Origin of the sequence: Mesorhizobium sp. M2A.F.Ca.ET.043.05.1.1 (genome assembly GCF_003952445.1) — a bacterium.
Lineage (GTDB): Bacteria > Pseudomonadota > Alphaproteobacteria > Rhizobiales > Rhizobiaceae > Mesorhizobium.
Genome location: NZ_CP034446.1, coordinates 228,293 through 285,805, shown reverse-complemented (window position 1 = coordinate 285,805; position 57,513 = coordinate 228,293). Strand labels below are relative to the sequence as shown.

General features: G+C 64.0%; 50 protein-coding genes (2 of these 50 only partly in view). 32 read left to right on the top strand and 18 right to left on the bottom strand.

The features are described from left to right. Together EJ069_RS01305 and EJ069_RS01300 are read right to left on the bottom strand one after the other, a co-directional pair. A protein-coding gene (locus tag EJ069_RS01305; protein WP_126059728.1) for an aspartate aminotransferase family protein crosses the window boundary here: on the bottom strand, positions 1-683 show its beginning. It extends 799 nt beyond the left edge of the window; 683 of the gene's 1,482 nt are visible here — the first part of the coding sequence; the start codon lies at positions 681-683; its stop codon lies beyond the left edge, outside the window. A 93-nt stretch (positions 684-776) separates the two neighbouring features. Beyond that, entirely contained in the window at positions 777-1,862 is a 1,086-nt protein-coding gene (locus EJ069_RS01300) for a pyridoxal-phosphate dependent enzyme (RefSeq protein WP_126059727.1), read from the bottom strand. A 281-nt stretch (positions 1,863-2,143) separates the two neighbouring features. Between EJ069_RS01300 and EJ069_RS01295 the strand changes: the two genes are divergently transcribed. After that, positions 2,144-4,099 (top strand): transcriptional regulator, encoded by a 1,956-nt coding sequence (locus tag EJ069_RS01295; protein ID WP_126064602.1) that lies wholly within the window; start codon positions 2,144-2,146, stop codon positions 4,097-4,099. A gap of 18 nt (positions 4,100-4,117) precedes the next feature. Here the strand turns inward: EJ069_RS01295 and EJ069_RS01290 are convergent, their stop codons facing one another. From EJ069_RS01290 to EJ069_RS01270, 5 genes are all read right to left on the bottom strand, one after another. Further along, positions 4,118-5,155, bottom strand: coding sequence for an MBL fold metallo-hydrolase (locus tag EJ069_RS01290; protein ID WP_126059726.1), 1,038 nt, complete (start codon positions 5,153-5,155; stop codon positions 4,118-4,120). Between the two features lie 181 nt (positions 5,156-5,336). After that, complete coding sequence (locus EJ069_RS01285) at positions 5,337-7,370, bottom strand: autotransporter outer membrane beta-barrel domain-containing protein (RefSeq protein WP_126059725.1); 2,034 nt, start codon at positions 7,368-7,370, stop codon at positions 5,337-5,339. A gap of 110 nt (positions 7,371-7,480) precedes the next feature. Then, complete coding sequence (gene choV / locus EJ069_RS01280; RefSeq protein WP_126059724.1) at positions 7,481-8,662, bottom strand: choline ABC transporter ATP-binding protein; 1,182 nt, start codon at positions 8,660-8,662, stop codon at positions 7,481-7,483. After that, complete coding sequence (gene choW, locus EJ069_RS01275) at positions 8,659-9,513, bottom strand: choline ABC transporter permease subunit (RefSeq protein WP_042640270.1); 855 nt, start codon at positions 9,511-9,513, stop codon at positions 8,659-8,661. Before choW ends, choV begins: the two co-directional genes overlap by 4 nt. Before the next feature lie 122 nt (positions 9,514-9,635). Continuing rightward, the gene (locus EJ069_RS01270) at positions 9,636-10,571 is read right to left on the bottom strand and encodes a choline ABC transporter substrate-binding protein (protein ID WP_126059723.1); all 936 of its coding nucleotides are present in this window, start codon (positions 10,569-10,571) and stop codon (positions 9,636-9,638) included. A gap of 248 nt (positions 10,572-10,819) precedes the next feature. Between EJ069_RS01270 and EJ069_RS01265 the strand changes: the two genes are divergently transcribed. Next, positions 10,820-11,431, top strand: a complete 612-nt coding sequence (locus tag EJ069_RS01265; RefSeq protein ID WP_126059722.1) for a thymidine kinase — start codon at positions 10,820-10,822, stop codon at positions 11,429-11,431. A gap of 3 nt (positions 11,432-11,434) precedes the next feature. On the opposite strand, the gene EJ069_RS01260 is transcribed toward EJ069_RS01265, so the two are convergent. Beyond that, complete coding sequence (locus tag EJ069_RS01260; protein WP_126059721.1) at positions 11,435-12,331, bottom strand: DMT family transporter; 897 nt, start codon at positions 12,329-12,331, stop codon at positions 11,435-11,437. A gap of 99 nt (positions 12,332-12,430) precedes the next feature. Between EJ069_RS01260 and EJ069_RS01255 the strand changes: the two genes are divergently transcribed. The 6 genes from EJ069_RS01255 (at position 12,431) to EJ069_RS01230 (ending at position 19,177) form a co-directional block, all read left to right on the top strand. Next, positions 12,431-13,288, top strand: coding sequence for a LysR substrate-binding domain-containing protein (locus EJ069_RS01255; RefSeq protein WP_126059720.1), 858 nt, complete (start codon positions 12,431-12,433; stop codon positions 13,286-13,288). Positions 13,289-13,375: 87 nt separating this feature from the next. Further along, on the top strand, positions 13,376-13,765 hold the full coding sequence (locus EJ069_RS01250; RefSeq protein WP_126059719.1) for a cytochrome c family protein: 390 nt from the start codon (positions 13,376-13,378) through the stop codon (positions 13,763-13,765). 286 nt (positions 13,766-14,051) lie between these two features. Continuing rightward, positions 14,052-15,140 (top strand): hypothetical protein, encoded by a 1,089-nt coding sequence (locus tag EJ069_RS01245; protein ID WP_042640276.1) that lies wholly within the window; start codon positions 14,052-14,054, stop codon positions 15,138-15,140. A gap of 137 nt (positions 15,141-15,277) precedes the next feature. After that, entirely contained in the window at positions 15,278-16,426 is a 1,149-nt protein-coding gene (locus tag EJ069_RS01240; RefSeq protein WP_126059718.1) for a hypothetical protein, read from the top strand. A gap of 46 nt (positions 16,427-16,472) precedes the next feature. Next, entirely contained in the window at positions 16,473-17,264 is a 792-nt protein-coding gene (locus EJ069_RS01235) for a Fic family protein (RefSeq protein WP_126059717.1), read from the top strand. Positions 17,265-17,266: 2 nt separating this feature from the next. After that, positions 17,267-19,177, top strand: coding sequence for an ATP-binding protein (locus EJ069_RS01230; RefSeq protein ID WP_126059716.1), 1,911 nt, complete (start codon positions 17,267-17,269; stop codon positions 19,175-19,177). A 295-nt stretch (positions 19,178-19,472) separates the two neighbouring features. On the opposite strand, the gene EJ069_RS01225 is transcribed toward EJ069_RS01230, so the two are convergent. Continuing rightward, positions 19,473-20,453: an IS5 family transposase gene (locus EJ069_RS01225; RefSeq protein WP_189341472.1), complete on the bottom strand. Its 981-nt coding sequence runs from the start codon at positions 20,451-20,453 to the stop codon at positions 19,473-19,475. A 143-nt stretch (positions 20,454-20,596) separates the two neighbouring features. Between EJ069_RS01225 and EJ069_RS01220 the strand changes: the two genes are divergently transcribed. The 3 genes from EJ069_RS01220 to EJ069_RS01210 all read left to right on the top strand — a co-directional run bounded on the left by EJ069_RS01220 (position 20,597) and on the right by EJ069_RS01210 (position 25,124). Then, positions 20,597-21,895, top strand: a complete 1,299-nt coding sequence (locus tag EJ069_RS01220) for a DUF6638 family protein (protein ID WP_126059714.1) — start codon at positions 20,597-20,599, stop codon at positions 21,893-21,895. Between the two features lie 105 nt (positions 21,896-22,000). Then, complete coding sequence (locus EJ069_RS01215; protein WP_126059713.1) at positions 22,001-23,125, top strand: DUF2333 family protein; 1,125 nt, start codon at positions 22,001-22,003, stop codon at positions 23,123-23,125. A gap of 319 nt (positions 23,126-23,444) precedes the next feature. Then, a complete protein-coding gene (locus tag EJ069_RS01210) occupies positions 23,445-25,124 on the top strand; it encodes a formate--tetrahydrofolate ligase (RefSeq protein WP_126059712.1) in 1,680 nt (559 codons plus the stop codon). Between the two features lie 165 nt (positions 25,125-25,289). On the opposite strand, the gene EJ069_RS01205 is transcribed toward EJ069_RS01210, so the two are convergent. Then, positions 25,290-25,931 (bottom strand): cysteine hydrolase family protein, encoded by a 642-nt coding sequence (locus EJ069_RS01205; protein ID WP_126059711.1) that lies wholly within the window; start codon positions 25,929-25,931, stop codon positions 25,290-25,292. A 128-nt stretch (positions 25,932-26,059) separates the two neighbouring features. On the opposite strand from EJ069_RS01205, the gene EJ069_RS01200 reads away from it, so the two are divergent. After that, positions 26,060-27,037 carry a helix-turn-helix domain-containing protein gene (locus tag EJ069_RS01200; RefSeq protein ID WP_126059710.1) on the top strand — a complete coding sequence of 326 codons (978 nt, stop codon included), beginning with the start codon at positions 26,060-26,062 and terminating at the stop codon, positions 27,035-27,037. Here EJ069_RS01200 and EJ069_RS01195 read toward each other — a convergent pair. Beyond that, on the bottom strand, positions 27,024-27,581 hold the full coding sequence (locus EJ069_RS01195) for a sugar O-acetyltransferase (protein WP_126059709.1): 558 nt from the start codon (positions 27,579-27,581) through the stop codon (positions 27,024-27,026). The two genes, EJ069_RS01200 and EJ069_RS01195, sit on opposite strands and share 14 nt — an antisense overlap. A 131-nt stretch (positions 27,582-27,712) precedes the next feature. On the opposite strand from EJ069_RS01195, the gene EJ069_RS01190 reads away from it, so the two are divergent. The 5 genes from EJ069_RS01190 to EJ069_RS01170 all read left to right on the top strand — a co-directional run bounded on the left by EJ069_RS01190 (position 27,713) and on the right by EJ069_RS01170 (position 34,616). Further along, positions 27,713-28,174: a DUF4126 domain-containing protein gene (locus tag EJ069_RS01190; RefSeq protein WP_126059708.1), complete on the top strand. Its 462-nt coding sequence runs from the start codon at positions 27,713-27,715 to the stop codon at positions 28,172-28,174. Continuing rightward, positions 28,171-29,547, top strand: a complete 1,377-nt coding sequence (locus EJ069_RS01185) for an FAD-containing oxidoreductase (RefSeq protein ID WP_126059707.1) — start codon at positions 28,171-28,173, stop codon at positions 29,545-29,547. Before EJ069_RS01190 ends, EJ069_RS01185 begins: the two co-directional genes overlap by 4 nt. A 497-nt stretch (positions 29,548-30,044) precedes the next feature. Then, positions 30,045-31,217: an MFS transporter gene (locus tag EJ069_RS01180; RefSeq protein WP_126059706.1), complete on the top strand. Its 1,173-nt coding sequence runs from the start codon at positions 30,045-30,047 to the stop codon at positions 31,215-31,217. 256 nt (positions 31,218-31,473) lie between these two features. Next, positions 31,474-33,663, top strand: coding sequence for an anthranilate synthase (locus EJ069_RS01175; RefSeq protein WP_126059705.1), 2,190 nt, complete (start codon positions 31,474-31,476; stop codon positions 33,661-33,663). 29 nt (positions 33,664-33,692) lie between these two features. Continuing rightward, positions 33,693-34,616 carry a cation diffusion facilitator family transporter gene (locus tag EJ069_RS01170; protein ID WP_189476122.1) on the top strand — a complete coding sequence of 308 codons (924 nt, stop codon included), beginning with the start codon at positions 33,693-33,695 and terminating at the stop codon, positions 34,614-34,616. 234 nt (positions 34,617-34,850) lie between these two features. Here the strand turns inward: EJ069_RS01170 and EJ069_RS01165 are convergent, their stop codons facing one another. Then, positions 34,851-35,951, bottom strand: a complete 1,101-nt coding sequence (locus EJ069_RS01165) for a hypothetical protein (RefSeq protein ID WP_126059704.1) — start codon at positions 35,949-35,951, stop codon at positions 34,851-34,853. A gap of 99 nt (positions 35,952-36,050) precedes the next feature. On the opposite strand from EJ069_RS01165, the gene EJ069_RS01160 reads away from it, so the two are divergent. The 7 genes from EJ069_RS01160 to EJ069_RS01130 all read left to right on the top strand — a co-directional run bounded on the left by EJ069_RS01160 (position 36,051) and on the right by EJ069_RS01130 (position 40,473). Continuing rightward, positions 36,051-36,485: a DsrE family protein gene (locus EJ069_RS01160; protein ID WP_126059703.1), complete on the top strand. Its 435-nt coding sequence runs from the start codon at positions 36,051-36,053 to the stop codon at positions 36,483-36,485. Positions 36,486-36,568: 83 nt separating this feature from the next. Then, entirely contained in the window at positions 36,569-37,342 is a 774-nt protein-coding gene (locus EJ069_RS01155) for an SDR family oxidoreductase (protein ID WP_126059702.1), read from the top strand. A gap of 51 nt (positions 37,343-37,393) precedes the next feature. Next, entirely contained in the window at positions 37,394-37,705 is a 312-nt protein-coding gene (locus tag EJ069_RS01150) for a putative quinol monooxygenase (protein WP_126059701.1), read from the top strand. Between the two features lie 147 nt (positions 37,706-37,852). Further along, positions 37,853-38,098, top strand: coding sequence for a type II toxin-antitoxin system prevent-host-death family antitoxin (locus EJ069_RS01145; protein ID WP_126059700.1), 246 nt, complete (start codon positions 37,853-37,855; stop codon positions 38,096-38,098). Then, positions 38,095-38,481 (top strand): type II toxin-antitoxin system VapC family toxin, encoded by a 387-nt coding sequence (locus EJ069_RS01140; RefSeq protein WP_126059699.1) that lies wholly within the window; start codon positions 38,095-38,097, stop codon positions 38,479-38,481. The genes EJ069_RS01145 and EJ069_RS01140 overlap by 4 nt, the downstream gene beginning before the upstream one ends. A gap of 87 nt (positions 38,482-38,568) precedes the next feature. Next, positions 38,569-39,672 (top strand): AbrB family transcriptional regulator, encoded by a 1,104-nt coding sequence (locus tag EJ069_RS01135; RefSeq protein WP_126059698.1) that lies wholly within the window; start codon positions 38,569-38,571, stop codon positions 39,670-39,672. A gap of 48 nt (positions 39,673-39,720) precedes the next feature. Beyond that, positions 39,721-40,473 (top strand): SDR family NAD(P)-dependent oxidoreductase, encoded by a 753-nt coding sequence (locus EJ069_RS01130; RefSeq protein ID WP_126064600.1) that lies wholly within the window; start codon positions 39,721-39,723, stop codon positions 40,471-40,473. Between the two features lie 16 nt (positions 40,474-40,489). Here the strand turns inward: EJ069_RS01130 and EJ069_RS01125 are convergent, their stop codons facing one another. Further along, positions 40,490-41,377 carry a LysR family transcriptional regulator gene (locus EJ069_RS01125; protein WP_126059697.1) on the bottom strand — a complete coding sequence of 296 codons (888 nt, stop codon included), beginning with the start codon at positions 41,375-41,377 and terminating at the stop codon, positions 40,490-40,492. 144 nt (positions 41,378-41,521) lie between these two features. On the opposite strand from EJ069_RS01125, the gene EJ069_RS01120 reads away from it, so the two are divergent. The 3 genes from EJ069_RS01120 to EJ069_RS01110 all read left to right on the top strand — a co-directional run bounded on the left by EJ069_RS01120 (position 41,522) and on the right by EJ069_RS01110 (position 46,495). Then, entirely contained in the window at positions 41,522-43,057 is a 1,536-nt protein-coding gene (locus EJ069_RS01120; protein ID WP_126059696.1) for an MFS transporter, read from the top strand. 148 nt (positions 43,058-43,205) lie between these two features. Further along, positions 43,206-45,278, top strand: coding sequence for a TonB-dependent siderophore receptor (locus EJ069_RS01115; protein ID WP_126059695.1), 2,073 nt, complete (start codon positions 43,206-43,208; stop codon positions 45,276-45,278). Further along, positions 45,278-46,495 (top strand): MFS transporter, encoded by a 1,218-nt coding sequence (locus EJ069_RS01110; RefSeq protein ID WP_126059694.1) that lies wholly within the window; start codon positions 45,278-45,280, stop codon positions 46,493-46,495. The genes EJ069_RS01115 and EJ069_RS01110 overlap by 1 nt, the downstream gene beginning before the upstream one ends. 12 nt (positions 46,496-46,507) lie before the next feature. Here EJ069_RS01110 and EJ069_RS01105 read toward each other — a convergent pair whose 3' ends face one another. Both EJ069_RS01105 and EJ069_RS01100 read right to left on the bottom strand, forming a co-directional pair. Continuing rightward, positions 46,508-47,623, bottom strand: coding sequence for a siderophore-interacting protein (locus EJ069_RS01105; RefSeq protein ID WP_245456412.1), 1,116 nt, complete (start codon positions 47,621-47,623; stop codon positions 46,508-46,510). A 92-nt stretch (positions 47,624-47,715) separates the two neighbouring features. Continuing rightward, on the bottom strand, positions 47,716-48,033 hold the full coding sequence (locus EJ069_RS01100; protein WP_126059693.1) for a nuclear transport factor 2 family protein: 318 nt from the start codon (positions 48,031-48,033) through the stop codon (positions 47,716-47,718). Positions 48,034-48,204: 171 nt separating this feature from the next. Between EJ069_RS01100 and EJ069_RS01095 the strand changes: the two genes are divergently transcribed. Next, positions 48,205-49,245: an IS110 family transposase gene (locus tag EJ069_RS01095; protein WP_126059692.1), complete on the top strand. Its 1,041-nt coding sequence runs from the start codon at positions 48,205-48,207 to the stop codon at positions 49,243-49,245. A gap of 342 nt (positions 49,246-49,587) precedes the next feature. Here the strand turns inward: EJ069_RS01095 and EJ069_RS01090 are convergent, their stop codons facing one another. Together EJ069_RS01090 and EJ069_RS01085 are read right to left on the bottom strand one after the other, a co-directional pair. Continuing rightward, the gene (locus EJ069_RS01090; protein ID WP_126059691.1) at positions 49,588-50,364 is read right to left on the bottom strand and encodes an alpha/beta hydrolase-fold protein; all 777 of its coding nucleotides are present in this window, start codon (positions 50,362-50,364) and stop codon (positions 49,588-49,590) included. A 4-nt stretch (positions 50,365-50,368) separates the two neighbouring features. Then, on the bottom strand, positions 50,369-51,535 hold the full coding sequence (locus EJ069_RS01085) for an ATP-grasp domain-containing protein (protein ID WP_126059690.1): 1,167 nt from the start codon (positions 51,533-51,535) through the stop codon (positions 50,369-50,371). Between the two features lie 492 nt (positions 51,536-52,027). Here EJ069_RS01085 and leuA point away from each other — a divergent pair, with 492 nt between their 5' ends. From leuA to EJ069_RS01065, 4 genes are all read left to right on the top strand, one after another. Then, the gene (gene leuA / locus EJ069_RS01080) at positions 52,028-53,704 is read left to right on the top strand and encodes a 2-isopropylmalate synthase (protein WP_189476437.1); all 1,677 of its coding nucleotides are present in this window, start codon (positions 52,028-52,030) and stop codon (positions 53,702-53,704) included. Between the two features lie 195 nt (positions 53,705-53,899). Beyond that, complete coding sequence (locus tag EJ069_RS01075; protein WP_126059688.1) at positions 53,900-55,669, top strand: tetratricopeptide repeat protein; 1,770 nt, start codon at positions 53,900-53,902, stop codon at positions 55,667-55,669. 279 nt (positions 55,670-55,948) lie between these two features. Continuing rightward, entirely contained in the window at positions 55,949-56,752 is an 804-nt protein-coding gene (locus EJ069_RS01070) for an alpha/beta fold hydrolase (RefSeq protein ID WP_126059687.1), read from the top strand. A gap of 73 nt (positions 56,753-56,825) precedes the next feature. Then, a complete protein-coding gene (locus EJ069_RS01065; protein ID WP_126059686.1) occupies positions 56,826-57,443 on the top strand; it encodes a hypothetical protein in 618 nt (205 codons plus the stop codon). Here EJ069_RS01065 and EJ069_RS01060 read toward each other — a convergent pair. Then, positions 57,433-57,513 carry the end of a metallophosphoesterase gene (locus tag EJ069_RS01060; RefSeq protein ID WP_126059685.1) on the bottom strand. The gene runs 852 nt beyond the window's last position, so 81 of the gene's 933 nt are visible here — the last part of the coding sequence; the start codon falls outside the window, past its right edge; the stop codon is at positions 57,433-57,435. The genes EJ069_RS01065 and EJ069_RS01060 overlap by 11 nt on opposite strands.

Below are 57,513 nucleotides of genomic sequence, written 5' to 3'. Positions count from 1 at the left end.
TTGAGCGCGCCGATATCGATGCGCAACCCTGCGTCGGTCGGGATTCGCCGCAGCGCCCGGTTGCCGAGGCCAAGCGCTTCCATGGCCTTGCGATGGCAGGAATGGACCTGGTCCGAAGCATAGTAACGCAACGGCTTGGGCATGGCGCCGACGCCCCGCTCGCGCACGTCGACGCCGGCCTTGGCGTTGCGCGCCACGGTCAAGCCGATGATGTTGGCCATCGAACCGCCGCTGACCAGCGTGCCGCTGGACGAGGCCGGGAAGCCCATCATCTCCTTCATCCAGTTGACCACCTGGCAGTCGAGCAAACCGGCGGCATGGTTGCCGCCGCCGAGATTGGACCCCTGGATCGCGGCCAGGAAGTCGCCGAGCGCGCCGGTGAAGTTGCTGGCCCCCATATACCAGGACCAGAAACGCGGATGGACGTTGCCCATCGGATAAGGCATGACGTTGCGGGCGACATCGTCATAGACCTCGGCCACTGGCGCCGGCGATCGCGGCAGGGGTGTCTTGAAGAACGATCGCACCTCGGCCGGCATCTCGCGCCAGACCGGGCGCTCACGCACATCCCTGAGATAGGTGATGGCGTCATCGAGTATCCGGTGCGAGAGCGCTTCCGCATCGGCCCAGTCCGCCGGATCGAGCGTTTCGTCGGCGGCCGTTAATTCCCGCAAGCTATCCATGCGATTTCTCCCGCAGCCCTTTCCAGATCGGCCAATGTGCAGCCAATCACCGCGGCGTCGCCACCCGAAAACGGGCGACGCCGCGGATCGTCGTCAGCCCTCGAACTGGCAGCTCGGCGTCGAGCGCGACAGCGCCGTCTCCTCGGCGTCCATCTCGGCCTCGATGCCATCGAAGAGCGGCGTCGACATGTAGCGTTCGCCAGTATCGGGCAGCATGCACAGGATCACCGAGCCCGCCGGGGCTTTGCCGGCGATCAGGCGTGCCACGGCGAAGGTGGCGCCGCCGGAAATGCCGGTGAAGATGCCTTCCTGCTGCGCCAGCGCCTTCGCCCATTTGATGCCTTCGGGGCCGGGGATCGGCACCACCTCGTCATAGTAGTGCTGGTCGATCGCCTCCTGCAGGACATTGGGGATGAAGTCCGGCGTCCAGCCCTGGATCGGGTGCGGCTCGAAAGCCGGATGGCTGGCGGCCGGCGCGCCGCCGGCGCCGCGCTCCTGGGCCTTGCCGCTGCCGATCAGCTGCGCGTTCGCCGGCTCGGCAAGCACTATTCTGACCTCCGGCCGCTCGCGGCGCAGCACTCGGCCGACGCCGGTCACCGTGCCGCCGGTACCGTAGCCGGTGACCAGATAATCCAGCCTTGAGCCCGCGAAATCGTTGATGATCTCGCGGCCCGTGGTCGCCTCGTGGATGGCGGCATTGGCCTCGGTCTCGAACTGGCGCGCCAGGAACCAGCCATTGGCCTCGGCGAGCTCGACCGCCTTCTTGTACATGCCGAAGCCCTTCTGGGCGCGCGGCGTCAGCACCACCTTGGCGCCAAGCATGCGCATCAGCTTGCGGCGCTCGATGGAGAAGCTGTCGGCCATCGTCACCACCAACGGATAGCCTTTCTGCGCGCAGACCATGGCAAGGCCGATACCGGTGTTGCCGCTCGTTGCCTCCACGACTGTCTGGCCGGGCTTGAGCTTGCCGCTGCGCTCGCCTTCCTCGATGATGTTAAGCGCCAGCCTGTCCTTCACCGAAGCCGCCGGATTGAAGAACTCGGCCTTCACATAGATCGTTGCGTGACCCGGCCCGAGATTGTTGATGCGGATGACCGGCGTGTCGCCGACCGTGTCGAGAATGCTGTCGAACAGCCGGCCGCGCCCGGCCGTGGTCCTGATTTTCAACTGATGCAACATGGATCTCTCTCCTCGAAATCTCACATGCCGGTTACAGACCGGCGGACTGGGCGGCGCGGTTTCGACACCTTGCCGCGTTAGGTTGCTTGCCGACATTCGGCAAAGGCCGCATTCGGCTCGAGAACTCGTCGCCAGATGCGCCCTGTTGTGTTTGGTGATAGAACATGGACCAACCAGTCAGCGTGGGAGCGAGCGTGGAAACGGACGTGGAATCCGTTTGGTCGGCCCAGAAAAGCAATGCAGCCCGCCTGTCGATCCGGCTGCTCGGCCCGCTCGCGATCATGCGCGACGATGTTCCCGTCGCGCTGCCTTCGTCACGCAAGCTGCGCGCGCTGCTTGCCTATCTGGCGCTGGCGCCGCGCCCCGTCCGCCGCAGCCGTCTTTGCGAGCTTCTCTGGGACGTGCCCAACGATCCGCGCGGCGAGCTGCGCTGGTGCCTGAGCAAGCTGCGTGCCGCGCTCGACGAACCGGGCTTGCGCCGGATCGAGACGGAAGGCGATACCGTGGCGCTTCGCCTCGGTGATATGAGCGTCGATGCCGTCAAAGCCGCTGCCGCGGTGGCGGAAGGTATCGAGACGCTTGGCCTCGACGCTCTGCGGGCACTTGCGCAACTGTTCGCCGGCGACTTCCTCGACGGGCTGGAAGTCGATCGCAGCCCGCATTTCGGCAGCTGGCTGACGGCGCAGCGCCGCCGTTTCAGCGCATCCCATGTCGCGGTTCTGGAGCACATCATCGACGTTCTACCGCGGGGAGCCGACGAGGCCGGCGTCTATATCGACAAATGGCTGGAGCTTGCGCCCTTCGACGGCCGCGCGCATGTGGCGCTGCTGGAGAACCTGGCACGGCGCGGGCAGTTCGGCGCCGGCGAGGAGCATCTAGCGACGGCGGCGGAGCTGTTCCACTCGGAAGAGCTGGATTTCACGCCGTTGCGCGAGGCCTGGCAGGAGATAAGAGCCCGCAACGTCGGCGCAACGCCATGCGCCCGATCCGGGCCGCCCTTCCCGGCCCCGGACCTGCCGGTCGCCGCGATCGAATCCGAGCCCGCGGCGACGCGCCGGGCTTCGCTCGCGGTGATGCCGTTTGCCGAGAGTGCCGGCACCGGCGGCTTCCGCGGCGGGCTGGCCGACGGCCTGACGCACGACATCATCACGCGGCTTGCCAAGCTTCGCGATTTCTTCGTCATCGCCCGCGGCTCGGTCTTCGCGCTCGCCGAAAAGAACATCGCGCCGGAAGACGCCGGACGTCGGCTGAATGTCGACTATGTCGGGACGGGCTCGGTGCGAGCTCTGCCGGGCCGATTCATCGTGTCGGTCGAGCTTGTCGAGGTCCGCACGGCAAGGATCGTCTGGGCCGATACCTTCGAGCACTCGCCCGACGACATCTTCATCGTCATCGAGGATATCGGCAACAGCATCGTCTCTTCCATTGCCGCCGAGATCGCGACGGTGGAGCGCAACCGCGCCTTGCTGAAGACGCCCAATTCGCTCAATGCCTGGGAAGCCTACCATCGCGGCCTCTGGCACATGTATCGCTTCACCCGCCAGGAAAACGAGCTGGCGCAGCATTTCTTCGGCGAAGCGTTGAAGCTGGACCCCACTTTCGCGCGCGCCTATGCCGGCATGTCCTTCACCCATTGGCAGAACGCTTTCCAGCGCTGGGGCGACCGCGATCGCGAGACCGCGCTTGCCTTCGAAAGCGCCGGCCAGAGCCTGCTGGTCGACGACCGCAACCCCGCCGCCCACTGGGCGATGGGCCGCGCGCTGTGGCTGCGCGGCGAGCAGGACGGCGCGCTGCTGGAACTGGCGAGCGCCGTCGACCTCAGCCCCAATTTCGCGCTCGGCCATTATGCGCTGTCTTTCGTCCATTCGCAGTCGGGCGACCCCCAGTCTGCGATCGGCTCGTCCGACCATTCGCGCCATCTCAGCCCCTTCGATCCGCTGTTGTTCGGCATGATGGGCGCGCGCGCCATGGCGCATGCCAGGCTGGGCGAATTCGAATCGGCGGCCGAATGGGCGCTGAAGGCGGCCGCGAGGCCCAACGCCCATGTCATCATCCTGGCGATCGCCGCCCATTGCCTGGCGCTGGCCGGCCGGCAGGACGAGGCGCGGACCTTCGCCGCCACGATCCGCAGCACCTTGCCGAACTATCGCGCCGACGATTTCATCGCCACCTTCCGCTTCGACCGGGACGGAGAAGCTCTCTTCCGAAACGGCGCCAAGCTGATCGGGCTCAACTGAGCCACGCCGCTGCCGCTGCTAGTGCGCGAGCGGCCCGCTCGCCTTCCGCCAGGCGTCGATGCCGCCCTGGATGTGGCGGGCGCTGGAAATCCCGACATCCTGCGCCGCTTGCACCGCCATCGCCGAACGCTCGCCGAAGGCGCAGTAGAACAGCAGCTGCTTGGCTGTTGATTTGGCCAGCTCGTGCAGCATGCCGCCGGCCATGATGTTCTCCTGGAGCCGCGCATAGGGCAGATGGATGGCGCCGGGGATGACGCCGTGGCGCTCGCGTTCGGACTGCTCGCGCAGGTCGATCAGCGCCACGTCGGGCCGCCCGACAAGCGCCAGCGCCTGCTCGGCGCTGACCGCCCAGCCGCGGCTGGCGATATCGTCCTGATGCAGCCCCACCCGCATGTTGGCGGGCACGGCCACATCCATCATCTTTGGATTGGCCAGGTTCAGATTGTTCATGATGTTCACATATTCGTCGACCGACTTCACCTGCAGGCGCGGATTGAAGGCCTTTTCCTCGCCGATCGTCGACACGGTCTCGCCCTTATAGTCATGCGCCGGGAAGATCATCGTCTCGTCGGGCAGCTTGAGCAGGCGGCCGAAGATCGATTCATATTGCTGGCGCGGATCGCCGTTCTGGAAGTCGGTGCGGCCGGTGCCGCGGATGAGCAGCGTGTCGCCGGTGAAGACCCGGTCGGGCAGGACGAAGCTGTAGGAATCGTCGGTGTGGCCGGGCGTGTAGATGACATCGAGCGCCAGCCCCTCGATGCCGAGCTTGTCGCCGTCCGCGAGCCGCATCGACACGACGTCGGCCTTGGTCTGCTCGCCCATCACGGTGATACAATGCGTCCTGTCGCGCAGCGCGCCGAGGCCGGTGATGTGGTCGGCATGAAGATGCGTGTCCACGGCCTTGACCAGCCTGAGATCGAGCTCGTTGACGAGTTGGAGATAGCGCTCGACCTTCTCCAGCACCGGATCGATGATCAGCGCTTCGCCGCCGCGCCGGCTGGCCAGCAGATAGGAGTAGGTTCCCGAGACGGAATCGAAGAGCTGACGGAACATCATCGTCGCATACCCCGCTGCATTTTCACCGCCGGGCATCGCCTCGCGGTCGTAGCAATATTCTACTCCACCGGCGATCGGAATCGGAATGGATTTTCGAAAATATATTAGCCGGTAGACGGCCTTCCCCGCAGCCACGGGATGCCAGCCCTCAAATGCGGCGCGGGCTGGTCGATCAGAACCCTCAAAAAGCCTTGCTGAGGCGGGCCTGGCCTCGGACAGTGAAGGCGTTGTCGGTCCCGTAACCCGCCTCGAAGCCGGCATTGAGCGTCATGCCGGCGCCCACTTCCGCCGCGACGTCCGCGCCGGCAAAGCCGCGCAACACAAATTTCCTGCCGCCCGCGGGAAAAGAGATGTCCTGGCCGAGCAGCGTTGCCGAAACGTCATCGCTGTTTTGCGCGATCGCATCGACCCCGGCGCGAAGCGTGGTTTGCCAGGTCTGGCTTGGCGTGCTGGCGGGAGCGAGCGCCAGCGCGAGTTGGCCGCGCGCCTCGAAGACGTTGACGTCACGCCGCGAGACCGCAAGATCGCCGTCCGAGCCGGTCTCCGTGTAATCGTCGAAGAAGAGCCCAGCGTAGCGCAGCCGCACGCTGGGTATCAGCGTGCCGGCCGTCACCGGCAGCCGCATGCCGAGCGTGACCGAGGGGCTCAGGAAAACGCCGTTGAAATCGGCCCGCGCCGTTTCGATGCCGCCGAGCACCAGATTGTTCGCGACATGGCGGCGGCTGCGCTCCTGCAGCACGCCGGCGACGAACGCCGCTTCGGCGAAATGCGTGCCTGCGTCATAGCCGAGATAGCCGCCCGCAAACGCGCCGCGATGGACGATCTCCTGCGCGTCGTCGTCGACCTCGGTAGACCCGGCGGCGCCGCCGAGGAACAAGCCGCCGAGGAAGCCGTCGCCCGAGCGCCTTTCTGCGCCGGCGACCACACCGCCCAGCGCCTCGCTGAACCCGGCCGATGCGCCGGAACCACCCTGGGAGCGTATCCCGCCGAAAGTGGAAATCCAGGCGTCCGGACCTTTCCGTAGCGCAGGCAAGCCGTCGTCTGGGGCAGCCATACGGGCCTCGGCGACACCGGCTATGCCCTCGACAAGGTCCTCGATCAGCGGCCCGCTGCTCGCAAACTCGGTGATATCGACCACCGCCATGCTGTCGCCGCTGGTCACGAACGGCCTGCCGCCGGTAAGGATGGTTTGCGGCAGGCCGCTTCCTGAAAAACTCATGACGGCGTTGAGCCCAGGGCCGAAGGTGATGGTGTTGCCGCCACCGGAAAAGACGATCGGCCCCTGGATGGCCGTCCCGCCCAACAGGTTCAGCGTGGCGCCAGACGCGCCGAAATAGATCGCTACGCTCTGGTCACTGAAGACGTGACCGAAATTGGTGATGACGGAACTGCCGCCCTGGGCCGCAATGCCGACAGCGCCTAGACCCTCTACGATCACCGAACCGGAGTTGGTGATCGTGGCGTTGCCGAACAGCGCACTGATACCCGTCGAAGCCGTCCCGAAGACATCGACCGTGCCGCTGTTGGCGATGGTGATGTCATTGCCGCTGGCGCCGATGCCGACCGAAGCCAGGCCCGACACAATGATCGACCCGGAATTATCGAGTCGCAGCCCGTCGCTCTGCCACAGAATCCCTCCGGCCGCGGTCCCATAGGCCTCGATGGATCCGCTATTGTCCACCGTCAGGTCCGACCCATCGCCGATTATGCCTGCGGCAGCCGTCCCGGAAACGCCGATAAAGCCGCGATTGTCCACATGCCCGCCCGGGGCATCGCTGATGATCCCGTATGTGGCGACGCCAAGCGCTTCGATAACCCCGTTGTTGACGATCTGCGCATTGCCGCCCACCGACAAAATGCCGATCGAGCCATCGCCGATCGCCAGGATGCCTCCGTTGTTGAGGATAGTCGCGTCGGGCCCTTGCGAATGCACATTGGCGGCGCCGCCGCCCAACGTTGCGATCAGCCCGTAATTGGTCAGCCGCTGACCAGAATTGAACATCCGCACGGCATCGGCGCCGGCGCCAAATGTTTCGATCGCTCCGTTTGCTTCCACGAGGCCGGCATCACCAGCATTGCTCATCGTCTGCTGGCCGGCAATGACGCCATTGCCGATGACAAAATCTTGGGCGAACGCCGCGCCGCTTCCAAGCGAGACCCCGGCGACAATCGACAGCGCTATCGCGCCTGGAACCCCTGTGCGCGACGTCGGCATCACCCCTCTGGCGCATGGCCACGCAACAGATAGATTCTGCGCCCGAAGGAAGCGAAAGACAAGCCGCGGGCGAAACGCCCAGCCAACGCGCTATACGCCTGCGAAGAAGCCTATCGCCGCAGCACGGCGCTGAGCACGTCGCGGATGCCGATCGCGCCGACGAAGCGCGAGCCTTCGTCGAACAGCGCCACCGGCGCCGTCTGTGAGCGATGCATGGCGAGCATCACCGTTTTCAGCGGCGTGCCGGGATTGGCCCAGAACACCTGGGCCCCTTCCTCCGGCTGGCGCTCGACATCGGCGCAGGAGACCCACACCGCCGGCTTGCCGTCGCGTTCGGCCGCCGCCACCAGGCCATGCTCGTCGATCTTGAAGCGCGTCGTCTTGCGCCTGTCGAGCCACACCCAGCCATTGTCGCCCTGCTCCAGGTCGCGGCGGTCGCGCATCACGTTCCACGCCGTCAGCACCGACAACGGGTTAACATTGGCGATGAAGTCGCGGACATAGTCGTTGGCGGGCCGCAGAACGATGTCTTCCGGCGCGCCGGTCTGCACGATGCGGCCGCCTTCCATGATCGTGATGTGGCTGCCGATCTTCAGCGCCTCCTCGAGGTCATGGCTGACGAAGATGATGGTCTTCTTGAGTTCCGCCTGAAGCTGCAGCAATTCGTCCTGCAGCTTGGTGCGGATCAGCGGGTCGAGCGCCGAGAACGGCTCGTCCATCAAGAGGATCGGCGCTTCGGTGGCGAAGGCGCGCGCCAGGCCGACGCGCTGCTGCATGCCGCCGGAAAGCTCATGGGCGTATTTCTTCGACCACTGGTCGAGATGGACGAGCTGCAATTGCTTCTGCACGCGCGCCTTGCGTTCCGCCTCCGGCACGCCGGCAAGCTCGAGGCCGAAGCCGACATTTTCCTCGACCGTGCGCCAGGGCAGCAGGCCGAACTGCTGGAACACCATGGCCACCTGCTTCTGCCGCAGCCGCCGCAAGGTCGCCTCGTCGCAGGTGACGACATCGACGATGCGGTCGCCGTCCTTGACCAGCACCTGGCCGCGCGACACGACGTTCAGGCGGTTGACGGCCCGAAGCAGCGTTGACTTGCCGGAGCCGGACAGACCCATCAGCACCGAGATCTCGCCTTCATGCACGGTGAGGCTGGCGCCGGCGCAACCCAGCACATTGCCGGTCTTCTCCAGGATCTCGGCGCGGGTGGCGCCCTGGTCGATCAGCGCCAGCGAACCGGCCTGGTCGGCGCCGAAGACGATGTCCACGTTCTTGAAATCAACCGCGACGGTCATTTCTTGCCTCCAACGCCGATGCGGGTCATGCGGTCGAGCACGATGGCGAGCACAACGATGGCAAGCCCCGCCTCAAGCCCGAGATCGATGCGGCGCGAGCCGAGCGCGCGGTTGATTTCCGTGCCGAGGCCGCCGGCGCCGATCAGGGCGGCGAACACCACCATCGACAGCGACAGCATGATCGATTGCGTGAGACCCGCCATGATGGTCGGCAGCGCCGATGGCAGCTCAACCTTCCACAGAAGCTGGCGCTTGGTGGCGCCGAAGGCCTCCCCCGCTTCGATGATCGCCTTGGGCACCGAGACCACGCCGAGATGGGTGAGCCTGACTGCCGTTGGAATGACGAAGATGATGGTGACGATGAGACCGGGCGCGTTGCCGAGGCCGAACAGGGTGAGCACCGGGATCAGGTAGACGAAGGTCGGCAGCGTCTGCATCAGGTCGAGCACCGGCAGCATGACGCGGTAGACCTTCGGCTTGTGCGCGGCCCAGATGCCAAGGGGCACGCCGATCGCCATCGCCATGGCGGCGGCGGCAACGACCAGCACCAGCGTCTGCACCGTCTGCTTCCACAAGTTCTGGTTGATGATGAAGATCAGGCCGAGGAAGACGCCGATGGCGAGCGGCCGCGAACGCTGCAGCAGCCAGGCGACGATAGCGATGACCAGCGCCAGAAGCACTGGCGGCACCATCAGCAGGAGGTTCACCGCCCCATCGAGGATGAAATTCAACCCGTTTGAAAAAGCCCGGAAGATGGTGTCGAAATTGTCGGTCAGGAAGCCGAAGAACGCCTTGCCCCACGGCCCGATGGGGATTTTGTAGTCGGTCAGGAATTTCGAAATCGGATCCATCTTTCCCCTCTCGGCTTCGCCGCGCTTGCCGCGCGGTCATCCTCTCACGTCTCCAGGCATATGAAAAAGGGCAGCCTCTTCAAGGCTGCCCTTTTCCGGAAATCATGCCGGTCCCAAGCGGCTCAGCTCCCGAGCGCGGTCTTGACGGCGGCAGCCGCGTCCCCGCCATCGAAGGTGGTGACGCCGGCGATCCACGGCGCAATGGCGTCGGGATGCTTCTTCAGCCAGTCTTTCGCCACCGTCTGGGCATCGCCGCCCTTCAGGATCGCGTCCATCATCTCGCCTTCCATGTCGAGATTGAACTTAAGGTTGGCGATGAACTTGCCGGCGTTCGGGCATTCGGTGGTGTAGCCCTTGCGCACGTTGGTGTAGACGGTGGCGGCGCCGAAGCCGCTGTCGCCCATGCCGTCGAGATAGGTGATCTTCATGGCGCCCATCACCGGGTGCGGCGTCCAGCCGAGGAAGGCGATCCACTCATTGTTCTTCATCGACTGCTCGGCCTGCGTCAGCATGCCTGCTTCCGACGACTCGACCAGTTCGAAGCCCTCGAGATTGTCCTTCGGGTTCTTGATCATGTCGAGGATGATGCGGTTGCCGTCATTGCCGGCCTCGATGCCGTAGATCTTGCCGTTGAATTTGTCCTTGAACTTGCCGAGATCGGTCAGCGTCTTGACGCCGGCATCCGCGACATAGGTCGGCACGACAATGCCATAGCCGGCACCGGTCAGGTTGGTGCTGATCGTCTCGACCGAGCCGTCGGCGGTATAGTCCTTGATGTCGTTGGTCATCGACGGCATCCAGTTGCCGAGGAAGACATCGAGGTCCTTGTTCTTCAGCGACGCATAGGTCACCGGCACCGAAAGCTGGATCGTCTGCGGCTCGTAGCCGAGCGCGGTGAGCAGCACCGAGGCCAGCCCCGTCGTGGCCTGGATGTCGGTCCAGCCGACATCGGACAGGCGAACCGCCTTGCAGCTCGCCGGATCGCCGGCATAAGCGGCGGTCGTGGTCAGAAGCGCCGCAAGGCCGATGCCCGCGGCGATAGATTTCATACGCGACATGAACTTTCTCCCATTGCAATTACTAGGCGGTGCGAAGTCACGGTTCTTGCGCCCGCCTTGTTTCGTCAGCCAAACACCATTTTGAAGCCGTTTCAAGCGCTTCAACATCACGACGAACGGCGCGCGCTGGCCTTTACGCGACATGACAGGCTTTTGAACGACATCGGATTTTAGACGGCAGGGAGTTTTTGGTGGACGGAGCCTCGGCCCCCCTCCCCGGGCGCCGACATGTGAGCTTAGAAGGACGCATGGCCAAGCTTTACTTCCACTACGCGACGATGAATGCCGGCAAGACGACCATGCTCTTGCAGGCGTCCTACAACTATCGCGAACGCGGCATGTCGACGATGCTGTTCGTCGCCGGACATTATCGCAAGGGCGACAGCGGCTTGATCTCGTCGCGCATCGGTCTCGAATCCGAGGCCGAGATGTTCCGCGAAGGCGACGATCTCTTCGCCAGGGTCGCCGAGCATCACGAACATACGACCGTGCATTGCGTGTTCGTCGACGAGGCTCAGTTCCTCGAGGAGGAGCAGGTCTGGCAGCTCGCGCGCATCGCCGATCGGCTGAACATCCCGGTCATGTGCTACGGCCTGCGCACCGATTTCCAGGGCAATCTGTTTTCCGGCTCGCGCGCGCTGCTCGCCATCGCCGACGACCTGCGCGAGGTGCGCACCATCTGCCGCTGCGGCCGTAAGGCCACGATGGTGGTCAGGCTCGGCTCCGACGGCAAGGTGGCGAAGCAGGGCCAGCAGGTCGCCATCGGCAAGGACGTCTATGTCTCGCTCTGCCGCCGCCATTGGGAAGAGGAAATGGGCAGGTCTGCTCCCGACGATTTAATTGGTTTTGTCAGCCCCTGAGGTTTAGGCGGCCGAGACACGCCGCATCGGGAACCGCCAGCCAAGCCGCACGCCGAGCGTTGCCAGCGCAATCAGCGCCATGCCCGCAGCCTGCGCCGGTCCGAGTGGGTGGCCGTACAAGGCCCAGTCGATGATGATGGCGACGACAGGATAGATGAAAGTGAGGATGCCGATCACCGGCGTCGTCAGGCGCGGAAAGGCGGAATTCATCAGCACATAGGCGATGCCGGTATGCAGGACCCCGATCCCGGCCAGCCAGCCCCACGACGCAGGCGCAATAGGATGGCCGATGTCGGCGAACGGGGCGAGCAACACGACCCCGACCAGCGTCTGGCAAAGCACGGTGATCTCCGCGCGCTGTTGTCCGAGGCCCTTGGCAAGGATCGTCGCCACCGCATAAAGCAGGGCAGCGCCCAGCGTCAGCGCGATGCCCAACGCCCATTTGGCGTCGGCATGGCCGTGTGTGACGACCAAGCCGCTGGCCAGCACCACGCCGAGAAACGCGCCAAGCATCCATAGGATCTGGTCGGGCGAAATGCGTTCCTTGAGGAAGACAACGCCGATCAGCACCACGAAGAACGGCTGGACATGGTAGACGATCGTCGTAGTCGCGATCGATGTCATGCCGAAGCCGGCAAAGAAGGCCGTCCAGCTCAGTACCATGCAAACGCCGCCGAGCGCGGCGAGCGCAAGCCGGGATGGGGACAGTGTCCGGTCCGGCAGGTAGCCGCGCAGCAAGCACCAGGCGGCCAGGAACAGCGAGCCGAACACGCATCGCCAGAAGACGACGGTGACGGGATGTTGTCCCGACTCCGTGACGAAGGCGCCAACCGTGCCGGCAATCACCATCGCCAGAGCGAGGCTCGCGGCGGGGAAGCGGGCGATCGATATGTCCCTCATCGTCAGCTCTCGAACGGATCGAAGCTTATCTGGCCAGCCGCAACGATTTCAATCAAGCGAATAGATTTGTGAGTATCTATTCGATATGCTGATAGCGCCATGGCCGCTCCACTCGACCTCAACCTGCTGAAGACCTTCGTTGCCGTCGTCGAAAGCGGCAGCCTGTCCAATGCGGCGCCGCGCGTCGGCCGAAGCCAGTCGGCGGTCAGCATGCAGATGCATAGACTGGAGGATATGGTCGGCAACCAGCTTCTGGTGCGGGGCCCTAGAACGGTCACCCCCAATGCTGCCGGCGAGGATTTCCTCATCTATGCGCGCCGGCTGCTGAAACTGTCCGACGAGGCATGGGCGAGCGTCACCCGGCCGAAGGAAACAGGCAGCGTGCGCCTCGGCGTGCCGGACGACTACGCCGCCTTCCTGCTGCCGCCTGTCCTGTCGCGCTTTGCCGAGGATCACCCGCTGGTCACCGTCGAGCTCGTCTGCGAGCAGTCGACTGCGCTGGTGAAGACCCTGGCGGAGGGACGGCTCGACCTGGCGATCGTCACCCGCCTGCCGGATCAGCCGCTCGATGTGATCAGGCTGGAGCGCTTTGTCTGGGTCGCCTCGCCCAACCACGTCGCCTGGCAGACCGATCCGCTGCCTGTCGCCCTGTTCGAACCTGGCTGCGCGGCAAGGATGAATGTGCTGCAGGCACTGGGCGGTGCCGACCGATCCTATCGCTGCACCTATTCCAGCGCCTCCCTGCTCGGACTGGTCGCGGTCGTCCAAGCCGGGCTGGCGGTCGCCGGCCTTGCCCAGCGAAGCGTGCCGCCGTCGCTGCGCATCATCGGCGCCAATGAGGGGCTGCCTGTGTTGCCGGACCTGGAGATCGGCATACTGCGCAACCCTTTGTCGACGACGCCGGCAGTCGATCGTCTGCATGATTTTCTGCGCCGCGACCTGGCGCAGCAGGCCTGAGCCGCGGAGACTGCCTGCAGCCCGGGTGTGGCCTTTATCAAGGCTTCGCCCTATAAGGCCGACAGCCAGAACTCTCCGGGGTCAGCCATGCTTCGAGCCATTTCGCCCGCCGCGCTTTTCCTGCTTGCCAGCGGCCTTGCCGCGCATGCCGGTGGCGATCCGGCGCTGGGCAAGAAGGCCTTCAACCGCTGCATGGCCTGCCATGAGGCGGAGACGGACCGCGACAAAGTCGGCCCGCATCTGCTGGGCATCGTCGGCCGCAAGGCCGGCTCGGCGGAGAGCTTTGCCGGCCATTATTCGCAAGCCATGAAGGATGCCGGCGCCGCCGGCCTGGTCTGGGACGAGGCCAACCTCGCCGAATATCTCAAGGCGCCCAGGCAAAAGGTTCCCGGCAACAGAATGGCCTTTGCCGGCCTGACCAGCGACGACGACATCGCCAACGTGGTCGCCTATCTCAAGGCTGACCCAAAACCCTGATCGGAATTGGAAAGAAACTGGTATTGCCGCCGGCGCACGAGATTTACCGGCCCTGTGTCATCGCCTTGGCCCGTCCGTAAAAACAATAGCTTAAGGCATACAAGCTGAAGCTGTTCGACGGCGTCGCGCTTACTGGCCGCCATGCGCATGCTTGCCTTGTCTTTCAAGGACCTGACCAGTTCTTTTGTTTTGACGTCTCTCCTTGTCTTCCTTCTTTCAATCCCTTGAAGCCCCACATATATTCGCCGCCACGACATGGAAACGGATGCCGAAGCGGGAGGCCCCAATGGCGACATTGCAGAATTTCGATGCCGAAATTGCCAAGACCAAGCAGGTCGTGCAGGACATGCGCACCAAGATCGAGCAGTCCGGCACGGTGCTCGACACGCTTGCCCAGGCCGACAAGAAGATCGGCGACGCCAATTTCGACATCGAGAACGCCCGGATCGAGGACGTGCTCAAGCAGCAGAAGGTCATGGAAGGCAACATCGCCGACCTGATCATCGGGCTCGAGGACGCCACCAACGTTTTCGGCGCCGAGTTCGAGAGCATGAAGAGCTACACCGGCTGGGAAAACTTCGTCGGTGTCTTCTCCGAGCAGCGCAAGCAGCGCATGCGCACCGACCGCGTCCGCAACATGTCGCTGGCCGGCAATTTGCAGGAGCTTTTGGCGAAGTCGGATACTATCGTCGGCATCCTGAAGGCGCAGAAACAGATCCTCGACCAGCGCTACAAGACTTCCGAGACCAGCCTGTCGCAGGTGATCGAACGCCGCAAGACGACCATGTCCAACCTCGAGGCCGTGCAGAAGCGCATCGAGGAATTGAACCCCCTGCTGCTCGACATCGAGAACAAGATCGCCGCCTCGACGACGCAGAAGGAGCGGACCGAGCTCGAGGGCGAGCGCTCGAAAATGGCGACCGAGTACAACGAAAAACAGGCCAAGGAGCAGGAACTGCTCGCCGAAAGCCAGACGCTGGAGCGCTATACCTCGATGTTCCAGACCTTCGTCGATTCGCTCAACAACCAGATCGCCGCGCAGTCGACGCTGATCAACAAGCTGACCATCGACACCGAGCAGCGCATCGTGCTGTACAAGGCGCTGGAAGATTCGCTGAAGACCGCCGCCCAGCAGGACGTCGCCCACAAGATCAACACGCTGGGCAGCCAGGTCGACAACACGGCCGAGGAGACGATGGCCGGCATCGGCGCCGCCTCGCAGAAGCATATCGGCGACCTGCTCGAGATGCATGAGAAGAACATGGTGGCTTCAGCCGACATCCAGCGGCGCAAGAAGCTTGCCGACGACGCCTTCGCGCGACGCTTCGACGACGTGATGAAAAAGCACAATTCCGCCAACTACGTGCAGTCCTAAGCAGGTTCCGCAAAAGTGTCCCACAGTTTTGCGGTCAGAACCTGCGAAAAAATAAAGGAATCCAAGCAGATATCGGCGGGACACCCCACGAACATCCGCTTGGGCGTTGCCGCTGATCTCATCTCCTCGGCAGTCCCATGACACCTGAGAACGACGCGGCGGCCCGTTATTTCTCCGCCATCACGGCGGCGCTGGGCGGACTGGAAGTGTTCATGCGCGACGACCGCTCGCCGCTTTACCGGCACGGCATCGTCGCCAGGATCGTCGCGGAATATATCGCGCGGCTGGACAAATCCTTTGCCTGCTGGCGCAACCGGCTGGGCTTCATGGACACCTTCCGCATCTCGCGCGCCGACAGCGGATATCCCGTGTTCCAGAACCTGCTCGAATTGGAAAACGATCGCCAGCAGGCCGACGCCCGCCTGGCCAACATCCCGCAAGCCGGCGAGCTGCGCGAGGAGATGGCCGACTTCATCCTGCGCCACAAGGAGTTCCCCGAGGCGCTGCAGAAGTCGATGGCCGAGCGGCTCTATCTGGAGGACGTCAAGAGCGAGGCGACCTTCGGCCCGTTCACTCTTGCGCAGACGGCCAAGGTCTCGGTCAACCCGAAGACCATGCGGCCCTATTACCTCGTCCACTGGGCGACGTTCGACGGCAGCGCCAACCTGCCGCTGATCTACATGGTGACGGTAGAGGACTCCTCCGAAAGCATGGTGCGCCAGCTTGTCGACGACAGCACCGGCAAGCTGAACGAGCGCGTCGACATTCCGCTTCCCGTTGATGGCCTGCTCAACCCGGAGCTTGCGCACCGCTTCGATGATTTCACCGAAAAGAACTCGGCCTACACGCTCTCGCCGGCGACGATCGCCGTCAATCTCGACAAGGATTTCGAGCCGTTGCACCCCAAGCAGCTGCGGCGCGTGGTGCTCGGGCCCTTCTACTCGGCCGGCATCACCGACAACAATTCGATCGTGGCCGAGGTGCTCTCCAAAGTGCGCAAGCCCGAGAATGCCTGGCTGCTCACCTGGACAATCCAGGAGGTCTTTTCCAAGAGCGAGAAGCCCGGCCGCAGGGGTCTTTTCTCCAGCGAGAAGACGACGCAGGAATTCTTCATCAACACCGACGATCTCGAAGCCGCGCGCCAGGGCGTCTCGAGCTACGAGAACCACGCGCTGATCCCGCACGAGGCCTACCAGGCGCTCTACGCCGCGGGTGAAGCGCAGAAGATCTTTTCCGGCTACAAGGTCCACATCCTGTCCAACGGACAGGTCATCAGCGATGTATGACATGCTTGCGCAGCCAGAGGAGCGGCGCGCGAGCGAGGTGCGAAAAATGACACCAGCAGGCAGAGTTTTCGCCAAGAAAAGAGAGCTTGACGCTTTAAGAAAGAAAATTCGCCTGGATGCTCTGGATGGCCTGGAGCACACCCAGCGGATCGACATCACCTATACGTCGAACGCGATCGAGGGCAACACGCTGACCGCGGGTGAGACCGCCCTGGTGCTCGAGAAAGGCATCACGATCAGCGGCAAGCCCCTCAAGGATCATCTCGAAGCGGTCGATCATGCGCGGGCTCTGAACTGGGTGCTGGAAATCGCATCACAACGCGATGCGCCGATAGTCGAGGCTGACATCCGCAACCTGCATCATCTGGTCGTCGCGAATTCCAAGCCTGAGATCGCCGGCCGCTACGCCGATGTCGCCCGCTATGTGAACACCGACGCCGGCGTTCATAATTTCCCGACGCCGACGGAGATTCCGGCCCTTATGGAGAAATTTGGCCGCTGGCTGACTGCGGCACGCAGCACGCCGCAGACCGCCTTCGAGGCCCATCGGCGGCTTGTCGGCATCCACCCCTTCAACGACGGCAATGGCCGCACGGCGCGACTGTTGATGAACCTTGTGCTGGCGCGCGCCGGCTATCCGCCGGTGGCGATCCGCCCCGAAGATCGCCCTGCCTACATCGCCGCGCTTGAAACCGACCAGCGCGGCGGCGGTCATGCCGCCTTCGACAGACTGCTTTTCGAAAGGCTGGACCAGACGCTGGACCTCTATCTCGATGCCGCCCATCAGGCTCACGATGCGTCCGCCGGCGACGGCACGATAATTCCGACGAGGAGCTGACGATGGACACCGGCCTGACCACGATCTCGGAAGCCGCAATCGAGAAGCACCGCACTGTCGCGCAGAGTTTCATCACCCGCATCGTCGTGCTGGAGGACCCGTCGCGCGAATCCGGCGCCGCGCTTGCCGGCACCAACCGCCGCTTCGTCTCGACCGTGTCGGTCGGTTCGGTCCGCCGCACGCGCGAGGTCGAGCTGACGAAGACGGTTGCAGCGATCCATCCCGACGACCAGTTGATGAGCATCCCGCAGCACACGCTGCTCTACCGCGCCCGCCGTGGCCTCGCGATCGCGCTCGCCATTTCCGATGTCTTCGCCGAAGGCTCGGACCTGGAAAGCCTGCAGGCCAAGAATGCCCGTGCGCCGCTGGAGGGCGACGAGGCGTCGACCTTCAAGAAGCTTCTGTCGGCTTCGGCTTACGTCTCCGCTTTCAGCTTTGCCTCCTATCTTTTCCAGCTGATCGACAGCGACGGCGAGGCGCCGAACGATACCGCCGAGCCCGACTTCCTGTTCGACACGCCGCAGGACGCGGTGAAGTCGATCGTGGCCGGCCTCGACAAGGCGATCGCCGGCTCGAAGGACGATGCGGACCTGACGACGCGTGCTCGCGCCTTCGCCCGGGTCGCCATCGACGGGCTCTTGGCGCGCAAAGGCCGTTTCGACGGCATCGGCCCGTTCGAGAATGCCCATATCCGCATCGACGTGGACGACTTCACCCTCGACGGCTTCGACGTCGCGCCCGGCAAGCGTTCCAAGCCGCTGGTCATGACCTTCAAGAAGCCGGAAGAAGTCGTCGGCAACCACATCGCCAAATTCCAGTCGGTCAGGCTGGCCAAGATGCTGATGGCCTATGATTTCGAGCGCGAGCTCAACCCCTTCGTCGAGCTCGGCGGCTTCCTGTTCACCTTCATCGGCGACGGCGCGCCGGGCACCGGCAAGACGACGCTGATCCAGATGATCGCCGGCCTCGTCAACGGCTATTGCCAGGTGGCCGGCTATCCCTTCGCCTATGAGAATTTCGGCGTCGACCAGATCTCGTCCTATCAGGGCAAGTCCGGCCAGAACTGCCGGCAATTCATCAATAACGTGCTCAATCCGCGCGTCATCGGCTTCGGCACCATCGACGATATCGACCAGGTGGCCGCGCGCCGCTCCGACGATCGTGCCTCCGCCGGCCAGCAGGAGATCACCGGCGTACTGATGGACGCCTTCGCCGGCGCCTCGACGGTCGTGCGCGGCAACTGCTCTTTCGGCATGTTCTCGAACTATCCCGAAAATGTCGACGACGCGCTGCGCCAGCGCGCCGGTGCCCGCTGGCTGGTAGACGGCCCGCAGACCCGCGACGACTATATCGACATCTTCGTTCTGCTCGCCGGCAAGAACCACAAGATCCCGCTGGGCGAGCACGAGCTCTATGCCGCGCAGGAGATCCAGCGCGCCGTGGCCGAGGCCTATGAGGAGCATGAGAAGCCGCAGGAAGACGGGCTGATGAAGGTCTATGAGCGCTACACGAAGGAAAACGGCGCGCCCAAGACCATGGCCGACATCGGCACCTATCTGCACATGATCAAGGACGCCGAACCGCGCTTCACCGGTCGCGCCATCAAGAACGTCACCGACGCGATCAAGATGCGGGCCATGGATATCGAGCTGCCGGACGACTGGTTCGAGAAGCCCGAAGCCTTCATGCACAAGAGCTACGACGACAAGAAGGCGATGATCGAGGAGCTGCGCGGGCCGTTCTCGATGGACATTGTCATGCAGGAGATCAACCGCTACGCCGATTCCGAATTCCGCTATTCCGACAAGTCGGATGATGCCGCGGTGGAGAAGCTGTTGCGCGACGCAAGGCTGCGTGAGCGTGCGGCGCGTGAAATGGAGGAGTTGAAGAAGAAAGGGGCGTGGAATGCGTGAAGCGCGCCACTGCCACCTTCTCCCCTTGTGGGAGAAGGTGTCGCCGAAGGCGACGGATGAGGGGTGTTCCAGCGGAGTGAGACGCTGGCATTCCCTGGAACACCCCTCATCCGTCTCGGCGCTGGCGCGCCGATCCACCTTCTCCCACAAGGAGGGTTTTGCATGGGAGCCGATATTTAGCGCACGAGGCAGATGGGCGTTTTTTGAAAGGCGCTCTGGCCGCTTTGGCGGGTTGTTTTGCCTCGCTCTTGAGGCCTCAGGCCGCCTTGGCAGTGGATTTTGGGCGGACTGCGCCTCATGCCGGCTTCCTCTTTGGGAAGAGGACTGCGGCCGCTCTTTGCAGATTGTAGCCGCAGCCGGCAAGCATGCACTGCGTCCGGTTGGTCGCAAGGTTGAAGAAGCGCAGTCGCCGCATGCCGTAGCGCTGTTTGAACACTGCAAACGGCCGCTCCACTGCCGCCCGCACCTTCGAGATGAGCCGGTTGCGCTGCTTCTGACGCGGTGTCAGCGGATGGTGCTTGTTGGCTCTGTGCATCAGCCGGTCCTTGATGCCGGCCTGCTTCAGCCGGGCATGGCGGGCATGGGTGTAGTAGGCTTGGTCGCCATAGGCCGCCTTCTCGTCCCCGATGATCAGGCCGTCGGCCGGCTCGGTATCGGTGACCGATGCATCCGTAAAGTCCATGCGCCGGATCAGCGTATGAGCATCGTCGACGCCGTTGTGCACCTTATAGCCGAACACGGTCTTGTTGCCCTTGCGTCCCCAACGTGCCTCGCCATCGGCCGATGGCCGCGCCGTCGCCTCCTCACCCTTCTTCGGCTTCGCCGGCGGGCGCGCGGCGGCCTGCATGAAGGAGGCATCGATCAACGTGCCGCGCTTGACGATCAGCCCCTTCTGCTCAAGCTGCCGCGTGATCTCATAAAACACCCGGTCGATCAGCCCATCGCACTTCAGCTCCTCGCGGAAACGCCACAACGTCGAATGGTCCGGCGTGGGGTCCGACAGGCTGAAACCGGCAAAGCGGCGGAACGACAGCCGGTCGCGCAGTTGTGCCTCCAGCGAAGGATCGCTGAGATTGTTCCACACGCCAAGCAGCAGACAGCGCAGCAAGGCCTCGGCCGGATAGCTAATGTTGCCCCGTCCTGGTCCGCTGCGCTGACCAAGAAGCGCCTTGATCGGCACCCAGTCGATCACTCGCGCGATCTGGTCAAGCTCCGTCACGTCCGACCACACCAGCCCATCCGCAAGGCTCAGTTGTCCAAGCACGCGATCGACCATCCGAATCATCTCCCCTTCATGCCGGACCTACGGAATCACCAACTCAGTTCCGTGCAAAGCCCTCACAAGGGGAGAAGGAAAGGCTGCGCCGCCCCTCATCCGCCCTTCGGGCACCTTCTCCCCGTGAACGGGGAGAAGGGAAAGTGAAGAAGAAACCCGATCTCCTGCGCGACAACGAGCTGATCTACGGCAGGCTGCTCGCCATCGACGAGCCGCATCTCATCCAGCGCTACAACAAGGCGCTTGTCGCCTTCGGCCTCGAGCCGACCAGGCTGAAGAGCTTCCAGATCGACCGCACCGGCTTCTCGCCCGAGATCGCCGAGGAGTGCGGCGACTTCGACTATCTCGATCCCAACGAGGTCAACCGCCGCTTCATCATCCTGACGCCGTCGCAGATCGACCTGCCCGTGGTGCACACCGCCTTCTCCAACACCTCGCAGCTGATGTTCGAGTTCATGTCGAAGAACCAGCGCGCCATCGACGCGCTGACCATCAAGGACGTGATCTACGGCGAGATCGAGGACTCGGTCCCCAAGGTCAACGACATCGAGGACCTTTTGTCGATCAACCAGGTCGAGTTCAAGGTGCTGTCGGCCGAGGATGTGCTGGGCAAGGCGGCCGAGCTCGGCAAGCTGGTCGACCGGCTGAAGCAGGAACCCGACGCCTGGCGCGACAATGCCATGCTGCAGCGCATGGTCGATCTGGCCAAAATCTGCGGCGACATCCGCGAGAACGCGCTGGTCCCTGACCAGGTGATCTTCCGCCACAATGCCTACTGGACCAGCCATTTCGGCGGCCTCTATGTCTTCGTCGATCCCGACATGACGACGGTGATCTGCGATCCGGCTGCTCCCGGCTTCCGCCGCTCACGCCCCTGGCAGGTCAGCTACCTGTCGATCAACGACGCCGACAAGGTGTTTCGCTTCCTCGCCGCCACCGGCCGCCTCGACCTGCCGCGCGCCTCGTGGATAGAGTCCTCCGGCTATCTCGAGCATCGCGCCGAGATGGTTGTGCGCGCGCTGATCCGCGACGCCGAGCCCAACCGCAACCTGACCGACGTCGACAAGGTCTGGCTGCAGACCTGGATCCACGGCCATGCCGACCTGATCGCCCAGGACGGGAACTTTCCCTTCCTCAACGCCGCCAAGCGCGAGATCGCCCAACTCGGTCATCTCAAGATCGAGGATGTGCCGCCGCGCCAGCGCTTCCTGGTCGTGCGCGCCAAACCCGAACACCCCGATGCCTGGCTGACCAACCAGCTGATCTCGGATTTCGTGCCGCAGGACTTCGTCTCGCGCTACGTCTTCAACAAGCCCGGCTTCTACAAGGACTACGAGGGCTACAGCGACGCCTGGCGAAGCCATGTTGTGGACGTTCTGAAAACCACATATTTGAAGGACAAGGCGGCGTTCCGAGCGCGCCTTTACGGCCTGATCGATTAGAAAAGTCTGGGCGGTTTTCCGCGCGGATTTGCGCCAAAACAAAGGGTTAGGGCAGATCGCCGTTTCCCTTGAAACGGTGAAATGCTCTAAGGGGGTGCCACAGCCATGCTCGACCCAATCGTGAACTTCTTCACCCAGATCTTCCAGTGGATCGGCCGCGGCATCGGCTTCGTCATCGGCGTCATCCTGTGGCCGTTCATGTGGGTCGGCCGCTGGTACGGGCAGCGCGGCTGGATCCTGAAGGCGGTGGTCGGGCTCGCCATTGTCGTGCTGATCGGCCTCTACGCCAATTTCTTCTACGCCACGCAGTGGTGGAACAATTTCAACCCGAACTATCCCGACACCTACACATTCGAGAAGCGCAACGTGTCGGCCGGCGAGCAGGTTTCCGCCGGCGCCGGCACCGACACGGCCAAGACCTGCGGCAACTCGGCGATCGCCCAGGTCGCCGCCGATCTGACGGACTTCAACGTCAACCAGAATGCCTGGATCTCGTCGATGATCCTCTACAAGCTCGGCCTGTTCGGCATCGATTGGGACAACACGCCCTGGATGGACAACAAGGCGTCCTTCCAGCGCGGCATCAACCAGGCGGTGAGGCGCACCGCGACCGAGCTTGCCGACAATCTCGGCCGCGTGCGCACCACCTCGCAGATCGACGCCGACCTGCAGGACGCGCGCGGCAATCTGCAGTTCGACGAGTACACCTGGTATTTCGGCCTGAACCCCTTCGGCCCCAAGACGCCGACGCCGAGCTATTATCGCGACGCGGTGCGCAAGCTGCGTTCCTTCAATGCGCGGCTCGCCACCTGCCAGGCGACGTTCGACGCACGCGCCGACAATCTCAAGCAATATATCGACCGCATCGCTTCGGATATCGGCTCGACTTCGGCGATCCTCAAGGAGCGCGCCGAAAACCACAACAACGGCTGGTTCGATACCCGCGCCGACGACCGCTTCTGGTTCGCCTATGGCCAGCTCTATGCCTATTACGGCCTGATGAAGGGCGCCCAGGCCGACTTCGAGGACGTGCTCAAGGAAAAGCACCTGCAGAGCCTGTGGGACACGATGGATTCGCAGTTCGTCTCGGCGCTGCGCATCCAGCCCTTCATCATCGCCAATGGCCGCGAGGATGGCTGGCTGTTGCCGACGCATCTGACGACGATGGGCTTCTACATCCTGCGCGTGCGCTCCAACATGGTCGAGATCAGCAACGTTCTGACCCAATAGCACCGTCTCGGGGCGACAGGGCGATGGCGGATTTGCGCCGTGGCCCCTGTCGCTTTTCGCGCATTAGGCGGCTGTTTTGAGACGGCGAAACCGCCCCCGCTCTGGCTTCTATACGGCGCAACGACCGGGCCCGAGACGGCTGCCTTGGAAGAGGCCCGGCGACAGGAACACTCTTTCTTAACAGGAAACATAGTTGCATGGAAGTTGACGCCGCGCCAGCGACAGGGTTAGAACATGACCTTGCGTCCGGGTGGCGTTTCGACCATGCACGAATGATCGAACCCCTCCCCTCCACCGCCTACTCCAGAGGAAAGCCGTCATGGCCGAAGTGAAGTCCGACATCGAGATCGCGCGCGCCGCCAAGAAGAAACCGATCCAGGAGATCGGCGCCAGAATCGGCATCCCGACCGAGCATCTGCTGCCCTATGGCCACGACAAGGCCAAAGTCTCGGCCGAGTTCATCAAGTCGGTGAAGGGCAACAAGGATGGCAAGCTGATCCTGGTCACCGCCATCAACCCGACGCCCGCCGGCGAAGGCAAGACGACCACCACGGTCGGCCTCGGCGACGGCCTCAACCGCATCGGCAAGAAGGCGATCATCTGCATCCGCGAGGCCTCGCTCGGTCCGAATTTCGGCGTCAAGGGCGGTGCCGCGGGCGGCGGCCTTGCCCAGGTGGTGCCGATGGAGGACATGAACCTCCACTTCACCGGCGACTTCCACGCCATCACCACCGCGCATAATCTGCTCTCGGCGCTGATCGACAACCACATCTACTGGGGCAACGAGCTCGGCATCGACACCCGCCGCGTCGCCTGGCGCCGCGTCATGGACATGAACGACCGGGCGCTGCGCGAGATTATCTGTTCGCTGGGCGGCGTCGCCAACGGCTACCCGCGTGAAGCCGGCTTCGACATCACCGTCGCCTCGGAAGTGATGGCGATCCTGTGCCTTGCCACCGACCTCAAGGACCTGGAAAAGCGCCTCGGCGACATCATTGTCGCCTATCGCCGCGACAAGTCGCCGGTCTATGCCCGCGACCTCAAGGCCGACGGCGCCATGGCGGTTCTGCTCAAGGACGCCATGCAGCCCAACCTGGTGCAGACGCTGGAGAACAACCCGGCCTTCGTGCATGGCGGCCCGTTCGCCAACATCGCGCATGGCTGCAACTCGGTCGTCGCCACCACGACCGCGCTGAAGCTCGCCGACTATGTCGTCACCGAAGCCGGCTTCGGCGCCGACCTCGGCGCGGAGAAGTTCTTCGACATCAAGTGCCGCAAGGCGGGGCTGAAGCCCTCGGCGGCTGTCATTGTCGCGACCGTGCGCGCCATGAAGATGAATGGCGGCATCAAGAAGGAAGACCTCGGCAAGGAAAACATCGAGGCGGTCAAGAAGGGTTGCCTCAATCTCGGCCGCCACATCGAGAACGTGAAGCAGTTCGGCGTGCCGGCGGTGGTGGCGATCAACCACTTCACCACCGACACCGAAGCCGAGATCCAGGCGATGAAGGACTTCGTCAAGGCGCAGGGCGCCGAGGCGATCCTGTGCAAGCACTGGGCGCAGGGCTCGGCCGGCATCGAGGACCTCGCCCGGAAGGTGGTCGAGATCGCCGAATCCGGTGCCTCGCAGTTCTCGCCGCTTTATCCGGACGAGATGCCGCTGTTCGAGAAGGTCAACACCATCGTCAAGCGCATCTATCGCGGCGACGAGGCGATCGCCGACAAGTCGATCCGCGACCAGCTGCATGCCTGGGAACAGGCCGGCTACGGCAATTTGCCGGTCTGCATGGCCAAGACCCAGTACTCCTTCTCGACCGACCCGAACCTGCGCGGCGCGCCGACCGGCCACACCGTGCCGGTGCGCGAGGTCAGGCTCTCGGCCGGCGCCGGCTTCGTCGTCATCATCTGCGGCGAGGTCATGACCATGCCCGGCCTGCCCAAGGCGCCGTCCTCGGAAAAGATCTTCCTCAATGAGCAGGGTCAGATCGAAGGCCTGTTCTAAGCACCCTTCAGGCCGGGAATGATCGGGGGCGTCGCTATTGCGGCGCCCTTTTTGCTTGCCGGACTTAGAGCAATTCCAGGAAAAGTGTGAGCGGTTTTCCGTCCGGAATTGCGTAAAAACAAAGAGTTAGAGCGGTTCGCCGTTTCCGTGAAACGGTGAAACGCTCTAGGCAGCGTTCCGCTTCAGCGCCCGCTGGTTGGACGCGTAGATCGTGTCGCGCTCGGGCAAGGCGCCCGTCTTCAGACAGTCGATCCACTCGGCGGTCTTCAGCACCGCGGCGAAGCGCGACTGCAGAACGACGCTTACCACCCGGTGGATGTCCTCTGCCGACGCGTAGCCCGCGCTGTTGGCATAGGGCACCGAGCCGCTGGCGTCGGAAAGGAACTCGACGGCGAAGCCCATATGCACCGCGTGGATGATGGTCGACAGATCGCAATTGTGGGTCATGTAGCCGGCGACCGCGATCGTATCGATGGCATTGGCGCGCAGCCAGGCCTCGAGATCCGTGCCGGTGAAGGCCGAAGGCAGCGTCTTTTCGACATAGTGGTCGCGGCTGCGCCTGGCGATCTCGGCATGGAGTTCGCCGCCGTGGCTGCCCTTGGCGAAGATCGGCGAGGTCTCGGGCGCCATCTGCTTGACGACGACGATCTTGATGCCGGCCGCCGCGGCAGCGTCCATGGCGCGCGCCACATTGACGACGGTCTCGGCGAAGGGCGGATGCTGGATGGCTAGATTGCCGCCATTGTAGTCGTTCTGGACATCGACGACGACAAGCGCGCGGCGCGGCTGGATGGCTGGTGCTGACATGGCGGTTTTCCTTTCGACCAGGTTGATGGGCGCAAAGCTAGGCGGATGTCCCGGTGGCCGAAAGTGGCCCGATTGACATCATTCGCAAGAATTGGGACATTCGCCAGTCAACGCAAACGATGTCAGCCATGAAGAACCCGATCATTGCCGCTGTCGCCTTTGACGGCATCAGCCCGTTCCACCTCTCCGTGCCTTGTCTGGTGTTCGGCGCCGATCGAACCAGGCTTGGACTGCCACGCTTCGACTTCCGCGTCTGCGCGATGGAGGAGGGACCTATCCATACCGACGCGGGGCTGAGCATCGTTGTGCCGCATGACTTTTCGGCGCTCGACGAGGCCGATATCGTCATCATCCCGAGCTGGAAGGACCTCGATGCCCCCCTGGCCGCGCCGTTCAAGGAGGCACTGCAAGGCGCGCATCGGCGCGGCGCGCTGATCGTGGGTCTGTGCCTCGGCACCTTCGCCATTGCCGGCACCGGATTGCTGGCCGGGCGGAAGGCAACGACCCATTGGGCTTATGCCGATCAACTCCAGGCGCTTCATCCAGACATCGAGATCAACGCCGACGTGCTCTATGTCGACGATGGCGACATCATCACCTCCGCCGGCGTCGCCGCCGGGCTCGACTGCTGCCTGCACATCGTGCGCGCCCGCTATGGCGCGGAGGCGGCGCTGCGGCTTGCCCGCCATGTCGTGCTCTCGCCGCACCGGCAGGGCGGCCAGGCACAGTTCATCGAGCGCCCGCTTGCGCCGACGCCGAATGCCGACCGGTTCGCCAAGGCCCTGGATGACGTGCGGGCAACGCTCGGCGAGGCGCACAGTCTCGACAGCGTCTCCGACGCGGCCGGCCTTACCCGCCGCACCTTCACGCGCCGTTTCCAGAAAGCCACCGGCACCAGTTTCGGCGACTGGCTCGCCGACCAGCGCGTCGCGCTGGCGCAGCGGCTTTTGGAGCAGACGGACAAGTCGATGGACATGGTGGCCTTCGAAGCCGGTTTCGGCAGCGCCACCTCGCTGCGCCAGCATTTTGCCGCTCGGCTGAAAACCTCGCCGATGCAATATCGGCGGGAGTTTTCCAAAACCGCAGGCGCGCTCAGCGCGGCGTGACGATCCGCGCGGGATTGCCGACCACGGTCGCATTGGCCGGCACGTCGCGCGTCACCACCGCGCCCGCGCCGACGATGACGCCCTCGCCTATGCTGACGCCGCCGAGGATGATGGCGCTGCCGCCGATCCAGGCGTTGTCACCGATCGTCACCGGTTTTGCGATCTCCAGCCCGGCCAACCGTCCAGTGGCTTCGCGGTGATGCTCGGCGCAGTAGATCTGCACATTGGGGCCGAGGAGCGTCCCCTTGCCGATGCGCACCGACGCCGTGTCGAGAATGGTGCAGCCGGCGTTTATGAACGTGCCGTCTCCGAGAAACAAATTGAAGCCATAGGCGCAATGGAACGGCGCCTCGATGCGAGCCCCCTCGCCCGCGCCGCCGAGCAGCGCCCGCAAGGCAGGCCCTATATTGCCCCGCTGCCTGGGCGGCAGGCTGTTGTGCTCGAACACCGCATCGCGCGCGGCGAAGCGCAAGTCCTCCAGTTCATCGTCGATGCAGGTGTACCATTCTCCCGCCGCCATCTTCATGCGCTCGCTTGCCGTCATGGCGACACCTCCAGATCTGTCTGCCGCAAAGCATAATCCATTGTCAGACAAAAGCCCGTGGCCAAACGCCCGGCCTATGCTAGCCTGCCTTCATGGAGCCGTGCGAGGTTCCGATTTTGAGGGGGTCGATCATGCTTTACCTGCTTGCACTGCTGATAGGTGTCGTTGCCGGCCTGCGCGCCATGACAGCGCCCGCCGCCGTCGCCTGGGGTTCTTATCTCGGCTGGCTGCCGGTCGCCGGCACCTGGGCGAGCTTTATGGGCCACTGGATCGCTGTCGGCATCTTCACCATCCTGGCGATCGTCGAATTGGTCACCGATCAGTTGCCGTCGACGCCGAGCCGGAAGGTGCCGCAGCAGTTCGGTGCCCGCATCGTCTTGGGCGCCTTCACCGGCGCGGTGATCGGCGCCACCGGCGGCGCCACCATCGGCGGGCTTATCGCCGGCGCGATCGGCGCGGTGATCGGCACGCTGGGCGGCGCCGAGGTCCGCGGCCGGCTGGCCGCGGCCTTCGGCAAGGATCCGCCCGCCGCCTTCATTGAGGACGCCGTTGCGATCATCGGCGGGCTGCTGATCGTGGCTGCCGTCGCATGAGCGCCAAAGCCTTCGACGCCATCGTCATCGGCGCCGGCCAAGCCGGCACGCCGCTCGCCGGCCGGCTGAACGCGGCCGGCATGAGCGTGGCGCTGATCGAGCGCAACCTCATCGGCGGCACCTGCGTCAACACCGGCTGCATCCCGACCAAGACGATGGTGGCGAGCGCCTATGCCGCGCACCTCGCCCGCCGCGCCGCCGATTATGGCGTGACGGTTTCCGGTCTCGTCGGCGTCGACTACAAGGCCATCAAGGCGCGCAAGGACAAGGTTTCGGGCGCTTCCCGTACGGGGCTGGAAACATGGATCGCGGGCATGGAGAAATGCACGCTCTATCGCGGTCACGCGCGCTTTGAATCCGCCAACACAGTGCGTGTCGGCGACGAGCTGCTGACCGCGCCAAAGATCTTCCTCAACACTGGCGGCCGCGCCTCCGTGCCCGACCTGCCCGGCGTCCATGACATCCCCTATCTCACCAATTCCTCGATGATGGATCTCGATGTCCTGCCCAGCCATCTGATCGTCGTCGGCGGCAGTTATATCTCGCTCGAATTCGCGCAGATGTTCCGCCGCTTCGGCTCCGAGGTCACGGTGATCGAGAAGGCGCCGAGGCTGACCGGCCGCGAGGACGAGGACACGTCCGCCGCGATCCAGTCCATTCTCGAAAATGAAGGCATCATCGTCCATGTCGGCGCCGGCGACATCGCGTTCGCCAGGAAAGGCAACGAGATCGCCGTCACCTTCTCCGCCGATAAGCCGCCGGCGGTGGGCTCGCATGTGCTGCTGGCGCTCGGTCGCGTCCCCAACACCGATGACCTCGGTCTCGACAAGGCCGGCGTCGAAGTCGACCAGCGCGGCTTCATCGTCGTCGATGACCAGCTGCGCACCAGCGTGCCCGGCATCTGGGCAATGGGCGACTGCAACGGCAAAGGCGCCTTCACCCATACCTCCTACAATGACTTCGAGATCGTCGCCGCCAATCTGCTCGACAACGATCCGCGCAAGGTCACCGACCGCATCGAGGCCTATGCGCTCTATATCGATCCGCCGCTTGGGCGCTGCGGCATGACGGAAGCCGCGGTGAAGAAATCCGGCCGCCGCGCCCTGGTCGGCCAGCGGCCGATGACGCGTGTCGGCCGCGCGGTCGAAAAGGGCGAGACGCAGGGCTTCATGAAGATCCTGGCCGATGCCGACACCGGCGAGATCCTCGGCTGCGCCGTGCTCGGGCCAGGCGGCGACGAGGCGATCCACTGCGTGCTCGACCTCATGTACGCCAAGGCGCCGATCTCGACGCTGGCGCGCGCCATGCACATCCACCCCAATGTCTCGGAACTGCTGCCGACGATCGCCCAAGAGCTGAAGCCGCTGGACTAGCTCCCCGACACAGGGATATTGAAAGGTTGCCGTTTGTCTTGGCGTATGATTTCCGTTCATTTGCGTGAAATCAGCGCAAACGCCGTGGATTGGCTGAAGCCGCCCCAACCTCGTCATTCTATGGCGGAGCAAGGAGCGAAGCGACGCGGCGCAGACCATAGAATCCATGCCGTGACTTGGAAGCGCCGCCACGGTGCAAAATTCTGCTCCGTTGCACGCCTTGGCGAAGGTAACGGCATGGATTCCAGGGTCTACGCGACCGAGCTTCGCTCCTGCTCCGCCCTGGAATGACGATCGCGAAGGGCGTTTCGGCCAATCTCCAACGCATGCCGACGCAAACAGAGCCGACCGGTCAAAATCCCTGTGCAGTGCCAATAGCTCCCTCTCCGCAAAGCCGGTCTCGTCTTTCTGCATTGCTGCGTTGCAACAATGACGCTTGTGCGCCGGCCAGGTCCAAAGCCAGTTTCGATTTTGAACCGATTCAGACCGGACATCCGATGCCGCTGCCGATCCTAGCGCTTGCCATTGCCTCCTTCTGCATCGGCACCACCGAATTCGTCATCATGGGCCTGCTGCCGGAGGTCGCGGCCGACCTTGGGGTCTCGATCCCTTCGGTTGGCCTTCTGGTCACCGGCTATGCGCTGGGCGTCGTCTTCGGCGCGCCGGTCGTCGCCATGGCAACGGCGCGCCTGCCGCGCAAGCCCGTGCTTGTCGGCCTCGCCACGCTCTTCGTCATCGGCAATCTCTTCTGCGCCATCGCTCCGAACTACTGGCTGTTGATGGCGGCACGCGTCTTCACCGCTTTCGGCCACGGCGCCTTTTTCGGCATCGGCTCCGTGGTTGCGGCAAGCCTCGTGCCGCGCAACAAGCGGGCGAGCGCCATCGCGCTGATGTTCGCCGGCCTGACGCTGTCCAATATCCTGGGCGTTCCCGCCGGTACGGCGCTGGGTGAAGCCTTCGGCTGGCGCGCCACTTTCCTCGCCGTCGTCGGCATCGGCCTCGTCTCGGTCGCGGCCATCGCCTGGCTGGTGCCGTCCGACGTCGCCGAACCCAGCGGCGGCGGGCTGGTCGGCGAATTGCGCGTGCTCGGCAAGCTGCAGGTGTGGCTGGCGATGCTGATCGCCTCGCTCGCCTCCGCCAGCCTGTTCGCCGTCTTCACCTACATCAAGCCCTATCTGACCGTCGTCTCCGGCCTGTCGACGGCGACCGTGACCTGGGTGCTGCTGCTGTTCGGCGCCGGCATGACCATCGGCAACATCATCGGCGGCAGGCTGGCTGACTGGAAGCTGATGCCGACCGTGATCGGCACGCTGCTTGCCATGGCCCTGCTGTTCGTCGTCTTCACCAATCTCGGCGCCATCGCAAGCGTGGCCGTGGCCATCGTCTTCCTGTGGGGCATGCTGATCTTCATCGTCGTGCCGCCGCTGCAGATCCGCGTCGTCGAGGCGGCCGCCGAAGGACCGAACCTTGCCGCCACGCTGAACCAGGGCGCCTTCAATGTCGGCAATGCCGGCGGCGCCTGGATCGGCGGCCTCGCCATCTCCTGGGGCGTGTCCTACGCGAACCTGCCGCTGGTGGGCGCCGCGCTCGCGCTTCTGGCCGTCGCGGTGGCCGTGCTGTCGCAGTCGCTCGACCGCCGTACGATCCTGGAGCCGCAGCCCGCTGAATAAAGTTCCATGCGCGGCAGCCGATTCACCTCGTCCGACGATTTCCTTGATTCCGCTTGCCGATCCAAGCATTCGCCGCTATGGGAGTCGGCATGAACATGCGTTCGAACAAGACCGTTTGGTGGTGGGCTCGCTGACAGCGGCCGGTTCGTGCGCGTGCGCGTGAAAATGAGGGTGGCCGCAGCGGAATGTCCGGGCGGCCATTTGTTTTTTAGAGCCATTCCCGGGTCCGTTGCCCAAAACGCTGATGGAGACGGCAATGACGACTAAAGTTCTGGACAACGGGGCGGAGCGCTTCGTCACCGCCGGCGGCGTGACGATCACCCGCGAACGGCACGACAGGCCCTATGAAGGCGCGATCGACGCCTATGTCGACGGCCTGAATTCACGCCGCGGCGCCGTGTTTTCCTCGAACTACGAGTATCCGGGCCGCTACACGCGCTGGGATACCGCCATCATCGATCCGCCGCTGGTGATCTCCGCGCGCGGCCGCGCCATGCGCATCGAAGCGCTGAATAAGCGCGGCGAAGTGCTCCTGCCCGTGATCGGAAAGGCGCTTGACGCGCTGAGCGAAGTGACGATCGCGGAGACCTCGAAGGCGCTGATCCGCCTCGATGTGGCAAAACCCGGCCGCGTCTTCACCGAGGAGGAGCGCAGCCGCGTTCCGTCCGTCTTCACCGTGCTGCGCGCCATCACCGCTTTGTTCAAGACCGCCGAGGATGCCAATCTCGGCCTTTACGGCGCCTTCGGCTACGACCTCGCCTTCCAGTTCGATCCGGTGGACTACAAGCTCGAGCGCAAGGAAAGCCAGCGCGACCTGGTGCTGTTCCTGCCCGACGAGATCCTCGTCGTCGACCATTATTCGACCAAGGCCTGGACCGACCGCTACGACTATTCCGGCGAGGGTTTTTCGACCGAAGGCCTGGCGCGCGATGCCCATGTCGAGCCGTTCAGGACCGCCGACCGCATCCCGCCGCGCGGCGACCATGAGCCCGGCGAATACGCCAACCTGGTGCGGCGCGCCATGGAGAGCTTCAAACGTGGCGACCTGTTCGAGGTCGTACCCGGACAGATGTTCTACGAGCGCTGCGAGACCCAGCCTTCCGACATCTCGCGCAAGCTGAAATCGATCAACCCCTCGCCCTATTCCTTCTTCATCAATCTCGGCGAAAACGAATATCTGATCGGCGCCTCGCCGGAGATGTTCGTGCGCGTCAACGGCCGCCGCGTCGAGACCTGCCCGATCTCGGGCACCATCAAGCGCGGCGACGACGCCATTTCCGATAGCGAGCAGATCCTGAAGCTGCTGAACTCCAAGAAGGACGAGTCCGAGCTCACCATGTGTTCGGATGTCGACCGCAACGACAAGTCGCGCGTCTGCGAGCCGGGCTCGGTGCGCGTCATCGGCCGCCGCCAGATCGAGATGTATTCGCGCCTGATCCACACCGTCGACCACATCGAAGGCCGGCTGCGCGAAGGCATGGACGCCTTCGATGCCTTCCTCTCGCACGCCTGGGCGGTCACCGTCACCGGCGCGCCGAAGCTGTGGGCCATGCGCTTCATCGAACAGAACGAGAAAAGCCCGCGCGCCTGGTATGGCGGGGCGATCGGCATGGTCAACTTCAACGGCGACATGAACACCGGGCTCACCTTGCGCACCATCCGCATCAAGGACGGCATCGCCGAGGTGCGCGCCGGCGCCACGCTGCTTTTCGACAGCGTGCCCGAGGAAGAAGAAGCCGAAACCGAATTGAAAGCATCCGCCATGCTCTCCGCCATCCGCGACGCCAAGACCGGCAACGCCACCGGAGCCGAGCGCACCACCGCGCGCGTCGGCGACGGCGTCAACATCCTGCTGGTCGACCACGAGGACTCCTTCGTCCACACCCTGGCCAACTACTTCCGCCAGACCGGCGCCAATGTCTCCACCGTCCGCACGCCGGTGCCGGAGGAGGTCTTCGAGCGACTGAAGCCCGACCTCGTCGTGCTATCGCCCGGACCTGGCACGCCGACCGATTTCGATTGCGCCGCCACCATCAGACGAGCGCGCGCCCGCGACCTGCCGATCTTCGGTGTCTGCCTCGGCCTGCAGGCGCTGGCCGAAGCCTATGGCGGCGAATTGCGGCAGTTGCACATCCCCATGCACGGCAAGCCCTCGCGCATCCGCGTCTCGAAACCCGGCATCATCTTCTCGGGGCTTCCCAAGGAAGTGACCGTCGGCCGCTACCATTCGATCTTCGCCGATCCGGTGCGCCTGCCTGATGGTTTCGTCGTCACGGCCGAGACCGAGGACGGCATCATCATGGCCTTCGAGCACCGCAAGGAACCGATCGCCGCGGTGCAGTTCCATCCGGAATCGATCATGACCCTCGGTCACAATGCGGGCATGCGCATCATCGAGAACATCGTCGCGCATCTGCCGCGCAAGGCCAAGGAAAAGGCCGCGTAGGGATGATAACCGAGGCGTTGGACACGACGATGGCCGCGGCGAAAGCCGCGACCAGGCAGAAGGTCGCCAAGCTCGCCTTCTGGTCGATCGTCGTCGCCTTCGTCGTGCTCGCCCTCAAGGTGGCCGCCTGGTACATCACAGGCTCCGTCGCGCTTTATTCCGACGCGGCGGAATCGATCGTCAACGTCATCGCGTCGGCCGCCGCCTTCTGGGCGATCCAGGTCAGCTACAAGCCCGCCGACCAGGACCATCCCTTCGGCCACCACAAGGCCGAATACTTCTCCGCCGTGCTCGAGGGCGTGCTGATCGTCGTCGCGGCGCTCCTGATCCTCAACGAGGTCTGGCAGTCGTGGCAGCATCCGGCCCCGCTCGAGCAGCCCTGGAAGGGCCTTGCCGTCAACAGCTTGGCGACCATCATCAACGCGATCTGGGCCTGGACTCTGATCCAGGTCGGCCGCAACGCCAAGTCGCCAGCATTGGTCGCCGATGGCCAGCACATCATGACCGACGTGGTGACGTCCGTCGGCGTGCTTGGCGGCCTTGTCGGCGCGGTGCTCACCGGTTGGCAGATCCTCGATCCGGCATTGGCCGTGATCGTCGCGCTCAACATCCTTTGGCAGGGCTGGCATGTCATCGGCTCCTCGATGAACGGCCTGATGGATCGTGCCGTCGACAGTCAGGAGAACATGCAGATCCGCGACATCATCTCGGCCAATTCGAAAGGCGCGCTCGAGGTGCATGACCTGAAGACGCGCATCGCCGGACGCGCCACCTTCATCGAGTTCCACCTTGTCGTCGACGCCGACATGACCGTCGGCGCCAGCCATGTCATCTGCGATCGCATCGAGGACGCGCTGAAGGCCGAGATCCCCTCGGTGCGCGTCACCATCCATGTCGAGCCGGACGACGAGGCCAAACTGCCGAAAGGCACCACGGCGGTGCCTTTCGCTTAAAGCGAGTCACCACTTTGGAAGTTAGCCGGAGCCTCCCAACTTCGTCATTGCAGGGCGGAGCAGGAGCGAAGCTCCGTCGCGAAGACCCTGGAATCCGTGCCGTTACCTTTGCCAAGCCGTGCAACGGAGCAGAATTTTGCACCGCAGCAGCGCTTCCAAGTCACGGCATGGATGCTATGGTCTGCGCTGCGTCGCTACGCTCCTTGCTCCGCCATAGAATGACGAAGTGAATGTTCATGGAGCACACGCCGACTGCGGCATCGGCTGCAGCCGATAAACCTTGTCGTCGGACTTGGTCTTGCCGTCCGCCGCCTTCGAACAGAGATCGACAACCGCCACCGCACTGTTGGGATTGGCCAGCATCATCGTGCCATTGTGGCCGCGCTTGAGAAAAATCTCCTTCTGCGAGATGTCGCAGGAAAAATCGCTCATCTTGGAGCTTGCCGAGCAGCGCCACTGGTCGGCCTCGCCCTGGCAGGAATAGGTCTGCGTGACCTTTTCCCCCTTCTGCCTGGTCGTCACCGAAACGGCAATGTCCGCCCCGTCGGGCCAGTTCGCGGCATCGCCGCCGGCGACGAAGGAAGCGAGCTCGACCGGCCCGCGGAAGACGCGGATCGATTGCGTCAGCTGGTTGGGATGTGTTTTCAGATGCGCGTCATCATAGTCGCGCCCGAAGCAGAAGGGTTGATCCGGCTTCAGCCGCACGCGCAGCGGATCACCCAGCGCCGGGTCGATGGGGTCGATGCGCGCGAACTCCGCCTTGCAGGTCTCGGCCGGCATCGGCTCCAGCTTGAAATTGTCGTCCTCGCTACCCAGCGCCTGCCTGTTGTACTCGGCTTTGCCGAGATCCTCCTCCGCGCCAGCGTCGAGATACACATCAGGCTGTACGTTGGAGAGCATCAGCCGGCCCTTGTCGTCGACTTTCAGCGAGGCGAGCGTGCGGTCGCAATCCATGCCGCAACGGATGCCACTCGCCTTGTCGCTCGGATCCTCCTTGTTGCACCAGCCGGCCGCCCAGTCGGACTTCTTGGCGCCGCGGACGGTGGTGGTGAGAAAGCCGTTATAGGAAGTATCCTGGTTGGCGGGGGGTTCTTCGTTCGGCCGGCTGACCGGATCATGGCCATAGAAGAAAAAGATGCGCTCCACTTTCTGGTGCGGATGCGCCTTGAGATGGGCGGCGTCGTAGATGCGGCCGAAGCAGACATCGGCACCGGTCGGGCTGAGCTCGGGAAGTTTGGGCGGCTGTTCGGCGCGCGCCGCGCCGGCAAAAGCGGCAAGGGCGGCGCAAAGCGCTACGCCCGCCATGGTCCTCACCGCCATGGTCCTCGATGTCATGTGACCCTCCTCCCCCGACACGACTGGCTTTATGCTAGTCTAGGAGCGCCGCCCGGACCATGCAAAATCGCGCGAGCGGGCGAGCGAATGGAGGGTACAATGCTGCGCCGTGACATTTTTCGTGCCGGGCTTGCCGGCGCCGCGGGCCTTTTCGGCCTGAACCGGGCCAACGCGGCAACGGCTGAGGAGAAGCCGAAGGTCGCTTATCACCTCAGCGACGCCGACAAGGTCAACTTCGTCCTCGGCAACATCAAGAACCACTATGAGGGCACCGGCGGCAATGTCGATATTGTCCTTGTGGTGCATGGTCCGGCACTGGCCGCCTTCAAATCCAAGGGCGCTTCCGGCGCCGTTTCCAGCCGCTTTGCCGGCCTCGTCCAGCAGGGGCTCGTCCCGCAGGCCTGCGGCAACACCCTGCGCGGCATGGACATTACGCTGACCGACCTGCTGACTGGCTTCCAGCTTGCCGAGAAGGGCGGCGTCGTCAAACTCGCCGAACTGCAGCATCAGGGCTATGTCTATCTCAGGCCCTGAACGCGGCCACGCTTGAACGCCACCCACTTGAACGGAAGGCCGGCAATGGCCTACGAAATGTGCCAACCTGGAGGCCAGCCGACATGACCACACTTGCCATCCCAGATCTTGCCGGCAAGGCGGTGCTGGTCACCGGCGCCTCGACCGGCATCGGTGCCGCCCTTGCCCGCGCTTACGCGGCGCAGAAATGCCGCGTCGCGCTGCATTACAATGCGAGCCGCGCACCCGCCGAAGCCGTGGCCGAAGCCATCCGCGACGATGGCGGCGAGGTGTTTCTGGTTCAGGGCGATTTTTCGATACCCGCCGACGTCGAGCGTGTGGTCGAAGAGAGCGCAAACCATTTCGGCCGGCTCGACGGCCTGGTCAACAATGCCGGCGGCATGCTCGGCCGCATCGCCTATGCCGATCAGGACGAAGCGCATTACGACGCGGTGATGGACCTCAACGCCCGCTCGGTGCTGACCGCCTCGCGCAAGGCGATCCCGTGGCTGAAGCGCCAGGGCGGCTTCATCATCAACACCACCTCGATCGCCGCGCGCAACGGCGCCGGCGGCGGCGCCGGCCTGTATGGTTCGTCGAAAGCCTTCGTCTCCAACGTGACGCGCGGCATGGCGAAGGAACTCATCGGCTTCGGCATCCGCGTCAATGCGGTGGCGCCAGGCACGATCCTGACGCCGTTCCACGAACGCTATTCGAGCGCTGAGCAGATCAAGGCGATGGTGGCGACCATTCCGCAGGGACGCGCCGGAACGGCCGAGGATTGCGTCGGCGCCTACCTGTTCCTGTCGTCCGATCTGTTGAGCGGCTACATCATCGGCCAGGTGATAGAGGTTAATGGCGGCCAGTTGATGCCGTGAGCCGGCGATTGCATACTTGATTGAGCGTGCAACCTGGAGGGAGATCAAGGCATGTACGGATTGATCGGCAAGATGCGGGCGGCGCGCGGCAAGCGCGATGCGGTCATGGACGTGCTGCGCGAAAGCACTGCCGCGCTCCCCGGCTGCCTGAGCTACATCATCGCCACCGATCCGGCCGACGCCGACGCCATCTGGGTCACCGAGGTGTGGACCGACCAGGCGAGCCACAAGGCCTCGCTGCAATTGCCGGAAGTCCAGGCCGCGATTGCCAGGGCGCGTCCCTTCATCGCCGGCTTCGAATTCCAGATCGAGACTCATCCGGTCGGCGGCTTTGGACTTCCTGCGCCGGAAAAGGCCGGCTGAGCTCTTCGAAAACCTCAAAACTTGCTGGCTGAGTCGCGGCCTTCTGCAACATCGCTATTGGCGGCAGATATCCAGTTGCCGAGCACTTGTAATACCTAAACTAATAAACTAAGTTTATCGGACTAAGTCTGATTGGGGTGAACAACGATGCAGACCGTAAACATCCACAATGCCAAGACCAATCTCTCACGTCTCGTGGACCAGGCTGCCAAGGGTGAGCCATTCATAATTGCGAAGGCGGGCAAGCCGCTGGTCAAGGTCGTTCCCATCGATCAGCCAGCCGGGGCACAGAAAAAACGGCTTGGTTTCATGGTTGGCCAGTTTTCCGTGCCCGACGATTTCGATCGCATGGGTCAAGATGAGATCGAACAGTTGTTCGGCCTCAAAAAATGAAATTGTTGCTCGACACCCACTTGCTTCTATGGGCGGCCAGTGAGCCAGACCGGCTGCCACTTACGGCCGTGGCCGAGATGGAGGCTACGTCAAACGAATTGCTTTTCAGTGCTGCCAGCCTTTGGGAGGTCGCAATCAAACGTGGCCTTGGGAAGGAAGGCTTCACCGTCGATCCGCGTTTGCTTCGGCGCGGCCTTCTCGACAACGGCTATGGCGAATTAGCCATCACCAGTGAGCACGCCGTCGCTGTCGACGGACTTCCGTCCCTCCACAAAGATCCCTTCGACCGAATTCTTATTGCCCAAGCGACCGTGGAAGGCATCACCTTACTGACTGTGGACGATCTTGTCGCCCGTTACCCTGGTCCTGTCCGAAAGGTCTGAGCAGAGATCCGTCAAAGACAGGATCGGGGTTTGGTTTTCCTGTGTATTGGGGTTCGCATTTCCCAGTTCCAGGTCTAAGACCAAAATATGGACTCCTCCCCAGAGCAACCATACCAGGACCAGACGCCGATCGAGCGCATGGCGCGGCTGCGCCCGCCGCGGCAATGGCTGGTGCTTTTGGTGTTCTCGCTGCTCTTCGCCGGCGCGCTGGAACTCGCCGCCCTGCCGGCGGCGCTGCTGATCGGCCCTATGCTTGCCGCCATCCTCGCCGGCACCAACGGCGCCACCGTCCGCGTGCCGCGCCACCTGTTCGGTTCGGCCCAGGCGATCGTCGGCTGCCTGGTGGCGGATTCGATCGCCGCCGACATCTTTTCGGCCTTTTACAAGGAATGGCCGCTTTTCCTCGGTGTGGTGATAGCAACCGTTACCGCCTCCAGCCTGCTTGGCTGGCTGATCAGCCGCTGGCGCATCCTGCCCGGCACCACGGCGGTCTGGGGCTCCTCGCCCGGCGCCGCCACGGCCATGGTGCTGATGGCTGGCGCCTTTGGCGCCGACCAGCGTCTCGTCGCCTTCATGCAATATCTGCGCGTCATCTTCGTCTCGATGACGGCCGCGCTCGTTGCCAGCATGTGGGTCGACACATCCGGCGTCGAGGTGCCGCCCATCGTCTGGTTTCCGCCGATCGATGCCTTAGCCTTCGCCGCCACCATCGGCATCGCGGTCATAGGCGGCCTGGCCGGAAAGCTGGTCAGGCTGCCCTCGCCGTTCTTTCTCGGCACCTTCATTTTCGGCGCGGTGATCCATCTCGGCCTCGGCGTGCCGATGCAGTTGCCGCCCTGGCTGCTGGCGATCAGCTACGCCATGGTCGGCTGGTCGATCGGGTTGAACTTCACGCGTCCGATCCTGCGCCACGCGGCGCGCGCGCTGCCGCAGATCGTCGGCTCGATCGTCGCGCTGATCGCCTTTTGCGGCGGCATGGCCTTCGTCATCAGCCGCCTGCTCGGCATCGATCCGCTGACCGCCTATCTGGCGACCAGCCCCGGCGGCATGGACAGCGTCGCCATCATCGCCGCCGCGGCACGCAACGTCGACATCTCCTTCGTCATGGCCTTGCAGTCGGCACGCTTCCTGGTCGTGCTGCTCATTGGGCCAAGCGTAGCCAGGCTGGTGGCGCGAAACGTGAGGGCCTGATCCGCGCTATTGCAAGGTGGGAGCGAGGAAATGCCCATGAACCGTCGTGTGAATGCCGTCGATCTTTCCGGCCGCGTCGCCGTGGTGACCGGCGGCGCCCAAGGCATCGGCCTTGCGGTCGCGCGACGCTTGTTGTCGTCGGGCGCCGGCGTGGCCATCTGGGACATCGACCAGGCCGCAATGGCCAAGGCCGTAGCCGAACTCGCTTCGCTCGGCCGGCTCGAGGCCATCCTTTGCGACCAGTCGCAGATCGAATCCGTCGATCGCGCCGCCGCCGAGACCGAGCGGACGCTTGGCCCCGTCGATCTTCTCGTCAACAATGCCGGCATTGCCGGGCCGGCGGCCACCGTGGTCGACTACGATCCCGCCGCCTGGCGCCAGATCATCGATATCGACCTCCACGGCGTCTTCTATTGCTGCAAGCGCCTGGTGCCCGGCATGGTCGCGCGCAATTACGGCCGCATCGTCAACATCTCCTCGGTGGCCGGCAAGGAGGGCAATCCCAACGCCGCCGCCTATTCGGCCGCCAAGGCCGGCGTGCTGGCGCTGACCAAATCGCTCGGCAAGGAGCTCGCCGGATACGACATAGCCGTCAACGCGCTGACGCCCTCGCCCGCCCGCACCCGCATTCTGGAGCAGCTCACCGAGGCCCAGGTCGCCTACATGCTCGGCAAGGTGCCGCGCGGCCGTTTCGTCGAGGTCGAGGAGGCGGCCGCCATGATCGCCTTCATGCTGTCGGACGAGAACTCCTTCACCACCGGCGCCACCTTCGACCTCTCGGGCGGTCGCACCACCTACTGACCACCCCGCGGGGGACCTATCGCCCGACAGCAAGCCGCTCGGGCAGGAAATCGACGAAGACGCGGACCTTCGGCGAGAGGTGGCGATTGGATGGCCACAGCATGCGGAACTGGCCGCGGCCGTCGACATGTTCGTCGAGCACGGTCCGCAGCCTTCCGTCATGCAGCGCCTCCCGCACCAGGAAATCGGGCATGCAGGCGATGCCGAGACCGGCAAGCGTCGCGCCCTTCAATGCCTCCATGTTGTTGCAGGTCAGCATCGAGCGTATCTGCGGCGCGGCGCTTCCGGTGATGAATGGCCATTGCAGCAGCCTGCCGCTGTTGAGAAAACGGAAATGGATGCCGAAATGCGCTACCAGATCCGCGGGCGTGCCGGGCGTGCCATGCCGATCGAGATAGCACGAGGCCGCGCACAGGATCATGCGAAAGGGCGCGACCGGCCTCGACACCAACCGTGAATCGGGCAGTTCGCCGCTGCGGATCGCGACGTCGATGCCCTCTTCGATGACGTCGACGATGCGATCGTTGAAATCGATATCGAGCTCGATTTCCGGGTATCGCGCCATGAATTCCGACAGCACCGGCAACAGCAGGTGATAGGTGACGATCGGCGTCGAGATTCGCAGCCGCCCGTGCGGCGTCTCGCGTGTCCGCGACAGCATTGCCTCGGCGTCGTCGATGTCGTCGAGGATGCGGCGCACCCGATCGTTGAACAGCTTGCCCTCCTCGGTCAGGCCGATGCGCCGGGTGCTGCGCTGCAGGAGCCGCACGCCGAGCTCCTGCTCGAGCCGGGCGACGCTCTTGCCGACGGCGGAAGCGGAAATTCCGAGCGCTCGCCCCGCGCTGACGAAACTGCCGAATTCGGCGGTGCGGGCAAAGGCAAGAAGGCCGTTGAGACGATCCATCGCTTGAATCCATTCGAGCGTTTCATCCCGGTATGAATGGAGATTTAATACTATTTTGCCGGAAATGTCCCCGTCCTATCTTTGGTTGCGATCGGCGACGCGAGTCAGCGCAAGCCGGCAATTCCTCCTCGGATAGGAAAATCCATGACGTTGATGACCAGAACCGGCCCCGCCGGCAGATGGCTTGTGCTGCTGTCGGTCTGCCTTGCCGCCATGACGATGCCGTTGAGCTTTACCGGCCCCGCCGTGGCGCTTTCTCGCATTGCCGCCGATCTCGGCGGCAGTCCGCTCGCGCTCGATTGGGTGACCAATGCCTTCATGCTGACCTTCGGCGCCGGCCTGATGGCGGCCGGGGCATTGGCCGACAACCATGGCCGCAAGCGCATCTTCCTCGCCGGCCTCGCCGTCTACCTCCTTGCCGCGCTGGGCTGCATGCTGGCGCCGGACATCGTCTGGTTCGACATGTTCCGCGCCTTGCAAGGCATAGGCGGTGCTGCCGCCTTCGCCGGCGGTGCCTCAGCACTTGCCCAGGAATTCGACGGGCAATCGCGGCTGCGCGCCTTCAGTTTCCTCGGCACCAGCTTCGGCATCGGGCTCGCCTTCGGCCCTGTCGCCTCCGGCCTGCTCATCGATACATTCGGCTGGCGCGCGATCTTCCTTCTGGTGGCGGCGCTTGGCGTTGCCGCGGCCGCGCTGGGCCTGCGCACCGTCACCGAATCACGCGACCCGGACGCAACCGGGCTCGACTGGGCTGGCGCCGGCACCTTCACCATCGCGCTTGCCGCGCTGACCTACGGCGTGCTGCAGGCGCCTCAAAGCGGCTGGGCCGATCCCTTCGTTCTCGCACTCCTTGGCGTGGCTGCCGTCGGCTTTGCCGCCTTCGTCATTGTCGAGCGGCGGGTGCGCCGGCCGATGCTGGACCTGACGTTGTTCCGCTTCCCGCGTTTCGTCGGCGTCCAGTTCCTGGCCGCGGCACCCGCCTATGCCTTCGTCGTCCTGCTCGTGCTCCTGCCGATCCGCTTCATCGGTATAGAGGGGATGAGCGAGATCAAGGCGGGGCAGTTGATGATCTGCCTCTCCGGCCCGCTGCTGATCCTGCCGCTGCTCGCCGGCCAGGCGGCGCGCTGGATCGCGCCCGCCACGATCTGCGGCGTTGGCCTCCTCGTCGCAGCGGCCGGCCTTGTCTGGCTCAGCCGCGTGCCTGCGGCGGACGGCGCGTTGGTGGCCCCGCTGGTCCTGATCGGCATCGGCATCGCCTTGCCCTGGGGGCTCATGGACGGACTGGCGGTCAGCGTCGTGCCGAAGGAGCGCGCCGGCATGGCGGTCGGCATCTTCAACACCACCCGCGTCGCCAGCGAGGGCGTGGCCCTGGCGATCGTCATGGCGGTCCTGTCGGGTTTCACGGCTACGCAGCTCGGCGCTCAAGGACTGGCCTCGCCTGCCGAAGCGGCCGCGGCCGCACAGTTGCTGGCAACCGGCAACATCGCCGCAACGATCCAACACCTGCCGATGGCTGGCGCCACGGCTCTCATCCAGGCCTATGAGACTGCTTTCGACCGGCTGCTCATCGTGCTGGCGACGATCACCGTGCTTACTGCCATCATCGTCTTCCTCGGCCTGCGTCGCGGATCGGCGCCACAGCAAGACATCGCTCCTCTCCCGGCCAGCCAGGAAGGCTGACGGGGCGTGACGCCATCAAGTTCGGGGAGGCGTCAAAAAATACTTGACTCACATTTTCATATTTGAGAGCGCGGAGGCGTGATCAAACATGAGTATTGGAGACAGGTTAATGCCAAAGCGGTCGAGGATGTGGCGCCGGGGATTATCATTGCTGGCGGGCAGCGCCATCCTCGGCCATGTCTGGCCGGCACTTGCCCAGGACGGCGGCGACGCCACCGTTCTCGACAGGATTGAGGTGACCGCCGAGAGCAACGAGATCCTGAAGCAGGACGGCTATGTCGCCAAGAAGGACCGCATCGGCACCAAGACCGACACGCCGATCGCCAGGATCCCGCAGGCGGTCTCGGTCGTGACGCAAAAGCAGATCGAGGACCAGAAGCCGCGTACGCTGAACGACGCGCTGGGCTATACGGCCAGCGCCAATCCGAACAGCTTCGGTTTCGACACGCGCTACGACGCCTTCTTCCTGCGCGGTTTCCAGGCCTTCTACAACAGTATGTTCCGCGACGGGCTGCGCCAGTACAACGGCCCTTCCGCCTGGTTCAAGACAGAACCTTACGGCATCGAGGGCGTCACCATCCTGAAGGGACCGGCATCCTCGCTTTACGGCGTCAGCGGTCCGGGCGGCATCGTCAACGTCGTCACCAAGCGGCCCAAGGACGAGCCGTTCCATGAGATCGAGCTGCTGGCCGGCGAGCACAACCGCTTCCAGGCCGCGCTCGATGCTTCCGGGCCGGTCAATGACGACGGCAGCATTCTCTACCGCTTCACCAGCCTCGGCCGCCTGAGCGAGACCGGTCTGCCCGACTATCCCGACGACAAGCTCTATCTGGCGCCGGCCGTCACCTTCAAGCCGGACGAGGACACCAAGCTCACCATTCTCGGCGAATATTCGAAGTCCGTCACCGGCGGCACCGCGGCCTTCTACAACTCCGCCTATGGCGCGCTGTCGAACGTCTATGAAGGCGATCCGGCCTGGAACGATTTCACCCAGGACCAGGGACGCATCGGCTACGAGTTCGAGCACCGCTTCAACGACTGGCTGACCGTGCGCCAGAACCTGCGTTACAACGCCGTCGACTCGGACATCGAATATAGCGGCCATTACTCGATCGGCGCCGATCAGCCGCTAGAGCGCTACTGGGGCCATTACACGGAAGCGATGAAGAACTTCGTCGTCGACAACATGGCCCAGCTTGAATTCGACACCGGTCCGGTCAAGCACACAGCGATCGCCGGCACCGATTACGCTTGGTCGGACTATGGCGCCGGCAGCGGGCTCTCCTATGTCTCGGCCGAGGACATCAAGGCCGCCCCCGTCCCGCATTCCGGCGGGCAGGAGATGAACCAGCTCGGCGTCTACCTGCACGACCAAATGGAGTGGAATGATTTCACCCTGTTCACCAGCGGCCGCTACGACTGGGTGGACACAACCTCCACGGCCGCCGATTTCAGCCAGTCGAAGCAGAAGGACAGCGCCTTCTCCGGCCGCGTCGGCCTGTCCTACCGGACCGAATGGGGCATCGTTCCCTACGTCAACTATTCGACCTCGTTCTCGCCCAACATCGGCTTCGTCTATGACGACATTACGAGTTCCGTCGGCCGCGTCGCCCGCCCCACCATCGCCACGCAGAAGGAGATCGGCGTCAAATACGAGATCCCCGACCACAACGCGACCGTCAGCGCCGCGCTGTTCGACATCGACCAGAAGGACGGCGTCGTCTTCGACGCCTCGACCGGCATCAACAAGCAGCGCCAGCTCGACCTAAACTCGCGCGGCGTCGAGCTGGAGGCCAATGCCTCGCTTGACAATGGCTTCAGCGTCATCGCCTCCTACACCTATCTGCGTGTGAAGATCGAACGCGGCGCCGAAGGCACCGACGGCAAGGAACTGTCGGCGACGCCGAACCACATCCTGTCGCTCTGGGGCCATTATCAATTCGAGAACGGCACGCTGGAAGGGCTCGGACTCGGCGCCGGTGTGCGCTTCGCCGGCGCCAGCTACGGCGACGACACCAACACGTTCAAGAATGACGCGCGTGCCTTCGTCGACGCCTCGCTGTCCTACGATTTCGGCTATCGCAATCCGAAGCTCGAAGGCGTGAAGCTGCAGATCAACGCCAAGAACCTGTTCGACAACCAGCAGACGATCTGCTCGGCCGGCTATTGCTACCGCGACGAGGGCCGCTCGCTGTTCGGCAGCCTGCGCTATCGTTTCTGATGTCGGTCTCCGCCTCGAACCGGGCCGCCTCGTCGCCGGCCGCCATCGTCGCGGCGATCGGCGGCCTCTATGTGGCCCAGAGCGTGATCGGCGGCATCACCTGGACGGGCCTCCCGGCCGTGATGCGCGACCAGGGCCTGCCGCTCGACCGTATCGGCCTGCTCACCCTGATTGCCCTGCCATGGGCGCTGAAATTCCTATGGTCGCCGACGGTGGAGCGCTACCGGCTTCCGCTGTCGGGGCGGAACCGAACCGGCGCGATCGTCCTCATCGGTGGCCTGGTCTCCATCGCCGGACTGCTGGCTGTCGCGCAACTCGGCCCGGCCGCTTTCTGGCCCGTGGTCGCCTGCCTGACGGTGGTTGCCTTTGCAGCCTCGACGGTCGATATCGCCTGCGACGGTTTTGCAGTGCAGAACCTTGCCGGCAAGAATCTCGGCTGGGGTAATGCGGCCCAGGTCGGCGGCGCCTATCTCGGCTCGGCGATCGGCGGCGGCCTGTTCCTCTTCCTTGTCGATCTCCAGGGCTGGCGTCCGGCGATGTCGGCCTTGGCCTCGCTGCTGGTGCTGCTCGGCCTGCCCTTCCTGCTCGGCGTCGCTGGCCGGCCGCACGAGGAAGTTCGCGACCACGTGCCCTCGCTCGGCATGGCGTTGCGGCGTCCGCAGATACAACGCGGCCTGGTGGCGTCGGCGATCTACGTTCTGGCGCAGAAGGCGGCGCTGGCGATGCTCGGCCCGTTTCTCGTCGATGCCGGGCTCAGCCTTTCCACCATCGGCCTGGTCAACGGCGCCGGCAGCATGATCCTCGGCGTCGCGGCCGCCCTTGCCGGCGGCGCGCTCGTCCGATGGTTGGGCACGCGCAGCGTGCTTGTGCTCGCGCTCGTCTTGCAGGCTGGATCGCTGTTCGTCCTCGCCGCCTTCGCGCTTTCGGGCGTTTTCCCGGCAGGCCCGCTGGCAGCCGTCGCAATGCTGAGTTCCTCCGGCATCATGGCGCTCGGCTTCGTCGCGCTTTATGCGCAGTTCATGTGCTGGTCGGACCCGAGGCAAGCGGGCGTCGATTTCACGCTTTTCCAGTGCATGGACGCATTGGTCAGCATGGCGGGCGGCATCCTGGCCGGCTATGCGGCGCAGCATCTGGGCTACGGTGCGCTGTTTGCCGGAGCGGGCGTGGTCGCGCTGCTGGCAGCGCCGGCGATCGCCATGGTCAGCGGCCGCGACTGAGACGAGACGGCGCTATTCCTCGCCGGCTCCGTCCTCGCCTTGCACGCCGCGGCGCCAATAGGCGGTGACCAGATGCCGGTCGCGCGGCAAGCCCCATCCCTTGCGTGCTATCCGGCGGATCTCGCGAAAGTCGGCGAACTCGCATCCCGCCCAGACATAGAGATCGTCAGGGCATGGCAGCCGGGCGCGTTCGCGCAATGCCTGCGGAAGCAGGCCGGCGCGGCCTGCTTCGCGGCCATGCCGGTAGAGCCAACGGACGGCGATGTTCTCGCCCGCCGACAACGTCACCCGCTCTTGCGGACCATCGACCTCGATGAAGGCCTCGGCGCGGGCGGACGGCGCCAGGTCTTCCAGCATCCGGCCAATCGCCGGAAGCGCGGTATCGTCGCCCAGAAGCAGCAGGTTGGACGCCTCGGGCAAACCGCCACCGCCGGGGCCGATCATGCCGATGATGTCGCCGGCCCGCGCATTCTGCGCGAAGCTCGCGGCCGGCGTCTCGGCGCCCGGATGCAGCACGAAGTCGATGTCGAGCCAGCCCTCGGCCACGTCCAGCGCGCGGATCGTATAGACCCGGATGGTCAGCGCATCCTCGCCCGACGGCCAGACGATAAGGCCGTCGGCGCCCATGGTCGGCCAGACCGCCTGCCGGCCGGCCGGCGGCAACAGAAGCCGGACATGAAATCCGCCATGGGCGAAGCGGCCGAGGTCGCGGACGGAGAATCGCAGGCGCTGCATATGCGGCGACAACCGCGTCGAGGACAGCACCGATATTTCGCGGAAGAACACCGGCGTCCCAGCGTCCGTGCCGTCCCCATGCCAGCGCAATCCTTCGGTCGTGCTGAGATGTGCGGCGATATGGCCGGCAAAGATCATCTTCATATAGGAGAGGCAGGTCTCGTCCTGCGCCGCCACACGTACCAGCACGCCGTGATCGTCGAACGATGCGTTCAACGAGCCGTAATGCATGCGGAATTCCCATCGGCCGGCATCGCCGGTGTCGATTTCATAGTCGCTATGCTCGGCGCGCAGCCTGTCCATCACCACGCGAATGTCATCGTTTTGGATACGAGTTTGCGCGTTCAAGAGCTTCATCGCCGGGCCTTTCGATGTCGTCACGGGTACCGGCATGCCACAGCGTCGGCGGCTTTGCCACTAAAACATGATCAATAAAGTCATATTTTGAGTCGACTTGCGGAAAGACCCAGCCTCCTGTCCGGTTTTCAACTGATAACCAGGCTCGCGATCCGGTCGCCGTAAAGCGTGAAGGCCATGTCGCCCTCGCCGTTGAAGCCATTGCCCGTCACGGCGACCCGGGCATGGTGGACGCCATCGCGCTGCGCGATGCGGACGATGCGAAGATTGGACTGCACGCCGATATTGTCCGATCGGTTCCACCGCGCGACTCCGTCGCGCCCATGGAAATCGCGACCCCAGTCGCTCAGGAAAGCGTCGTCAGTGAATGTGCCGAGAAAGGCCTCGCTATCGCCGGCGTTGGTGGCTTCGACAAAGCGGCGGATCGGATCGGGCGTGATGGTCATGGGCTGAGCCTCCAAGCTGTGCTGAGATTCAGGTCAGGCCGAGTCGAGAACGGCGGTTTCCGAGAACCGGAGCGGAGCGTACTTGAAGTACGTGTTGGGGTGGACGGCCCCCGACGGCATCACAATGTGCCAGAATGAGGTCGTTGCAGATCTCATCAAGGGAGACCGTCCGTGGATAAACTTATTCGCATTGGCATGGATACGTCAAAGAGCGTTTTCCAGCTACATGGGGTGAATGAAGCCGAACAACCGGTGTTGCGCAAGAAGCTACGGCGCAATCAGGTGCTCACCTTCTTTGCCGGGCTTGCGCCGCTGAAGGTTGGCATGGAGGCCTGTGGCGCGGCGCATTACTGGGCGCGGGAGTTGCGCGCGTTGGGCCATGAGGTGCTGCTGATGCCGGCGCAGCACGTGAAGCCCTATGTCCAGCGCTCTAAATCGGATGCGGCCGATGCCGATGCGACTTGTGAAGCGATGAACCGGCCCCGCATGCGTTTCGTTGCCGTCAAGAGCGCCGATCAGCAGGCAGCGCAGATGCTGGCGAAGCTGCGAGCGCAGTTCATCGACCGGCGCACGCAGCTCTCCAATTCGATCCGCGGCTTTGCGGCGGAGTTCGGTCTGATCGCACCCAAGGGACTTTCCCGGCTTGGTGATCTTTTGGCCGACATTCGCGCCGACGCGACGATCCCGGATATGGCCAGGGACATGTTCGAGACGCTGGCGCGCGATTACGCCCACATCAGTGCCGAGGTTGCCGTGCTCGATGAGAAGCTGCTTGCGTTTCATGGGCAAAACGAAGTCAGCCGGCGGCTGGCCGCCATACCGGCAGTCGGTCCCGTTGGAGCGACGTTGCTGGCCATCAAGGTTACGGATGCGCATGGCTTCAAGTCGGGGCGCGATTTTGCCGCCTGGCTAGGACTGACGCCGAAGAACCATTCGACAGCAGGCAAAAACAGGCTTGGGGTGATCACCCGCGCCGGCGACGAGATGCTGCGAAGCGTGCTGGTGGCGGGCGCCACCGCTCTCATCCAACACATGCGGCGAGGCAGCAAGAGGGTCTGGCCTTGGTTACAGGCTCTGATCGCGCGCAAAGCTCCCAAGCTTGCGGCGGTGGCGCTGGCCAACAAGCTGGCCCGCATCGCCTGGAAGCTGATGGTCAGCGGCGAGCAATACCGCCCCATCGGCGCTACTTATCCAGCGCCTGTGCTGCCGTGAGAGCATTAAGAGTTCGGTGTCGAGCGCACGTTCGACACTGAAGGCCGGAACTTGCAAGTAGAGGAGAAGATGGTGTGACCGGTCGAACCGGGACGAGCGAGACACTCCGAGGTGCTCACCGGCAGTCAATGTCGCGTACGTGTTTGGAACTCGCTATCCGTGAAGCCCATCTAGGCCAGCGCTCACAAATCCGCGCGCAAAAGGCCGGACATATGAGCGCAAGCGATCAGGTCAAATCATCTCCAGCCAAAGCCTTGCAAGCAGGGGGCCGTCCACATATGAGCACCGGAAGCGCAGGAAACTGCCGTTCGCAGGCCGGGCTCACCTGAATATCGGCACAGCTCAATCCAACCTATGCATCAGATCGTCATCCAGCCAGCGGCCGAAGAAATAGACCAGTTGCTTGTGCCACCATGGCCAGTCATGGCTGACATCGCCGCCCCAATAGTCGACCCAGGCGGGAATGGATTTGTCGCGCAGCACCTGTTCCAGCTCGCGCGTCTCGACCAGCATGCGCTCTTCCCAGGCGCCTTGGCCGCAGCAGAAGATCAGCCTGAGCGCCCTGAGCCGCCCGAGCAGCTTCTGGTCGACGATGCCCGGCAGATAGTCCAGTGGCGAGTTGAAATAGATGTTGCCTTCCAGCTGCCGGCCGAAAAAGTCGCGGGCCGAATAGACGCCCGATAGCGAGATCACGCCGCTCGCGAGCTCGGGAAAACGGAACACGAAATTCGACGAGTGGTAGCCGCCCATCGAGCAGCCGCAGAACAATGGCTTCAAGGTACGGCCGCCATTGGACTTGGCGGCGACCGCCTGCAGCTCCGGCAGCGCCTCTTCCCGCACATAGCGGAAATAGGCCTCGTGCCGCGCGATGCGATGCGCCGCATCGGCATGCTTGTTGAAGAAGGATTCCGAATCGATGCCGTCCAGCGTGAAGAGCTGGATGCGGCCGGTGTCGATGAACTCGGCAAGCGCGCCAACCCCGCCGGAATCCTCGAACTGATAGAAGCGTCCTTGCGAGGTCGGGAACACCACCACCGGGCGCCCGGCATGACCGTAGCGCTTGTATTCCATGTCGCGGCCGAGATTGCGGGCATGGCCCTTGTGATAGGAGACGTCCATCGGCTCAGGCCTTTTCCGCGTGGATATAGTCGACCGCCTGGCGCAGTGCCTTCTGATCCTTCGAACGCATCTGGTAGGCGTAGTTGCCCATGGCGCGGCTGAAGACCTCTTCGATGGCCTGGTGATGGACGATCTTGTCGCCATGGGCGGCTAGCACGTCCGCATGGCTGTGCAAATAGTCGATATGGCGTTTGCGGCTGGCATAGGCGGTGAAATACTTCCCCTTATAGGGGCCTCCGGCGGCATCCTTGACCACCATGTCGGCCCAGGCGGCATAGACGTCGATGTCGAATGTGTAGTTGATGGCGTCTGTCATCCAGGCGCCGGGCGGGCGCATGTTGACCTCGAGCGCGATGACGCGCTTGTCCTTGGTCTCGAACAGCTCGATGTGGAAGAAGCGCTCGCGCACGTCGAACGCTTTGAGGATCTTGCGCCCCGCCTCCTCCACCGCAGGCGTGATCTCGGGGAAGCAGGTGTAGCTCATGTGGCGGTCCTTGTTGACCGCGTCCATGATGCTCTGGTCGTAGCGGTGGCTGGCCGCCAGCACAACCTCGCCGTCGCGGTTGACCAGCCCATCGAAGGTCACCACCAGCCCCTCGATGAACTGTTCCATGACGAACGTGACGTCCTCCGGCTTGTCCCTGAAGAACTGGTCGAGCTCCCTGGCATTGGAGATCTTGAACGTGTTGGAGGCGCCGGAGCCGGAATCCGGCTTGACCACCACAGGGTAGCCGACACGGCGGATGAAGGTCATGGCGCCGGCGCGGTCGGAGCATTTGCGCTGCGGGATGGTCTCGACGCCGCTTTTGCGAAAGAAGGCGCGCATGCGGCTTTTCCGTTTCAGATTCTTCACGAAGTCGAGCTTGGTGCCATAGATGTTGAAGTCGGTGCGGATATTGGCTTCGAGCTCCAGCCAATGCTCGTTGAGCGACTCGAAGCGATCGATGCGGCCCCATTTGTGGATGAAATGGCCCATCGCCCGGAACACGGCATCGTAATCTTCCATGTCCGCGATGCGGTAATATTCCGAAAGCGCGGCCTTCAGCTTGCCGTTCAGGGTCTCGTAAGGCGCGTCACCAATGCCGAGCACGGTGGCCCCGGCCTTTTTCAGCCGGTCGCAGAAATCGGCGCCGTTGGCCGGGAAATGCGGCGAGAAGAACACGAAATTCATGGGCAACCCCTCCCCGAGCTTCGCTTGACAGCCAAGCCTTCGGAACCAAGTCTGGCCCATTTACAAGGCGTGGGGAAGACATCTCCGCCCGCGACGAGACCAGGCCCGGTGCATTCGCCCCTGCGCACGCTTGCCTCCGGCGGGCCGCTCCTGTAAGAGAGCCGCCATGACCTCGCGCGTTCGCCCCGTCGCTTCTTCTCGCCCCGGCTTTGCCGGCGAGACGGCGCGCGCGCTCGCTTCCACCCTGCTTCTTCTCGGCCTTATCGGCGATCGCCGGGTTCGCTGAAGGAGCGCCCGGCGGTCGACACCCGCCGCCTCAGGCGCATGCTCCTTGGCAAAGTCATAATCAAGCGAATGAAATTCTGGTAGAGGCGACGCTCGCCACCAATCCGCCCAAGGCGAACATGCGAGCCGCCCGGAGAAGAGACGATGAACGCACGAGAAGAAATCCGCGCCGACGAGGCTGAAGCCGGCAAGCGCGCGGCCGGCCGCATGCCGGATGCAGCCCGCAAGTACCAGTCCTACCCCACCGTCGGCCTGACCGATCGCACCTGGCCGAACAAGGTGATCGACAAGGCGCCGATCTGGTGCTCGGTAGACCTGCGCGACGGCAACCAGGCGCTGATCGATCCGATGGGCCATGAGCGCAAGGCGCGCATGTTCGCGCTGTTGCTCGACATGGGCTTCAAGGAAATCGAGATCGGCTTCCCCTCGGCCTCGCAGACCGATTTCGACTTTGCCCGCTGGTGCATCGAGGAAGGCGGCGTGCCGCACGATGTATCGCTCCAGGTGCTGGTGCAGTGCCGGCCGGAACTGATCACGCGGACCTTCGAGGCGCTCAAGGGCGCGCACCGCCCGATCGTGCATTTCTACAATTCGACCAGCGAATTGCAGCGCCGCGTCGTCTTCGAAAAGGACGTCGCCGGCATCGAGCGCATCGCCACCGACGCCGCCAGGATGATCACCGACATGGCGGCCAAGGCCGGCGGCGGCTACCGCTTCGAATATTCGCCGGAAAGCTTCACCGGCACCGAGCTCGAGGTCGCGCTGGAGATCTGCAACGCCGTCACCGAGATCGTGAAGCCGACCGCCGACAACAAGCTGATCATCAACCTGCCCTCGACGGTCGAGATGTCGACGCCCAACGTCTATGCCGACCGCATCGAATGGATGTGCCGCAATCTCGACAACCGCGAGAACCTGATCATCTCGCTGCATCCGCACAACGACCGCGGCACAGGCGTCGCCACCACCGAGCTTGGCCTGATGGCCGGGGCCGACCGCGTCGAAGGCACGCTGTTCGGCAATGGCGAGCGCACCGGCAATGTCGATATCGTGACGCTGGCGCTCAACATGTTCACCCAGGGCGTCGATCCGGAGCTCGACTGCTCCGACATCAACCGGATGAAGGATGTCTACGAATATTCGAACCAGCTGAAGATCCCGGAGCGCCATCCTTATGTCGGCGAACTGGTCTACACGGCTTTCTCGGGCTCGCATCAGGACGCCATCAACAAGGGCATGAAGGCGTTGAAGAAGGCCAACACTCCGATCTGGGAAGTGCCTTATCTGCCGATCGATCCGGCCGATGTCGGCCGCACCTATGAGGCGATCATCCGCATCAACTCGCAGTCCGGCAAGGGCGGCATCGCCTATGTGCTGCAGGCGGATTACGGCCTCAATCTGCCGCGCAATCTGCAGATCGAGTTCAGCCAGGCGATCCAGGCGATCACCGATGCGGAAGGCAAGGAAGTGCCGGCCAAGCGCATCCATGAACGCTTCCTCGAAACCTATATCGACCAGCCCGGCGCGCGGCTGAAGTTCCTCGACCACCGCACCTTCCCCGATACCGAGGTGAAGGGCCGGCGCATCGTGGAGGCGGATATAATCGACAATGGCAAGGAAGTGACGATCACCGGCTCGGGCACCGGCCCGATCGACGGCTTCGTCGATGCGCTCTCGCGCCATGTCGGCGTCGACATGTCGGTGCTCGACTATTCGGAGCATTCCTTGCAGCGCGGCTCCAACGCCTCGGCCATCTCCTATGTCGAGATGGAATATCCGGGCGGCAAGCTGTTCGGCGCCGGCATCAACACCAACATCGTCGCCGCCTCGCTGGAGGCCGTCGTTTCGGCCGCCAACCGCATCATCGGTGGGAAGGCCGACTGACCAGCCAAGCTCCCGAACACGGCGCGTCCGCAAGGCGCGCCGTGTTGCAAGCAGACGCAACTTCCTTGTCGTTCGTTAACCGGCGGGGGAATTTCCGGTGGCTTACGCGATCACATAACAGAAGCATCCTTGTGCGCCGGCGCGAGCGCTATATTATCGCGCCCTAACCTGTGCCGAATTCGGAAGGATCGACACTTGGAGCATGCCCCGCCTGCCGCCCCCGCAGTGCGCGAGACATTGGAGCGACTGCTTGCAAGCGAGACGTTCGGACGATCCGAGCGTGCCCGCAGGCTTTTACGCTACCTAGTAGAGCGCGAGCAGGCTGGCGAGGCGGACAGGCTGAAGGGCGTTTCCATCGCCATGGACGTCTTCGGCAAGGACGGCGATTTCGACGCCTCCACCGACGCCGTGGTCAGGGTTCAGGCCGGTCGCCTACGCGAGCTCCTGGATCAGTACTTCGCCAATGAAGGCATCGCCGAGCCGGTGCGCATTGCGATCCCGCGCGGCGGCTATGTCCCCTCCTATGAGCTGAACGCAATCCGCCTGCCCGGCGACGCAAAATCCGCCACCGGCAACATCGCGCGCCAACCCCAGGCATCGGCCGACTATCTCGACAGCCCGACGCCGGACGAGCCCGTGCCGCTCACGGCGCCGGCCGCGCCTGCACAATCACTGACGCGGCAACTGCGATTCTTCTGGGCTGCCATGGTTCTGGTCATCGCCATGCTCGGCGTGCTCATCCTTCGCCAGGGCGATGCCTTCCTCGGCGGCGGCGACACCACGGCAACGACCGAAACGGCCGGCGCTACCGGAACCGCCGCCCAGCCGGTATTCGCCTCTTTGCCGCTCATCTACATTGCCATGAACGCCGATGGAGCAGAGGCAGCCCGTGTCGCATCGTCGTTGCGCGCCGGTCTTGCCGGTTTCGACACCATCGACTTCATCGGACGCGCTCCGGATTCGACGCGCGATCAATCGGCCGACCCGATTAGTTTCGTCTTTCATATTGTTCCCGGGCCCGCCGTCGGCGACGTCACGGTCGAGCTGCAGAGCGTCGCGACCGGTCGGGTTCTGCTGTCGCGCAACCTGACATCGGCCGAAACCGCGCCGGGCGTGGTTGAAAGCAACATCGCCAGCCTTCTGACATCGACCATTCCCGCTTCCGGCGCGATCTACAGCTACATCGACCAGAGCGACATCAGGACCAGCCAGATCGGGTGCCTGGTGCTCGACGACCGCTACTTTCTCGACATGAACGCCCAGTCGCACGAGGTTGCGTATCGCTGCCTGGAGAAGCTTGCCGCCGAAGGCACCAAATCGTCGCTCGTCTATGCGGAACTGGCCGCGCTTCATGGGGAGGCTGTCACCGCCCGCTATCCCTATCCGCCCGATGCGACGCTCGAAAAGGCCATGTCGCTTGCGCACCGCGCCGTTCAGATGGGCCCCATGAACCCGCACGCGCATCGTGCCCTCGGCTACCTCAACTCGCGCCTCGGCAACGCGGACGAAGCGATCCGCTTGACGCGCAAGGCCTACGAACTCAACCCATATGATCTCGGTATGGCCGCCGCCTATGGCTACGGGCTGATCTTCGCCGGCAAGTATGATGAGGGAACGCCGATCCTGGGCCGCGCGGTCGAGGCCTTCAGCGGCCATCCGACCTGGTGGGATTATGGCCTGTTCGTCGGCGCCTTCATGCAGGGCGATATGAAGAAGGCCGCCATCGCCAGCGAGTCGCTGCGCACGACGGCATCCAAGTCGCATTATCTGGCCGCGCGCCTGATCGGCGCCAGGCTTTCGGGCCGCGACAAGCTGGCGGGCGAGCTTGCCAACGAGCTCATCGCCGAATTCCCGAAATTCGCCGCCGACCCGCGCGCGACATTCGTCGACCGCAAATATCCCGCGGATCTCACCGATCGGCTGGTGCAATCCTTGCGTGCCGCCGGGATTGGCAATCCGAGCTAGAGCAATTTCAGGAAAAGTGTGGGCGGTTGGGTTCGGCGGCCACGCTGTGCCTTCGCGTTGGGATCGAGTAGGACATAGGCACACCTTACGCCCGTGCTTGGGCCACCTGATCACCGCAGGCGGAAGTATCACGCTGTGATCCGACACCTATTAGGACGCGCTTGCGCGTCGAGCGCCTGGCGGACCGCTTCGGTCGCGAAAATTTTACTGGCCACGGGTCTGGATCGGGAGCAATTCAGCCACAATTTCTGATTGCTGCCTGCTCACCGCTCCTTTTTCATGCTTCCACTCCCTTATGCCGTCGAGGCCGGCGCTGGTCCGAAGACGATCGTCTTTCTGCATGGCTTTGGAGCCTGCCGTGAGATCTGGCGGGACGTCATGGCTCCGCTGGCGGCCGAGGCGAGAATATTGGCCTACGATCTGCCGGGCCATGGTCATTCGCTGCAATGCGAAGGCACGGGCGGCGCAAAGACGGCAGCGCGGGCTGTTCTCGCCGATCTTGCCGCTCGCCAGCTGAGCAAGGTCCATCTCGTCGGTCATTCCATGGGCGGCGCGATCGCGACATTGATGGCGCTTGCCGATCCTGGCCGGGTGGCTTCGCTCACGCTGTTGGCGCCCGGCGGCTTCGGCCCGGAGATCAACGCAGCCCTGCTGCGCCGCTATGCGGCGGCTTCCGGCAGAAAGCTGATCCGCGCCAGCCTTGCGGCCATGTCGGCTCCGCGCAGCGTGCCGCCTGACCACGTGGTGGACGCGCTCTGCCTCATGCGCGAACAGCCCGGCCAGTTGCAGACCTTGATCGATATGGCGGCCGCGATGACCAGGGATGAGCGGCAAGGGGTCATCCCTCGAGCGCAGCTCGATGCGCTCGACATGCCGGTGATGATTGTTTGGGGAGCGGAGGATCCGCTCCTGCCTGTCGAGCAAGCCGAGGCCCTGCCCTCGCATTTCCATCTGCACCATGTCCTTGACGCGGGTCACATGCTGGTCGAGGAGGCTCCGGACCTGGTTGCCGAGGTCGTGCGTCGCAACACGCGACGGCGGGCCAGGCGACAACGACCGGTGTACGGGGCAGCAGCAAGCTGACCGGCGCTATCATTCAGTGCATTTTGCCGGCGATTGTGTTAACTCGCTGTTAACCAACAGCGAGACAGCCGCCATGAAGGATGCAGGCGACATAATCACCCCGATCGAGCCATCGCGAAAGCTTTCGGATGCCATACGCGACGTCAAAAACGCCTTCGCCGACCGCGATGACGTGGTTGTCGACATGCGCGAGGCGCACCGCATGCGGCTCGATTTGCTGGCAGCCGAGCTTGCCCCCGTCTTTGCCGATGTCCCGGCCGACATGGACAGCTTCGACTTCGCCGTCTCGTCGGGCCTGCAGCCGCGGCTATGGATCGACGCGGTGAGCCACATCGCCATGGGACGCGACCGCAGAACCTACCGCTTCCTCAAGGACACGCGCGTCAGCCGGGTGGTGCTGGCTGAATCGACCGAGATGAAAGCCGTCGCCGACGCTGTCACGCGCTACGTGGCCGAACGTGTCGTCGAGCGGCAGCGCATGATGGAGGGCGGCATGGAAAGCGCCGTTCCCGGCCTGCATCGTCACGTGGTCCAGGAAGCGGAGCCGCCCATCCGATCCGAAACCGGCCGCAATGGCTGGACGACCTTCTTCGCCGGCCTCGGCCTGATCGCCGCCGGCGCCCTTGTCGGCCTGGCGGTTTCGCTGGTCTTGTTCTGGGACCGCATCATGCAGATGAAGATCAGCTTCTGACGAGCTGGCGCCCGTCTGCCGGCACGTCGAGGTCCATGGTCTGGAGGTCCGACGGCGGCATGGCCGGTCC

Bases quoted from the DNA above. Each gene is read 5' to 3' on its own strand.
- EJ069_RS01260 (WP_126059721.1), bottom strand. From the start codon at position 12,331: ATGAGGGACATATCGATCGCCCGCTTCCCCGCCGCGAGCCTCGCTCTG.
- EJ069_RS01105 (WP_245456412.1), bottom strand. From the start codon at position 47,623: ATGCCGGTACCCGTGACGACATCGAAAGGCCCGGCGATGAAGCTCTTG.
- EJ069_RS01200 (WP_126059710.1), top strand. From the start codon at position 26,060: ATGAAGAACCCGATCATTGCCGCTGTCGCCTTTGACGGCATCAGCCCG.
- EJ069_RS01215 (WP_126059713.1), top strand. From the start codon at position 22,001: ATGCTCGACCCAATCGTGAACTTCTTCACCCAGATCTTCCAGTGGATC.
- EJ069_RS01245 (WP_042640276.1), top strand. From the start codon at position 14,052: ATGGCGACATTGCAGAATTTCGATGCCGAAATTGCCAAGACCAAGCAG.
- EJ069_RS01160 (WP_126059703.1), top strand. From the start codon at position 36,051: ATGCTGCGCCGTGACATTTTTCGTGCCGGGCTTGCCGGCGCCGCGGGC.
- EJ069_RS01175 (WP_126059705.1), top strand. From the start codon at position 31,474: ATGACGACTAAAGTTCTGGACAACGGGGCGGAGCGCTTCGTCACCGCC.
- leuA (WP_189476437.1), top strand. From the start codon at position 52,028: ATGCCGGATGCAGCCCGCAAGTACCAGTCCTACCCCACCGTCGGCCTG.
- EJ069_RS01240 (WP_126059718.1), top strand. From the start codon at position 15,278: ATGACACCTGAGAACGACGCGGCGGCCCGTTATTTCTCCGCCATCACG.
- EJ069_RS01225 (WP_189341472.1), bottom strand. From the start codon at position 20,453: ATGGTCGATCGCGTGCTTGGACAACTGAGCCTTGCGGATGGGCTGGTG.
- EJ069_RS01070 (WP_126059687.1), top strand. From the start codon at position 55,949: ATGCTTCCACTCCCTTATGCCGTCGAGGCCGGCGCTGGTCCGAAGACG.
- EJ069_RS01180 (WP_126059706.1), top strand. From the start codon at position 30,045: ATGCCGCTGCCGATCCTAGCGCTTGCCATTGCCTCCTTCTGCATCGGC.
- EJ069_RS01140 (WP_126059699.1), top strand. From the start codon at position 38,095: ATGAAATTGTTGCTCGACACCCACTTGCTTCTATGGGCGGCCAGTGAG.
- EJ069_RS01135 (WP_126059698.1), top strand. From the start codon at position 38,569: ATGGACTCCTCCCCAGAGCAACCATACCAGGACCAGACGCCGATCGAG.
- EJ069_RS01165 (WP_126059704.1), bottom strand. From the start codon at position 35,951: ATGACATCGAGGACCATGGCGGTGAGGACCATGGCGGGCGTAGCGCTT.
- EJ069_RS01250 (WP_126059719.1), top strand. From the start codon at position 13,376: ATGCTTCGAGCCATTTCGCCCGCCGCGCTTTTCCTGCTTGCCAGCGGC.
- EJ069_RS01185 (WP_126059707.1), top strand. From the start codon at position 28,171: ATGAGCGCCAAAGCCTTCGACGCCATCGTCATCGGCGCCGGCCAAGCC.
- EJ069_RS01155 (WP_126059702.1), top strand. From the start codon at position 36,569: ATGACCACACTTGCCATCCCAGATCTTGCCGGCAAGGCGGTGCTGGTC.
- EJ069_RS01300 (WP_126059727.1), bottom strand. From the start codon at position 1,862: ATGTTGCATCAGTTGAAAATCAGGACCACGGCCGGGCGCGGCCGGCTG.
- EJ069_RS01145 (WP_126059700.1), top strand. From the start codon at position 37,853: ATGCAGACCGTAAACATCCACAATGCCAAGACCAATCTCTCACGTCTC.
- choV (WP_126059724.1), bottom strand. From the start codon at position 8,662: ATGACCGTCGCGGTTGATTTCAAGAACGTGGACATCGTCTTCGGCGCC.
- EJ069_RS01065 (WP_126059686.1), top strand. From the start codon at position 56,826: ATGAAGGATGCAGGCGACATAATCACCCCGATCGAGCCATCGCGAAAG.
- EJ069_RS01190 (WP_126059708.1), top strand. From the start codon at position 27,713: ATGCTTTACCTGCTTGCACTGCTGATAGGTGTCGTTGCCGGCCTGCGC.
- EJ069_RS01270 (WP_126059723.1), bottom strand. From the start codon at position 10,571: ATGTCGCGTATGAAATCTATCGCCGCGGGCATCGGCCTTGCGGCGCTT.
- EJ069_RS01085 (WP_126059690.1), bottom strand. From the start codon at position 51,535: ATGAATTTCGTGTTCTTCTCGCCGCATTTCCCGGCCAACGGCGCCGAT.
- EJ069_RS01110 (WP_126059694.1), top strand. From the start codon at position 45,278: ATGTCGGTCTCCGCCTCGAACCGGGCCGCCTCGTCGCCGGCCGCCATC.
- EJ069_RS01150 (WP_126059701.1), top strand. From the start codon at position 37,394: ATGTACGGATTGATCGGCAAGATGCGGGCGGCGCGCGGCAAGCGCGAT.
- EJ069_RS01090 (WP_126059691.1), bottom strand. From the start codon at position 50,364: ATGGACGTCTCCTATCACAAGGGCCATGCCCGCAATCTCGGCCGCGAC.
- EJ069_RS01295 (WP_126064602.1), top strand. From the start codon at position 2,144: ATGCGCGACGATGTTCCCGTCGCGCTGCCTTCGTCACGCAAGCTGCGC.
- EJ069_RS01210 (WP_126059712.1), top strand. From the start codon at position 23,445: ATGGCCGAAGTGAAGTCCGACATCGAGATCGCGCGCGCCGCCAAGAAG.
- EJ069_RS01170 (WP_189476122.1), top strand. From the start codon at position 33,693: ATGGCCGCGGCGAAAGCCGCGACCAGGCAGAAGGTCGCCAAGCTCGCC.
- EJ069_RS01195 (WP_126059709.1), bottom strand. From the start codon at position 27,581: ATGACGGCAAGCGAGCGCATGAAGATGGCGGCGGGAGAATGGTACACC.
- EJ069_RS01120 (WP_126059696.1), top strand. From the start codon at position 41,522: ATGACGTTGATGACCAGAACCGGCCCCGCCGGCAGATGGCTTGTGCTG.
- choW (WP_042640270.1), bottom strand. From the start codon at position 9,513: ATGGATCCGATTTCGAAATTCCTGACCGACTACAAAATCCCCATCGGG.
- EJ069_RS01285 (WP_126059725.1), bottom strand. From the start codon at position 7,370: ATGCCGACGTCGCGCACAGGGGTTCCAGGCGCGATAGCGCTGTCGATT.
- EJ069_RS01100 (WP_126059693.1), bottom strand. From the start codon at position 48,033: ATGACCATCACGCCCGATCCGATCCGCCGCTTTGTCGAAGCCACCAAC.
- EJ069_RS01290 (WP_126059726.1), bottom strand. From the start codon at position 5,155: ATGATGTTCCGTCAGCTCTTCGATTCCGTCTCGGGAACCTACTCCTAT.
- EJ069_RS01205 (WP_126059711.1), bottom strand. From the start codon at position 25,931: ATGTCAGCACCAGCCATCCAGCCGCGCCGCGCGCTTGTCGTCGTCGAT.
- EJ069_RS01125 (WP_126059697.1), bottom strand. From the start codon at position 41,377: ATGGATCGTCTCAACGGCCTTCTTGCCTTTGCCCGCACCGCCGAATTC.
- EJ069_RS01235 (WP_126059717.1), top strand. From the start codon at position 16,473: ATGACACCAGCAGGCAGAGTTTTCGCCAAGAAAAGAGAGCTTGACGCT.
- EJ069_RS01230 (WP_126059716.1), top strand. From the start codon at position 17,267: ATGGACACCGGCCTGACCACGATCTCGGAAGCCGCAATCGAGAAGCAC.
- EJ069_RS01265 (WP_126059722.1), top strand. From the start codon at position 10,820: ATGGCCAAGCTTTACTTCCACTACGCGACGATGAATGCCGGCAAGACG.
- EJ069_RS01255 (WP_126059720.1), top strand. From the start codon at position 12,431: ATGGCCGCTCCACTCGACCTCAACCTGCTGAAGACCTTCGTTGCCGTC.